The 55,521-nt window shown below is 72.3% G+C and carries 56 protein-coding genes, 2 tRNA genes and 1 rRNA gene (1 of these 59 only partly in view); 46 read left to right on the top strand and 13 right to left on the bottom strand.

Going from position 1 to position 55,521, the window contains the following annotated elements:
- A 5S ribosomal RNA gene (rrf, locus tag ACBI99_RS07660) occupies positions 1-98 on the top strand; the annotation flags it as partial.
- A 151-nt stretch (positions 99-249) separates the two neighbouring features.
- Here the strand turns inward: rrf and ACBI99_RS07665 are convergent.
- On the bottom strand, positions 250-1,212 hold the full coding sequence (locus ACBI99_RS07665) for a YafY family protein (RefSeq protein WP_219506893.1): 963 nt from the start codon (positions 1,210-1,212) through the stop codon (positions 250-252).
- Between the two features lie 93 nt (positions 1,213-1,305).
- Here ACBI99_RS07665 and ACBI99_RS07670 point away from each other — a divergent pair, with 93 nt between their 5' ends.
- Positions 1,306-2,040, top strand: a complete 735-nt coding sequence (locus tag ACBI99_RS07670) for an SDR family oxidoreductase (protein WP_375071968.1) — start codon at positions 1,306-1,308, stop codon at positions 2,038-2,040.
- A 64-nt stretch (positions 2,041-2,104) separates the two neighbouring features.
- On the opposite strand, the gene ACBI99_RS07675 is transcribed toward ACBI99_RS07670, so the two are convergent.
- Positions 2,105-2,812, bottom strand: a complete 708-nt coding sequence (locus tag ACBI99_RS07675; protein WP_308125823.1) for a carbohydrate-binding protein — start codon at positions 2,810-2,812, stop codon at positions 2,105-2,107.
- 287 nt (positions 2,813-3,099) lie between these two features.
- On the opposite strand from ACBI99_RS07675, the gene ACBI99_RS07680 reads away from it, so the two are divergent.
- From ACBI99_RS07680 to ACBI99_RS07770, 19 genes are all read left to right on the top strand, one after another.
- A complete protein-coding gene (locus ACBI99_RS07680) occupies positions 3,100-4,389 on the top strand; it encodes a bifunctional folylpolyglutamate synthase/dihydrofolate synthase (protein WP_375072233.1) in 1,290 nt (429 codons plus the stop codon).
- Positions 4,389-4,730 (top strand): DUF4233 domain-containing protein, encoded by a 342-nt coding sequence (locus ACBI99_RS07685; protein ID WP_357588694.1) that lies wholly within the window; start codon positions 4,389-4,391, stop codon positions 4,728-4,730. Before ACBI99_RS07680 ends, ACBI99_RS07685 begins: the two co-directional genes overlap by 1 nt.
- Positions 4,731-4,741: 11 nt before the next feature.
- Positions 4,742-6,349, top strand: a complete 1,608-nt coding sequence (locus tag ACBI99_RS07690; protein ID WP_375071969.1) for a hypothetical protein — start codon at positions 4,742-4,744, stop codon at positions 6,347-6,349.
- A 54-nt stretch (positions 6,350-6,403) separates the two neighbouring features.
- Positions 6,404-6,814, top strand: coding sequence for a nucleoside-diphosphate kinase (gene ndk / locus ACBI99_RS07695; RefSeq protein ID WP_080046153.1), 411 nt, complete (start codon positions 6,404-6,406; stop codon positions 6,812-6,814).
- A 261-nt stretch (positions 6,815-7,075) separates the two neighbouring features.
- Positions 7,076-8,107 carry a rod shape-determining protein gene (locus ACBI99_RS07700; protein ID WP_219506885.1) on the top strand — a complete coding sequence of 344 codons (1,032 nt, stop codon included), beginning with the start codon at positions 7,076-7,078 and terminating at the stop codon, positions 8,105-8,107.
- Positions 8,107-8,985 (top strand): rod shape-determining protein MreC, encoded by an 879-nt coding sequence (mreC, locus tag ACBI99_RS07705; RefSeq protein ID WP_219506884.1) that lies wholly within the window; start codon positions 8,107-8,109, stop codon positions 8,983-8,985. The genes ACBI99_RS07700 and mreC overlap by 1 nt, the downstream gene beginning before the upstream one ends.
- Positions 8,982-9,446: a rod shape-determining protein MreD gene (gene mreD / locus ACBI99_RS07710; RefSeq protein WP_219506883.1), complete on the top strand. Its 465-nt coding sequence runs from the start codon at positions 8,982-8,984 to the stop codon at positions 9,444-9,446. Before mreC ends, mreD begins: the two co-directional genes overlap by 4 nt.
- Positions 9,443-11,488: a penicillin-binding protein 2 gene (mrdA, locus tag ACBI99_RS07715; RefSeq protein ID WP_219506882.1), complete on the top strand. Its 2,046-nt coding sequence runs from the start codon at positions 9,443-9,445 to the stop codon at positions 11,486-11,488. The genes mreD and mrdA overlap by 4 nt, the downstream gene beginning before the upstream one ends.
- A complete protein-coding gene (gene rodA / locus ACBI99_RS07720; RefSeq protein WP_219506881.1) occupies positions 11,485-12,645 on the top strand; it encodes a rod shape-determining protein RodA in 1,161 nt (386 codons plus the stop codon). The genes mrdA and rodA overlap by 4 nt, the downstream gene beginning before the upstream one ends.
- 41 nt (positions 12,646-12,686) lie before the next feature.
- Entirely contained in the window at positions 12,687-14,597 is a 1,911-nt protein-coding gene (locus ACBI99_RS07725) for a TIGR03960 family B12-binding radical SAM protein (RefSeq protein WP_357588689.1), read from the top strand.
- Positions 14,598-14,763: 166 nt separating this feature from the next.
- The gene (locus tag ACBI99_RS07730; protein ID WP_375071970.1) at positions 14,764-15,540 is read left to right on the top strand and encodes a TIGR03936 family radical SAM-associated protein; all 777 of its coding nucleotides are present in this window, start codon (positions 14,764-14,766) and stop codon (positions 15,538-15,540) included.
- A gap of 135 nt (positions 15,541-15,675) precedes the next feature.
- Complete coding sequence (locus tag ACBI99_RS07735; protein WP_375071971.1) at positions 15,676-18,582, top strand: Rne/Rng family ribonuclease; 2,907 nt, start codon at positions 15,676-15,678, stop codon at positions 18,580-18,582.
- Between the two features lie 216 nt (positions 18,583-18,798).
- Positions 18,799-19,101: a 50S ribosomal protein L21 gene (rplU, locus tag ACBI99_RS07740; RefSeq protein ID WP_049575732.1), complete on the top strand. Its 303-nt coding sequence runs from the start codon at positions 18,799-18,801 to the stop codon at positions 19,099-19,101.
- Positions 19,102-19,116: 15 nt separating this feature from the next.
- The gene (rpmA, locus tag ACBI99_RS07745) at positions 19,117-19,374 is read left to right on the top strand and encodes a 50S ribosomal protein L27 (protein WP_049575729.1); all 258 of its coding nucleotides are present in this window, start codon (positions 19,117-19,119) and stop codon (positions 19,372-19,374) included.
- A 101-nt stretch (positions 19,375-19,475) separates the two neighbouring features.
- The gene (gene obgE, locus ACBI99_RS07750; protein WP_357588685.1) at positions 19,476-20,828 is read left to right on the top strand and encodes a GTPase ObgE; all 1,353 of its coding nucleotides are present in this window, start codon (positions 19,476-19,478) and stop codon (positions 20,826-20,828) included.
- A 211-nt stretch (positions 20,829-21,039) separates the two neighbouring features.
- On the top strand, positions 21,040-22,155 hold the full coding sequence (gene proB / locus ACBI99_RS07755; protein ID WP_375071972.1) for a glutamate 5-kinase: 1,116 nt from the start codon (positions 21,040-21,042) through the stop codon (positions 22,153-22,155).
- 21 nt (positions 22,156-22,176) lie between these two features.
- Positions 22,177-23,457 (top strand): glutamate-5-semialdehyde dehydrogenase, encoded by a 1,281-nt coding sequence (locus ACBI99_RS07760; protein ID WP_357588681.1) that lies wholly within the window; start codon positions 22,177-22,179, stop codon positions 23,455-23,457.
- Between the two features lie 66 nt (positions 23,458-23,523).
- Positions 23,524-23,700 (top strand): hypothetical protein, encoded by a 177-nt coding sequence (locus ACBI99_RS07765; protein ID WP_219506869.1) that lies wholly within the window; start codon positions 23,524-23,526, stop codon positions 23,698-23,700.
- Between the two features lie 91 nt (positions 23,701-23,791).
- The gene (locus ACBI99_RS07770) at positions 23,792-25,807 is read left to right on the top strand and encodes a serine/threonine protein kinase (RefSeq protein ID WP_375071973.1); all 2,016 of its coding nucleotides are present in this window, start codon (positions 23,792-23,794) and stop codon (positions 25,805-25,807) included.
- A gap of 72 nt (positions 25,808-25,879) precedes the next feature.
- Here the strand turns inward: ACBI99_RS07770 and ACBI99_RS07775 are convergent, their stop codons facing one another.
- Positions 25,880-26,902 (bottom strand): M48 family metallopeptidase, encoded by a 1,023-nt coding sequence (locus ACBI99_RS07775; RefSeq protein WP_219506865.1) that lies wholly within the window; start codon positions 26,900-26,902, stop codon positions 25,880-25,882.
- Between the two features lie 95 nt (positions 26,903-26,997).
- Between ACBI99_RS07775 and nadD the strand changes: the two genes are divergently transcribed.
- The 12 genes from nadD (at position 26,998) to ACBI99_RS07835 (ending at position 37,191) form a co-directional block, all read left to right on the top strand.
- Positions 26,998-27,615 carry a nicotinate-nucleotide adenylyltransferase gene (gene nadD, locus ACBI99_RS07780; protein WP_357588675.1) on the top strand — a complete coding sequence of 206 codons (618 nt, stop codon included), beginning with the start codon at positions 26,998-27,000 and terminating at the stop codon, positions 27,613-27,615.
- Between the two features lie 79 nt (positions 27,616-27,694).
- Positions 27,695-28,090 (top strand): ribosome silencing factor, encoded by a 396-nt coding sequence (rsfS, locus tag ACBI99_RS07785; protein WP_375071974.1) that lies wholly within the window; start codon positions 27,695-27,697, stop codon positions 28,088-28,090.
- On the top strand, positions 28,087-28,722 hold the full coding sequence (locus ACBI99_RS07790) for a histidine phosphatase family protein (RefSeq protein WP_375071975.1): 636 nt from the start codon (positions 28,087-28,089) through the stop codon (positions 28,720-28,722). The genes rsfS and ACBI99_RS07790 overlap by 4 nt, the downstream gene beginning before the upstream one ends.
- Before the next feature lie 145 nt (positions 28,723-28,867).
- Positions 28,868-28,940: transfer RNA gene (locus ACBI99_RS07795), tRNA-Ala, on the top strand.
- Between the two features lie 99 nt (positions 28,941-29,039).
- Positions 29,040-29,951 (top strand): MBL fold metallo-hydrolase, encoded by a 912-nt coding sequence (locus tag ACBI99_RS07800; RefSeq protein ID WP_375071976.1) that lies wholly within the window; start codon positions 29,040-29,042, stop codon positions 29,949-29,951.
- A gap of 217 nt (positions 29,952-30,168) precedes the next feature.
- Positions 30,169-31,095: a GNAT family N-acetyltransferase gene (locus tag ACBI99_RS07805; RefSeq protein ID WP_357588671.1), complete on the top strand. Its 927-nt coding sequence runs from the start codon at positions 30,169-30,171 to the stop codon at positions 31,093-31,095.
- Positions 31,092-31,799, top strand: a complete 708-nt coding sequence (locus ACBI99_RS07810) for a PIG-L deacetylase family protein (RefSeq protein ID WP_219506852.1) — start codon at positions 31,092-31,094, stop codon at positions 31,797-31,799. The genes ACBI99_RS07805 and ACBI99_RS07810 overlap by 4 nt, the downstream gene beginning before the upstream one ends.
- The gene (locus ACBI99_RS07815) at positions 31,796-33,406 is read left to right on the top strand and encodes an ABC transporter substrate-binding protein (protein WP_357588670.1); all 1,611 of its coding nucleotides are present in this window, start codon (positions 31,796-31,798) and stop codon (positions 33,404-33,406) included. Before ACBI99_RS07810 ends, ACBI99_RS07815 begins: the two co-directional genes overlap by 4 nt.
- The gene (locus ACBI99_RS07820) at positions 33,403-34,374 is read left to right on the top strand and encodes an ABC transporter permease (protein ID WP_308125820.1); all 972 of its coding nucleotides are present in this window, start codon (positions 33,403-33,405) and stop codon (positions 34,372-34,374) included. The genes ACBI99_RS07815 and ACBI99_RS07820 overlap by 4 nt, the downstream gene beginning before the upstream one ends.
- On the top strand, positions 34,371-35,222 hold the full coding sequence (locus ACBI99_RS07825; RefSeq protein ID WP_357588668.1) for an ABC transporter permease: 852 nt from the start codon (positions 34,371-34,373) through the stop codon (positions 35,220-35,222). The genes ACBI99_RS07820 and ACBI99_RS07825 overlap by 4 nt, the downstream gene beginning before the upstream one ends.
- Positions 35,219-36,223: an ABC transporter ATP-binding protein gene (locus ACBI99_RS07830; protein WP_375071977.1), complete on the top strand. Its 1,005-nt coding sequence runs from the start codon at positions 35,219-35,221 to the stop codon at positions 36,221-36,223. Before ACBI99_RS07825 ends, ACBI99_RS07830 begins: the two co-directional genes overlap by 4 nt.
- Positions 36,220-37,191, top strand: a complete 972-nt coding sequence (locus tag ACBI99_RS07835; RefSeq protein ID WP_375071978.1) for an ABC transporter ATP-binding protein — start codon at positions 36,220-36,222, stop codon at positions 37,189-37,191. Before ACBI99_RS07830 ends, ACBI99_RS07835 begins: the two co-directional genes overlap by 4 nt.
- Here ACBI99_RS07835 and ACBI99_RS07840 read toward each other — a convergent pair whose 3' ends face one another.
- Both ACBI99_RS07840 and ACBI99_RS07845 read right to left on the bottom strand, forming a co-directional pair.
- The gene (locus tag ACBI99_RS07840) at positions 37,192-38,193 is read right to left on the bottom strand and encodes a DUF2207 domain-containing protein (RefSeq protein WP_375071979.1); all 1,002 of its coding nucleotides are present in this window, start codon (positions 38,191-38,193) and stop codon (positions 37,192-37,194) included.
- Between the two features lie 70 nt (positions 38,194-38,263).
- Positions 38,264-39,238, bottom strand: a complete 975-nt coding sequence (locus tag ACBI99_RS07845) for a helix-turn-helix transcriptional regulator (RefSeq protein WP_375071980.1) — start codon at positions 39,236-39,238, stop codon at positions 38,264-38,266.
- 45 nt (positions 39,239-39,283) lie between these two features.
- Between ACBI99_RS07845 and ACBI99_RS07850 the strand changes: the two genes are divergently transcribed.
- Complete coding sequence (locus ACBI99_RS07850) at positions 39,284-39,736, top strand: hypothetical protein (RefSeq protein WP_219506846.1); 453 nt, start codon at positions 39,284-39,286, stop codon at positions 39,734-39,736.
- Between the two features lie 7 nt (positions 39,737-39,743).
- Here ACBI99_RS07850 and ACBI99_RS07855 read toward each other — a convergent pair whose 3' ends face one another.
- The 3 genes from ACBI99_RS07855 to nhaA form a co-directional block, all read right to left on the bottom strand.
- Positions 39,744-40,130 carry a hypothetical protein gene (locus ACBI99_RS07855; protein ID WP_219506845.1) on the bottom strand — a complete coding sequence of 129 codons (387 nt, stop codon included), beginning with the start codon at positions 40,128-40,130 and terminating at the stop codon, positions 39,744-39,746.
- A 73-nt stretch (positions 40,131-40,203) separates the two neighbouring features.
- Complete coding sequence (locus ACBI99_RS07860; protein ID WP_357588660.1) at positions 40,204-40,731, bottom strand: hypothetical protein; 528 nt, start codon at positions 40,729-40,731, stop codon at positions 40,204-40,206.
- Between the two features lie 46 nt (positions 40,732-40,777).
- Complete coding sequence (gene nhaA / locus ACBI99_RS07865; protein ID WP_357588658.1) at positions 40,778-42,574, bottom strand: Na+/H+ antiporter NhaA; 1,797 nt, start codon at positions 42,572-42,574, stop codon at positions 40,778-40,780.
- 211 nt (positions 42,575-42,785) lie between these two features.
- On the opposite strand from nhaA, the gene ACBI99_RS07870 reads away from it, so the two are divergent.
- Complete coding sequence (locus ACBI99_RS07870) at positions 42,786-44,333, top strand: M28 family metallopeptidase (protein ID WP_357588656.1); 1,548 nt, start codon at positions 42,786-42,788, stop codon at positions 44,331-44,333.
- A gap of 38 nt (positions 44,334-44,371) precedes the next feature.
- On the opposite strand, the gene ACBI99_RS07875 is transcribed toward ACBI99_RS07870, so the two are convergent.
- Positions 44,372-45,745, bottom strand: a complete 1,374-nt coding sequence (locus ACBI99_RS07875; protein WP_375071981.1) for a Dyp-type peroxidase — start codon at positions 45,743-45,745, stop codon at positions 44,372-44,374.
- A 193-nt stretch (positions 45,746-45,938) separates the two neighbouring features.
- Between ACBI99_RS07875 and ACBI99_RS07880 the strand changes: the two genes are divergently transcribed.
- Entirely contained in the window at positions 45,939-46,319 is a 381-nt protein-coding gene (locus ACBI99_RS07880; protein ID WP_219506836.1) for a hypothetical protein, read from the top strand.
- Here ACBI99_RS07880 and ACBI99_RS07885 read toward each other — a convergent pair.
- Both ACBI99_RS07885 and ACBI99_RS07890 read right to left on the bottom strand, forming a co-directional pair.
- Complete coding sequence (locus ACBI99_RS07885; protein ID WP_357588654.1) at positions 46,295-46,789, bottom strand: DUF523 domain-containing protein; 495 nt, start codon at positions 46,787-46,789, stop codon at positions 46,295-46,297. The genes ACBI99_RS07880 and ACBI99_RS07885 overlap by 25 nt on opposite strands.
- Positions 46,759-48,135 carry a DHA2 family efflux MFS transporter permease subunit gene (locus ACBI99_RS07890; RefSeq protein ID WP_375071982.1) on the bottom strand — a complete coding sequence of 459 codons (1,377 nt, stop codon included), beginning with the start codon at positions 48,133-48,135 and terminating at the stop codon, positions 46,759-46,761. The genes ACBI99_RS07885 and ACBI99_RS07890 overlap by 31 nt, the downstream gene beginning before the upstream one ends.
- A gap of 53 nt (positions 48,136-48,188) precedes the next feature.
- Between ACBI99_RS07890 and ACBI99_RS07895 the strand changes: the two genes are divergently transcribed.
- The 8 genes from ACBI99_RS07895 to ACBI99_RS07930 all read left to right on the top strand — a co-directional run bounded on the left by ACBI99_RS07895 (position 48,189) and on the right by ACBI99_RS07930 (position 53,324).
- Positions 48,189-48,878 carry a TetR/AcrR family transcriptional regulator C-terminal domain-containing protein gene (locus ACBI99_RS07895; protein ID WP_357588651.1) on the top strand — a complete coding sequence of 230 codons (690 nt, stop codon included), beginning with the start codon at positions 48,189-48,191 and terminating at the stop codon, positions 48,876-48,878.
- Positions 48,879-48,889: 11 nt separating this feature from the next.
- Positions 48,890-49,252 (top strand): hypothetical protein, encoded by a 363-nt coding sequence (locus ACBI99_RS07900; protein WP_357588649.1) that lies wholly within the window; start codon positions 48,890-48,892, stop codon positions 49,250-49,252.
- Complete coding sequence (locus tag ACBI99_RS07905; protein WP_219506825.1) at positions 49,249-49,629, top strand: hypothetical protein; 381 nt, start codon at positions 49,249-49,251, stop codon at positions 49,627-49,629. The genes ACBI99_RS07900 and ACBI99_RS07905 overlap by 4 nt, the downstream gene beginning before the upstream one ends.
- Positions 49,630-49,660: 31 nt before the next feature.
- Positions 49,661-50,272, top strand: coding sequence for an SRPBCC family protein (locus tag ACBI99_RS07910; RefSeq protein WP_375071983.1), 612 nt, complete (start codon positions 49,661-49,663; stop codon positions 50,270-50,272).
- A gap of 175 nt (positions 50,273-50,447) precedes the next feature.
- The gene (locus tag ACBI99_RS07915; protein WP_219506821.1) at positions 50,448-51,671 is read left to right on the top strand and encodes an MFS transporter; all 1,224 of its coding nucleotides are present in this window, start codon (positions 50,448-50,450) and stop codon (positions 51,669-51,671) included.
- Positions 51,668-52,495, top strand: coding sequence for a metal-dependent hydrolase (locus ACBI99_RS07920; RefSeq protein ID WP_375071984.1), 828 nt, complete (start codon positions 51,668-51,670; stop codon positions 52,493-52,495). Before ACBI99_RS07915 ends, ACBI99_RS07920 begins: the two co-directional genes overlap by 4 nt.
- Positions 52,496-52,573: 78 nt before the next feature.
- Positions 52,574-52,789 carry a helix-turn-helix domain-containing protein gene (locus ACBI99_RS07925; RefSeq protein WP_219506817.1) on the top strand — a complete coding sequence of 72 codons (216 nt, stop codon included), beginning with the start codon at positions 52,574-52,576 and terminating at the stop codon, positions 52,787-52,789.
- A 4-nt stretch (positions 52,790-52,793) separates the two neighbouring features.
- A complete protein-coding gene (locus ACBI99_RS07930) occupies positions 52,794-53,324 on the top strand; it encodes a Clp protease N-terminal domain-containing protein (protein ID WP_357588644.1) in 531 nt (176 codons plus the stop codon).
- On the opposite strand, the gene sigJ is transcribed toward ACBI99_RS07930, so the two are convergent.
- Positions 53,315-54,211, bottom strand: coding sequence for an RNA polymerase sigma factor SigJ (gene sigJ / locus ACBI99_RS07935; protein WP_375071985.1), 897 nt, complete (start codon positions 54,209-54,211; stop codon positions 53,315-53,317). The two genes, ACBI99_RS07930 and sigJ, sit on opposite strands and share 10 nt — an antisense overlap.
- A gap of 78 nt (positions 54,212-54,289) precedes the next feature.
- Here sigJ and ACBI99_RS07940 point away from each other — a divergent pair.
- Positions 54,290-54,362 (top strand) — tRNA-Ala (locus ACBI99_RS07940).
- A 55-nt stretch (positions 54,363-54,417) separates the two neighbouring features.
- Here the strand turns inward: ACBI99_RS07940 and ACBI99_RS07945 are convergent.
- Entirely contained in the window at positions 54,418-54,627 is a 210-nt protein-coding gene (locus ACBI99_RS07945; protein ID WP_219506809.1) for a DUF4236 domain-containing protein, read from the bottom strand.
- Between the two features lie 188 nt (positions 54,628-54,815).
- Between ACBI99_RS07945 and ACBI99_RS07950 the strand changes: the two genes are divergently transcribed.
- Positions 54,816-55,521: the 5' portion of an SAM-dependent methyltransferase gene (locus ACBI99_RS07950; RefSeq protein ID WP_375071986.1), read on the top strand. It continues 122 nt past the right edge of the window; 706 of the gene's 828 nt are visible here — the first part of the coding sequence; its start codon is at positions 54,816-54,818; its stop codon lies beyond the right edge, outside the window.

The raw sequence follows: 55,521 nt of genomic DNA on the forward strand, positions 1-55,521 counted from the left end.
AGGAAACACCCGGTTACATTCCGAACCCGGAAGTTAAGCTTCCCTGCGCCGATGGTACTGCACTCGGGAGGGTGTGGGAGAGTAGGTCACCGCCGGACAATCTTTCAGTAGAGGGCCCCGACATTCATTGTCGGGGCCTTCTCTGCGTTGTGTGACGAAATTGGGCCCTCGGGGGTGATCCCGGGGGCCTTTTCGCGTTCTGGAGACGAACCGGCCCTGCCCCTCGGGTATCCCCAGGGCCTTTTTGCGTTATGTCGCGCGGGCCGAGGAGCAGCGGTCGCTGATGGCGGCGAGCTGGTCGAGGAGGTCCGCCGGCCCGTCCACGGTGAAGTCCAGGCCCAGGGCCGCCAGGTAGACCGCCAGGGCCAACGGGGTCGCCGCGCCGATGTGCAGACGGCATCGGCCGGCGTCGACGTGCTCGACCCTGGCCACCGGGGGGATGCGCTCGGCGACGACCTCGGCCGGCGCGTACACGGTGGCGATCGTGCGGCAGGGGCCGAGGACGGAGGCGACGCCCTTGGTCACGTACGCGATGACGTCGCCGTCCGGCAGCGGGCGGGCCGGGAAGGCGGGGCCGGGCGGGGTGCGCGGGGTGAGGCGGTCGACGCGGAAGGTGCGCCAGGCGTCGCGGCCGACGTCCCAGGCGACCAGGTACCAGCGGCGGCCCGTGGCGACGAGGCGGTGCGGCTCGGTGTCGCGCACGGTGGCGTTGCCGTCGTGGTCGCGGTAGTCGAAGCGCAGCCGCCGCCGGTCGCGGCAGGCGGCGGCGAGCGTCGCCAGCAGCCCTGAGTCGACCGCTGGGCCGCTGCCGGGCACCGGGACCGTGTACGCGGCCACGGCGCCCAGGCGAGGGCGTAGGCGGGCGGGCAGGACCTGTTCCAGCTTGGCCAGGGCGCGCAGCGACGTCTCCTCGATGCCGCCCACGGTGCCGGAGGCGGCCGTGCGCAGGCCGACGGCGACGGCGATGGCCTCCTCGTCGTCGAGCAGCAGCGGCGGCAGCCGGGCTCCGGGGCCGAGGCGGTAGCCGCCGGCGGTGCCGGAGGTGGCCGACACCGGGTAGCCGAGGCCGCGCAGGCGTTCGACGTCGGAGCGGATGGTCCTGGTGCTGACGCCCAGCCGCGCCGCCAGCTCCGGTCCCGGCCAGTCGGCGCGTGACTGCAGCAGTGACAGCAGGCGCAGCAGCCGTCCAGCGGTGTCCCGTTTCGCGCTCACCCGAACGATTGTCGCGCGCGTCGCGGAAGTCTTCCTTCCGCGAGCACCGGCAGGGTGAAGCGCGAAAGGGATGGACGACTGAAGGAGCAGGCAATGCACGCAGCCGCAGTGGTGACGGGCGGGTCGCGCGGGATCGGCCGGGCGGTGGTCGAGCGGCTCGTCGCCGACGGCGCCACGGTGGTCTTCAGCTACGTCGCCGACGAGCGGGCGGCGCGGGAGGTCGCGGACGGGCTCGGCGGGCGGGCGACGCCGGTGCGGGCGGACGCCGCCGACGTGGCCCAGATCGAGGGGCTGTTCGAGCGGGCGGACGAGGTGTTCGCGGCGGCCGGCGCCGGGCCGCTGACGGCGCTGGTGAACAACGCGGGCGTCCTGCGGCACGCGCCCATAGCCGAGGTGACGCCGCAGGCGTACGACGAGGTGATGGCGGTGAACGCGCGCGGCGCGTACTTCACGCTGCGCGAGGCCGCGCGGCGGATGGCGGACGGCGGGCGGATCGTGAACGTCTCCACCACCGGGACGGCCTGGCCGAGCCCCGGCGAGTCCGTCTACGTCGCCGGCAAGGCGGCGATCGAGCAGCTCACGCGGGTCGCGTCACGGGAGCTCGGGCCGCGGGGGATCACGGTCAACTGCGTGTCGCCCGGCGCGACGGACACCGACCTGCTGCGGGAGGGCGTGCCGCGGGAGGCGTACCAGGCGGTCGCGCACATGACCGCGCTCGGCCGGGTGGGCACGCCCGCCGACATCGCCGCCGTCGTCGCGCTGCTGCTCAGCCCCGACGCGGGCTGGCTCACCGGCCAGAACCTGCGCGCCGACGGCGGACTGGTTTAGAGGTGACGCAAGGAGGGCCACCCCCAGCAGCCGGGGTGGCCCTTTCTTGCATTCGGATGCCCGATCAGACGCGCTGCCACAAAGCGGGCACGTTGGGAGGTTCCCAGCCGGGAGCGGCTGTGTGCCCCTGAAGGCAGCGATACGTCGCGCCACCATAGGTGACCTGGGCACCCGCCTGGTAGGTCACCCCTGCCTGCCAGGTACCCCCGCCCGGAGGCGGAGTCGTGGGGGAACCGGTCGGCTGCGGGCCGCCGGGGACGTTCAGCACGAAGTCGAACGTCGCCTCCCTGCCCGAGCCGACCGTGCGGACGTTCATCAGCAGTCTCGGGTCGAAAATCGAGTCGGTGTTGTTGCGCGGTTCGCCCGGGAAGTACGTCTGCGTGGTGAGGACCGGCCGGTTGGGCGCCTGGACCTTCATGTGGATGTGCCGCGTGCGGCCCGGGTACAGGCCCGGCACGATCGTGGTGAGCTTGTAGGCGCCGTTGGCGTCGGTGAACTGGTGGCCGCGGAAGTTGAAGCCCACGTTGTCGTAGGCGCCGTTCCGGTCGGCCTGCCAGAAGTCCAGCAGCACGTTGGCCAGCGGCTGGCACGCCAGCCCGAAGACGTACCCGCTGACGGTGAGCAGGGTGCCGCTGCCCGGCAGGGTCGAGCGGCGGGGTGAGTTGGGCTTGAAGTACGGGCCCTCGGTCTGGGGCGGCGTGGGGTCGTCGCCGTCGTCACAGAACGGGGTGGGCTCCAGCGGCCCGCTCATGTCGCGTGCGAGAGCCGGCACCTGACCGATGAGCAGGGGGGCCGGCGCAGCTATGAATGCCGCTCTCAGTAGCGTCTTCCGGGTGATGCCCTTGTCCGGGTCGCGAGTGTTCTCGCCTTCCACGATGGCCTCCTCGTAGGAGCCTGCCGGGGGGTGAGGCAGGCTGTTTCCCAAGGTGACACCTGGTGGACGGGGTGAGTACCCTCCAACGTTCTATACAGTCCACGATATGATTCCCCGCGTGGTGACCCGCTTCCCGAGGTCAGTAGGCTGAGGGGGTGGATTTTCGTGGGGTTGAACGCGCCATCATGGAGCGGGGCGTCGAATGGGACTTCGAGCCGACGCTCGACCGGATCGCGGCTCTTCTTGACCTGCTCGGCTCGCCTCAGCGGGCCTATCCCGTCGTGCACATCGCCGGCACCAACGGCAAGACGAGCACGGCGCGGCTGACCGAGGTCCTGCTCAGGGAGCGCAACCTGCGGGTGGGCCGGTTCACCAGCCCTCATCTGGTCACGATGCGCGAGCGGATCACCGTCGACGGCGAGCCGCTGAGCGAGGAGCGGTTCACCGAGGTCTACGAGGAGATCGCGCCCTACGTCGAGCTGGCCGACACGCAGGGGCGGCGGATCCAGTTCTTCGAGATGCTGACCGCGATGGCCTACGCCGCGTTCGCCGACACGCCGGTCGACGTGGCCGTGATCGAGACCGGCATGGGCGGCTCCTGGGACGCCACCAACGTCGCCGACGGCACCGTGTCCGTGATCACCCCGATCTCGCTCGACCACACCGACCGGCTCGGCCCCGACGTCGAGAGCATCGCCAAGGAGAAGGCCGGCATCATCAAGCCCGGCGCCACCACCGTGCTCGCCCAGCAGGAGCTGGCCGCCGCCGAGGTGCTGATGCGCCGCGCGGCCGAGGTGGGCGCGGTCGTGGCCCGCGAGGGCCTGGAGTTCGGCGTGCTCAGCCGTGAGGTGGCCGTCGGCGGCCAGCTGCTGACGCTGCGCGGCCTCAAGGGCGTCTACGACGAGGTCTACCTGCCGCTCTACGGCGCCCACCAGGCGAGCAACGCCGCCTGCGCGCTGGCCGCCGTCGAGGCGCTCACCGGTGGCGACGACCCGCTCGACCTCGATCTCGTACGGCACGCGTTCGCGCAGGCGTCGTCGCCGGGCCGCATGGAGATCGTCCGGCGCAACCCCACGGTGGTCGTCGACGCCGCGCACAACCCCGGCGGGATGCAGGCGACGCTCGACGGCATCCACGAGGCGTTCGACTTCGCCAAGGTCGTCGGCGTGGTCGCGGTCATGGCCGACAAGGACGTGACCGGGCTGCTGGAGCTGCTGGAGCCGGTGCTCGACCAGATCGTCGTCACCCGCAACTCCTCGCCCAGGTCGCTGTCGGCGCAGGAGCTGGGCGAGCTGGCCGAGCCGCTGTTCGGCGAGGACCGGGTGCACGTCGTCGAGCGCCTCGACGACGCCATCGACCTCGGCATCGGGATCGCCGACGCCGAGGGCGAGTTCAGCGGCACCGGTGTGCTCATCACCGGGTCCGTGATCACGGCGGGAGACGTCCGCCACCTGCTGAAGGCGGAGGGCGCCTGATGGACTTCCAGGTCACGCCCGGCATGCGCAGGCTGGGCGCGAGCGTGCTCGGCATGGAGGCCGTCGTCGCCGGGCTCACCACGCCGGTGGCCATCAGCGTCGGCGGGGTGGCGCCCGCGCTCGCGGTGACGGTCGGGATCGGGCTGGCGCTGCTCTGCGTGGTCGGCGCGGGCCTGCTCAAGCGCCCGGCCGGCTACGTCGTGGGCAGTGTCGCGCAGGTGCTGGCGATCGCCGCCGGGTTCGTGGTGCCGGCCATGTTCGTCCTCGGGGCGATCTTCGCGGCGCTGTGGATCACCGCGATTCTCGTCGCTCGGCGTGTCGAGGGCGTGACTTCCCGCTAAAGTCGGGCTTCATGGCCGTCCCCCCATTTCAGCGGTCCTCCGGCACCGCGACTCAAGGCGCGAGGTCCGGGTGGCTGTCCGACGCCGTGCTCGGGCTGCTCATCGTGGTCACGCTGCCGCTGGCGATCGTCGCGATCCCCAACACCGTGTCCGTGGTCGCCGACCTGCTGCCCGCCGAGATCGACCGGCTCGGGCTGATGCGCGCCCACGGGCTCGCCCTGCCGGCGATGATGCTGACCGTGCCGCTGGCCGCCGTGGCGCTGCGCCGGGTGAAGGTCGCCCACCTGCTGCTCGGCGGGCTGCTGCTGCTCGCCGTCGCCGACGCCGCCGGCGGCTATGCCGGGTCGGCGTTCCTCGTGGGCGTGCTGCGAGTGGCCCACGGCGTGGGCGCCGGGCTGCTCGTGCCCGCCACGCTCGCCGCCGCCTGGGGCCGGCCGCCCGTGCTGCGCGCGCTGTGGACCGGCATGCTGGCGCTCAGCCTGCTCGGCGCGCAGGCGCTGGCGCTGTGGCCGCTCGACGGCGTGACGCGCTGGCAGGTCACCCTTCAGCCCTATCCGCTGGTGACCGGCATCGCGCTCGTGCTCGCCGCCGCCTACTTCGTGCTGTGGCTGGTCGGCGGGCGGCCCGCCGCCCCGCGCCTGCGGGTCAAGGAGCGCAGCCGCCTGCTGCTGGCCACCGTGCCCGCCGCCGGCATCGCCGCCGTCGCCATCAGCACCGCGAGCCAGGACTGGCGGGCCGGGCTGGTGGTCCTGCTGGCGCTGCTCGCCATCGCCGGGCTGCTCGCGCTGGCCACGGTCGGCACCCGGGAGAGCCGCACGCTGGCCTACACGATGGTGGCCGTCGGCGTCGTGCTGCTGCCGACCGTCGCGCAGGTGACGTACGTGGAGATGGGCGGGCTCGGCGGGCCGGGGCTGCGCGGGCTGTGGCTGCCGTTCTGCGTGGCGGGGGCGCTGGCCGTGGCGGCGGCGGTCGTGGTGCGGCTGTCGTCGGTGACGAGCGCGTGGGTGACGCCGCTGGGGCTGCTGTCGATGGTCGTCGGGCTCTGCTCGGTGCGGGTCGTGGCGCCGTCGCCCGACGGGCTGGTGCTCGTCGTGCCGTTCACGCTGCTGGCGGTGGGCGCGGCGGTGGCGATCACGGCGGCGCTCGGCCAGGTGGGGGCCGGGGCGGGCATGTTCGGGCTGGCGCTGTGCCTGCCCGGGGTGCTGGCCGGCTACCTGCTGGGCACCGGCGTGCAGATGGTGGCCCTGGAGGGTGACCGGACCAGGCAGGAGCTGGTCGACAGCTTCGTCACCGCGCTGCACCTGTGGGCGCTGGCGGGCGGGTTCTTCGTGGTGGCGGTCATCGTGCTGGCCGCGGTCGTGGCCAGGCGCGCTCCCTCCTCGGAGGACGTACTGGATGTACAGGACGTGCTGGATGAGGCGGGTGACGGCGGGGAGCCGGAGCCCGCGGTGGTGGGCGCGGCGGTTCAGCGGGACGGCGAGGAGGACGACGAGGACCGGCCGACCGGGGTGATCCCACGGATCGGCGTGCAGCCGTTGCCGCAGGCGCGCGACGGCGAGGAGGACACGGCGCCCGTGCCGCCGCCCGCGGCGTCCCCGGAGGACGGCGAGCGGGCGTGACGGGACGGTAAGCTGTGCCGCAGTTTCCGCGACCTGTTCAAAGGAGAACCTCAAGTGTCCGAGCGCACTCTTGTCCTGATCAAGCCCGACGGGGTGAAGCGCGGCCTCATCGGTGACGTGATCGCCCGCGTGGAGCGCAAGGGCCTCAAGGTCGTGGCGATGGACCTGCGCACCCTCGACGCCGACACCGCCAAGGCGCACTACGCCGAGCACTCCGAGCGGCCGTTCTTCGGCGAGCTCGTCGAGTTCATCACCTCGGGGCCGCTGGTCGCGATGGTGCTGGAGGGCCCGCGTGCCGTCGAGGCGTTCCGCGCGCTGGCCGGGCTCACCGACCCGGTGAAGTCGGCTCCCGGCACGATCCGCGGCGACCACGCGCTGGAGATCGGCGAGAACGTCGTCCACGGCTCCGACTCGCCGGAGTCGGCCGCGCGGGAGATCAAGATCTTCTTCCCGGACCGGTTCTGATCATCTGCCCCTGATCACGGGGGCACGCTCAGGAGTGCTCGTCAGGCAGGCCGCCTGGCGGGCACTTTCGCGTTTGCGGACAACGTACCCGGCGCGGTCGGGTGGTATCGCGCAATACGGGCAAAATCGGGGTTGGGGGTGGGGCGGGAGAATTTTGTGGGGCGCGTGGGCTCGTTGCGGGGCGTGGTGGGTACGTCACGTTACGATTCGAATTCGATCCGTAGTCATTCGCGAACGACGTTACGGAAGGCTCCGTTCCCCATGGGCAGCAAGCTCGCCTTTCTAGGCCGTGACATGGCGGTCGACCTGGGCACCGCCAACACGTTGGTGTACGTCCGTGGCCGCGGCATCGTCCTCAACGAACCGTCCGTCGTGGCGATCAACACCTCGAGTGGGAAGATCGTCGCGGTCGGCATCGAAGCCAAGCGCATGATCGGGCGCACGCCCGGCAACATCGTGGCGGTCCGGCCGTTGAAGGACGGTGTGATCGCGGACTTCGACGTCACCGAGCGGATGTTGCGCTATTTCATCCAACGGGTGCACAAACGGCGGCACTTCGCCAAGCCGCGCATCATCATCGCCGTGCCGAGCGGGATCACCGGAGTGGAGCAGCGGGCCGTCAAGGAGGCCGGCTACCAGGCGGGGGCGCGCAAGGTCTACATCGTCGAGGAGCCCATGGCGGCGGCGATCGGGGCCGGGCTGCCGGTGCACGAGCCGACCGGCAACATGGTGGTCGACATCGGCGGCGGCACCACCGAGGTGGCGATCATCTCGATGGGCGGCGTGGTGACCAGCCAGTCCATCCGGGTCGGCGGCGACGAGCTGGACCAGGCGGTGATCACCTTCGTGAAGAAGGAGTTCTCGCTGATGCTCGGCGAGCGCACCGCCGAGGAGATCAAGATGGCGATCGGCTCGGCCTGCCCCACAGGGGAGGAGGCGCACGCCGAGATCCGCGGGCGCGACCTGGTCAGCGGTCTGCCGAAGACGATCATCGTGTCGGCCGAGGAGATCCGCAAGGCCACCGAGGAGCCGGTCAACGCGATCGTCGACGCCGTCAAGACGACCCTCGACCGCTGCCCGCCGGAGCTGTCCGGCGACCTGATGGACCGGGGCATCGCGCTCACCGGCGGCGGCGCGCTGCTCAAGGGCCTGGACGAGCGGGTCAAGGCCGAGACGGGCATGCCGGTGCACCTGGTGGAGAACGCGCTCGACTCGGTCGCGCTCGGCTCCGGCAGATGCGTGGAGGACTTCGAGGCGCTGCAGCAGGTGCTGGTGCCGGAGTCGCGACGCTGATGAGAGACTCGCGCCAGGCCAGGCTGATCCTCGGCACGCTGCTCGCGGCGGCGCTGGTCATCCTGACCGTCGACCACCGCGCCGGCGAGAGCTCGCCGCTCACCCCGCTGCGGTCGGCCGGCGCGTGGCTGTTCGGGGCGGCCGAGGAGGCCGGCGGCGCCGTGGCCCGGCCCGTCGGCGGGTTCCTGCACGCGATCGCCGCGGCGCCGAGCGCCCAGGCCGACATCGAGCGGCTCAAGGCGGAGAACGCCCGGCTGCGCTCCAGCCTGTCCGCCGACCGCCTCGACGCGGCCCGCGCCGCCGAGCTCAAGCGGATGCTCGGCCTGGCCGGGCTGGGCGGCTACAAGGTGGTGTCCGCCAACGTGATCGCCCGGCGCGGCCAGCCGGGCTTCGAGGACGCCGTGCAGATCGACGCCGGCACCGACGACGGCGTCCGCACCGACATGACCGTGCTCAACGGCGACGGGCTGGTGGGCCGCGTGGTGCACGCCTCGGCCCGCACCTCCACCGTGGTCCTGCTGAGCGACCTGGCCTCGGCGGCGGGCGCGCGGCTGGAGGGCGGCCAGGAGATCGGCGTGGTGCACGGGGTGGCGGAGAACGGGCGGCTCCTGCAGTTCAAGCTGCTCGACTCCACCGCGCCGATCGAGCGGGGGGCGCGGCTGGTCAGCTTCGGCTCCCATCGCGGCGCGCCGTACGTGCCGGGGGTGCCGATCGGGGTGATCGAACAGGTGGAGTCGACTCCCGGGCAGCTCGTCCGGATCGCCTACGCCAGGCCGTACGCGGATCTGACCGCGCTGGACGTGGTGGGGGTGGTGGTGCAGGGGCCCGCCCGTGATCCGAGAGACGCGGTGCTGCCGCGCAGGGAGGGGGCCCGATGACGGCGGTCCTGGTGGTGCCGGTGGCGCTGCTGCTGCAGGTCATGCTGGTGAACCGGCTGCCGCTGCCCGCCGGGGGCGTGCCCGACCTGGTGCTGCTGGCGGTGGTGGCGGTGGCGCTGATACGCGGGCCGGGGGCCGGGGCGGTGATCGGGTTCTTCACCGGGCTGGTGGTGGACGTGGTGCCGCCGACGGCGCACGTCGCGGGGCTGTACGCGTTCGTGTTCGCGCTGGTCGGCTATCTGGCCGGGCGCGGGGCCGGCGGGCGGGTCACCACCGTGGCGCTGTGCGTGGTGCTCGCGCCGCTGATGGCGGCGGCGGTGGGCGGGCTGATGTCCGACCCGAGGGTGACGATCTCCACGCTGACCGAGCAGGTTCCCGTGACCGTCGCCTACACGATGATCGCCGCGCCCGTGGTGATCTGGCTGGCGACCCGCGGCCGACGGCAGAGGTACGAGATATGACCCGGATGCGCACCCGGCTGGTCGTGATCCAGGCGCTCGTGCTGGTGCTGCTGGCGGCGCTGGCCGTCCGCCTGTGGCAGGTCCAGGTCGTACGAGGTCCCGAGCTCGTGCACCGGGCGACCGAGACGCGGACCCGCACGGTGATCGTGCCGGCGGTGCGGGGGCAGATCCTCGACTCCTCCGGGCGTCCGCTGGTGCGCAACAAGACCTCGCTGGTCGTCTCCGTCGACCGGACCGGGCTGGCCGGGATGCGCGACGGCGGGATGAAGGTGCTGGGCAAGCTGTCGGAGGTGCTCAGCCGGCCCGTCGCCGAGCTGCGCAAACGCATCACGCCGTGCGGTCCCGGGGTGCCCAAGCCGTGCTGGACGGGATCGCCGTACCAGCCGGTCCCGCTGGACGAGAAGGTCGACACGCGTGAGGCGCTGCAGATCCTGGAGCGCCAGGAGGAGTTCCCGGGGGTCACGGCGGAGATCCACGCGGTCCGCGAATACCCGGGCGGCCGGGCGGGGGCGCAGATGCTCGGCTACCTGTCGCCGGTGACGGAGGCGGAGCTGGAGAAGCGGGTCGGGCTGAAGGCCGCCTTCTCCGGCGTGGACCTGGCCGGGCGCGACGGGCTGGAGTACGTCTATGACGAGGAGCTGCGTGGCAAGGCCGGGCTGCGGCGGGTGCAGGTCGACCGGATGGGCAAGGCGCTCGGCGTGGAGAAGCAGGTCGAGCCCGTCAGCGGGCACCACCTGGTGACCAGCATCGACTCGCGGATCCAGGCGGTGACGGAGAAGGCGCTGCAGGACGCGATGAAGTCCGCGCCCGGCGCCGACGGGGGCGCGGCGGTGGTGCTCGACGCGAAGACCGGACGGGTGCTGGCGCTGTCCAGCGCGCCCGGCTACGACCCGGCGGTGTGGGCGGGCGGCATCTCCGCGAACATGTACAAGCATCTGCTGTCGGAGAAGTCCGGCAAGCCGCTGGTGTCGCGGGCGATCAACGGCCAGTTCGCGCCCGGCTCGACGTTCAAGGTGTCGTCGGTGGCCTCGATGCTGCGCGCCGGCTACCCGCTGAACGGCAAGTACAGCTGCCCGGGGTCGGTCACGGTGGGCGGCCGGGCCTTCAACAACTTCCGCGGCATCCCGCTGGGCACGCTCAGCCTGCACCTGGCGCTGGTCAAGTCGTGCGACACGATCTTCTACCAGGCGGCGTACGAGCAGTATCTGCGCGACGGCGGCCGCACGCCGAAGAAGACGGCCAGGGAGGTGTTCGCCAACACCGCCCGCGGGTTCGGGTTCGGCGCGCCGACGGGGATCGACCTGCCGGGCGAGTCGGCCGGGCGCATCCCCGACCGCAAGTGGAAGAAGGAGATGTGGGCGCTGACCAGCGCCACCAACTGCAAGCGCGCCCAGACCGGCTACCCCGAGGTCAAGGACGGGGCGCGGGCGGCGTTCCTCAAGCGGCTGGCGCACGAGAACTGCACCGAGGGGTTCGTGCTGCGGCCCGGTGACTCGGCCAACTTCTCCATCGGGCAGGGCGACGTGCTGGTGACGCCGCTCCAGCTCGCGCGGGCGTACGCGGCGCTGGTCTCCGACGGCAAGGTGCGCAGCCCGCGCATCGGCTGGGCGCTGGTGCGGCCCGACGGCAAGGTGGTCAAGACGATCCCGGTGCCGGTCGTGGGCAAGCTCCCCGTCACCGAGAAGGAGCGGCTCTACATCAAGAACGCGCTCAGCCAGGTCGCCTCCGACGGCACCGCGGCCGGGGCGTTCGCCGGCTTCCCGATGGACAAGGTGCGCATCGGCGGCAAGACCGGTACGGCGGAGGTGTGGGGCAAGAAGGACACCTCCTGGTTCGCCTCGTTCGCCCCCACGCAGAACCCGCGCTTCGTCGTCGTGGCCATGGTGTCGCAGGGCGGCATGGGCTCCCAGACCGCCGCGCCCGCCGTGCGGCAGATCTACGAGGGCATCTTCGGCATCAAGCGGCCCGCCGCGCTGCCCGGCGGCAAGCCCGTGTCGCGGCTGCCCAGGTTCGCCCCCGACGGGACGGTGATCTGGCAATGAGCGCGCTGGCGCCCGGACGGCGCTCGTTCGCCAGGCGGGCCTTCGGCGCCGAGTCGCCGGTGTGGCGGCTCGACGGGGTCCTGCTCGTGGCCGTCCTCGCCCTGTCGGTGATCGGCACGCTGCTCGTCTGGTCGTCCACCCGCACCTGGGCGCCCGGCTCCACCGGGCTGCTCAAGAAACACCTGCTCAACGAGACGATCGGGCTCGCGCTGTGCGGAGTGGTCGCCTCCGTGGACCACCGGGCCGTGCGCGCCTACGCGCCCGTGCTGTTCCTGCTCTCGCTGATCGGGCTCGGGCTGGTGCTCTCGCCGCTCGGCGCCACGATCAACGGCTCGCACTCGTGGATCCTGCTGGGCGGCGGGTTCGCCGTGCAGCCGTCGGAGTTCGCCAAGGTCGGGCTGCTGCTCATCACCGCGATGCTGCTCGCCCAGCCCGCCGAGGGACGCGACCGGCCGAGGCCGCTCGACATCGTGCTCGCCCTGCTCGCCGCCGCGGTGACGCTCGTGCTCGTCATGCTCCAGCCCGACCTCGGCACCGCGCTCGTGCTCGCCGCCATCACCGCCTCCGCGCTGGTGATCTCCGGGGTGCGCAAGCGGCTGATCGCGCTGCTGGCCCTGGTCGGCGCGGCCGGCGTGTTCAGCGTGTTCTACTTCCAGATGCTGGAGGACTACCAGGTCGCCCGGTTCACCGCGTTCGTCGACCCGAACGTCGACCCGCGCGGCGTCGGCTACAACAGCACCCAGTCGCTCATCGCGATCGGCTCCGGGCAGCTGTTCGGCAAGGGGCTGCTCGGGGGCGGCCAGACCACCGGCAGGTTCGTGCCGGAACAGCACACCGACTTCATCTTCACCGTGGCGGGCGAGGAGTTCGGCTTCCTCGGCTCGGTCACGGTCGTGCTGCTGCTCGGCGTCGTGCTGCTGCGCGGCCTGAAGATCGCCCGGCAGTGCGAGGACCGGTTCGGCACGCTGGTCGCGGGCACGATCGTGTGCTGGTTCGCGTTCCAGACGTTCGTGAACGTGGGCATGACGATCGGCATCATGCCCATCACCGGCCTGCCGCTGCCGTTCGTCTCCTACGGCGGCACCGCGACCTTCGCCAACCTGATCGCCGTGGGCATGCTGCTGTCGATCCGCTCCCGGCAGCGCCCCTACGCCTAGGGCGTCCCAGCCACGGTACGGGTTTCGCTACCCTGGGTGTCATGCCTGTCGAGTCGATTTTTCCCCGCCTGGAAGCGCTGCTGCCCAAGGTGCAGAAGCCGATCCAGTATGTCGGGGGTGAGCTCAACTCGACGGTGAAGGACTGGGACTCCGCCGACGTGCGCTGGGCGCTCATGTATCCCGACGCGTACGAGGTCGGGCTGCCCAACCAGGGCGTCGCGATCCTCTACGAGATCCTCAACGAGCTGCCCGGCACCCTGGCCGAGCGCACCTACGCGGTCTGGCCCGACCTGGAGGCGCTCATGCGCGCCGAGGGCGTGCCCCAGTTCACCGTCGACGCCCACCGGCCGGTGCGCGCCTTCGACGTGCTCGGCCTGTCGTTTTCCACCGAGCTCGGCTACACCAACATGCTGACCGCGCTCGACCTGGCCGGGATCCCGCTGGTCGCCGCCGACCGGGGCGACGACGACCCGATCGTGCTGGCGGGCGGCCACGCGGCGTTCAACCCCGAGCCGATCGCCGACTTCCTCGACGCGGCCGTGCTCGGCGACGGCGAGCAGATCGCCATCGCCATCTCGGAGGTCATCCGGGAGTGGAAGGCCGAGGGCAGGCCCGGCGGGCGCGACGAGCTGCTGATGCGGCTGGCCGAGTCCGGCGGCGTCTACGTGCCCAAGTTCTACGACGTCGACTACCACCCCGACGGCCGCATCAAGCGGGTCGCGCCCAACCGTCCCGACGTGCCGTGGCGGGTGCACAAGCACACGGTCATGGACCTCGACGAGTGGCCCTACCCGAAGAAGCCGCTGGTCCCGCTGGCCGAGACCGTGCACGAGCGGTTCAGCGTGGAGATCTTCCGCGGCTGCACCCGAGGCTGCCGCTTCTGCCAGGCGGGCATGATCACCCGCCCGGTGCGCGAGCGGTCTATCACCACGATCGGCGCGATGGTCGAGAACGGGATCAAGGAGTCCGGCTTCAACGAGGTCGGCCTGCTGTCGCTGTCGTCCGCCGACCACAGCGAGATCGGCGAGGTGGCCAAGGGCCTGGCCGACCGCTACGAGGGCACCAACACCTCGCTGTCGCTGCCCTCGACCCGGGTCGACGCCTTCAACATCGACCTGGCCAACGAGTTCTCCCGCAACGGGCGGCGCTCCGGGCTCACCTTCGCGCCCGAGGGCGGCTCCGAGCGCATGCGCAAGGTGATCAACAAGATGGTCACCGAGGAAGACCTCATCCGCACCGTCACCGCCGCCTACTCCCAGGGCTGGCGGCAGGTCAAGCTCTACTTCATGTGCGGGCTGCCCACCGAGACCGACGAGGACGTGCTCGGCATCGCCGACCTGGCCAAGAAGGTCATCCAGGCCGGTCGTGAGGCCACCGGCTCGCGCGACATCCGCTGCACCGTGTCCATCGGCGGCTTCGTGCCCAAGCCGCACACCCCGTTCCAGTGGGCGGGGCAGGCCGACCACGAGACCGTCGACCGGCGGCTCAAGGCGCTGCGCGAGTCGCTGCGCGGCGACAAGCAGTACGGCCGGGCCATCGGCTACCGCTACCACGACGGCAAGCCGTCCATCGTGGAGGGGCTGCTGTCGCGCGGCGACCGGCGGGTCGGCGCCGTCATCCGCGCCGTGTGGGAGGACGGCGGGCGCTTCGACGGCTGGAGCGAGCACTTCTCCTACGAGCGCTGGATGGCCGCCGCCGCCAAGGCCGGCGTCGACGTCGACTGGTACACCGTGCGCGAGCGCGAGGAGAACGAGGTCCTGCCGTGGGACCACCTCGACGCGGGGCTCGACCGCGAATGGCTCTGGCAGGACTGGCAGGAGGCCGTCTCCGGCGGCGAGGTCGAGGACTGCCGCTGGACCCCCTGCTACGACTGCGGCGTCTGCCCGACGATGGGCACCGAGATTCAAATCGGACCGACGGGTAAGAAACTCCTTCCCCTCACGGTGATCTAGCCGCGCTCGGTGGCCGCCCGGTGTCACGCCGTACATGATCCTGAGACGTGCAGGCGTCCGGGCGGCTTATCCTGAGATGAAGGAACTCTGACACGGGAAGGACGACAAGGCTCTGAAACCTGTTCCCGATGGGCCCCCGCCCGCGCCGACGGCGCAGCGCCTTCGCGTGCGCTACGCCAAGCGCGGACGCCTGCGCTTCACCAGTCACCGCGACATCTCGCGGGCCGTCGAACGAGCGGTCCGCCGTGCCGGCATTCCGGTGGCCTACAGCGCGGGTTTCTCGCCTCATCCGAAGATCTCCTACGCGGGAGCGGCGCCGACCGGCGTCGCCAGCGAGGCCGAATACCTCGAGATCGGCGTCACGACGCCGTGCGATCCGCAGCAGGTCAAGCGTGACCTCGACGAGTCGCTGCCGCCTGGTCTCGACGTGCTCGACGTCGTCGAGGCGGCCCCCGGAGCGCTGGCCGACCGCCTGGAAGTCTCCGAGTGGGAGGTGCGGCTGCCCGGTGCCGACCGCGAGCTCGCCGAAGTCGCGGTGGAGAAGTTCCTCGCGGCGGGCACCGTGGAGGTCGAGCGCCTCACCAAGAAGGGCCCGCGCCGCTTCGACGCGCGGGAGGCCGTGCTGAGGCTCACGGCGCTGAGCGCCCCGGACTCGCAGGGATCAGAGGGAACAGACAGAACTGCAGCTCAGGTGGGCGGACAGTCGTGTGTCATACTGCGCATGGTTGTTCGGCACATCACTCCTGCCGTTCGACCCGACGATGTGCTCACAGGGCTGCGCCTTGTGGCCGACTTCGCGCCGCCGGTTCCCCCCGAGGTGACCAGGCTGGCGCAGGGGCCGCTCGACGCACGCACCGGTGCGCTTGCCGACCCGCTCGACCTGGACCGCGAGACTACGCGCGGCGGCGAGGCGGGACCGGCGGGTGAGCACGTCGCCGGTTAAAGAAGCGCCCTGCCGGGCGCTGCCGCTGACAGGACTTGGCGCCATGCCCCCGCGAGGGGGCGTGGCGGACAACGAGACACGAGAGCTCCTGCGCGGCGCGGCGACGCGCCCGGGAGCTGACGGGAGAGCGCCCGCATGCTCGACGAGAACGAGCCCAACGCCGGGGCCCAGGGCCCCGACGGGGAGACAACAGAACAGACCAAGGTGACCAAGCGCCGCGCGGCCAGCCGCCCGGCCGGGCCGCCGCCCGAGCTTCCCGAGACGCCGGCCGCCGCGCCGACCACCGGACCCATCACCGTGGTCGCCGCCCAGGCGGCCCCGTCGGTGGCGGAAGGGCGTCCCCTTCCGAGCACCGCCGCGCAGCGCGCCGCCGGACGGCCGGAAGACCTCATCGCCGCGCGGCCGGCCACGGCCGAGGTGACGAGCCCGGCCGAGGCCGCCGTGGCCCAGGCCGTCGAGGAGCCGGCCGGGCAGGACGCGCAGGCCGCCGAGGAGGCGGTCAAGCCCAAGAGGGCGACGCGGACCCGGTCGACCGCCACCACGACGCGCCGCCGTACGACCAAGAAGGCCGCCGAGGCGGCTGCGGACGGTGCCGAGGGCGCCGCCGAGGGTGCCGTGACGGCTCCTGAGGGTGCCGTGGCGGGCGCGGAGAGTGCCGTGGCGGTCCCCGAGACCGCCGCTGCCACCGTGACGCCGGAGGCGGCCCCCGAGGCCGCGGAGGCGCCCGTCAAGCGCCGCCGCACCCGCAAGAAGGCCGAGCCCGAGGAGACCGTCGCGACCGCGCCCGCCGAGGCCGTCGCGGAGCCCGTCGAGGCCGTCGAGTCGGCCGAGGCGCCGGTCGAGCGCGCGGATGACGACATTCTGGAGATTCTGCCCGAGGACGAGCCCCTCGACGACGAGCCCGCCGGCGAGGACCTGGACGAGGAGGACCGGCCGAGCCTGCTGGCCGACCCGTTCGGGCTGACGGTGCGCCGCGAGGACCAGCCCGGCACCGCGTTCCAGCGGCCCGCCGCGATCTTCGCGCCGCTGTTCCAGGCGCCCGACCCGTCGCAGGCCAAGCCGGTGCGGCTGGAGCCCCAGCCCCAGCCCGCCGTCGAGGTGAGCGAGGACGAGGCCGAGGACGAGATCACCGCCGAGGACGAGGGCGAGGACACCTCCGACGAGCAGGAGGAGGAAGAGGGCGCCGGTCGCCGTCGCCGCCGCCGCAGGGGCGGCCGCGGGCGCGGCAAGTCCCGCGAGCGCGACGAGTCCGACGAGGGTGACGAGGGCGAGGACGAAGGCGACGAGGAGCAGGGCGAGGAGCCTCAGGAGGAGGCCTCCAGCTCGCGCCGCCGCCGTCGCCGCCGCCGCAGGGGCACCGACGACGAGGGCGGCGAGACCACGCCCGACGACCCGCCCAACACGGTGGTGCGCATCCGCGCGCCCCGCTCGGGCCGCTCGGCCGCGCACGACACCTCCGCCGACGGCGTGCAGAGCGTCCGCGGCTCCACCCGGCTGGAGGCCAAGAAGCAGCGCCGCCGCGAGGGCCGCGAGCTGGGCCGCAGGCGCCCGCCGATCATCACCGAGTCGGAGTTCCTGGCCCGCCGCGAGTCCGTCGACCGGATGATGGTGGTGCGCCGCCAGGGCGACCGCACGCAGATCGCGGTGCTGGAGGACGGCGTCCTCGTCGAGCACTACGTCAACCGCGAGGCCAGCCAGTCCTACGTCGGCAACGTCTACCTCGGCAAGGTGCAGAACGTGCTGCCGTCGATGGAGGCCGCGTTCGTCGACATCGGCAAGGGCCGCAACGCCGTGCTGTACGCGGGCGAGGTGAACTTCGACACCGCCGGGCTGGAGGGCCAGCCGAAGCGGATCGAGTCGGCGCTGAAGTCCGGCCAGTCGGTGCTGGTGCAGGTCACCAAGGACCCGATCGGCCACAAGGGCGCCCGCCTGACGTCGCAGATCAGTCTTCCCGGCCGCTACCTGGTGTACGTGCCGGACGGGTCGATGACCGGAATCAGCCGCAAGCTGCCCGACAAGGAGCGCACCCGCCTCAAGAGCATCCTGAAGAAGGTCATGCCGGAGAACGCCGGCGTGATCGTGCGCACCGCCGCGGAGGGCGCCTCGGAGGAGGAGCTCGCCCGCGACGTGGCCCGCCTGTCGGCCCAGTGGGAGAACATCCGCAAGAAGGCCAAGTCGGCCAGCCCGCCCGAGCTGCTCTCGGCCGAGCCCGACCTGACCATCCGGGTGGTGCGTGACGTCTTCAACGAGGACTTCACCTCGCTGGTCGTCCAGGGTGACGAGGCGTGGGAGACGGTCGACGAGTACGTCAAGTACGTCGCGCCGCACCTGGGCGAGCGGCTGTCGAAGTGGGACCCCGGCCAGGGCGACGTGTTCGAGTCGTACCGGATCGACGAGCAGCTCGGCAAGGCGATGGAGCGCAAGGTGTGGCTGCCCAGCGGCGGCTCCCTGGTGATCGACCGGACCGAGGCGATGACCGTCGTCGACGTCAACACCGGCAAGTTCACCGGCCAGGGCGGCAACCTGGAGGAGACGGTCACGCGCAACAACCTGGAGGCGGCCGAGGAGATCGTCCGCCAGCTCAGGCTGCGTGACATCGGCGGCATCATCGTCATCGACTTCATCGACATGGTGCTGGAGTCCAACCGGGACCTGGTGCTGCGGCGGATGTTGGAGTGCCTGGCGCGCGACAGGACCAAGCACCAGGTGGCCGAGGTGACGTCGCTGGGCCTGGTCCAGATGACGCGTAAGCGGGTCGGTCAGGGCCTCCTGGAGGCGTTCTCGACCCCGTGCGACTGCTGCAACGGGCGTGGCCTCATCGTCTCCACGGAGCCGGTGGAGAGCAGGTCCGAGCCGCGGGGCACCCAGGGCAAGATGGCGGTGGAGAAGGCGGTCTCGGACAAGGTGTCCGCGGCCAAGGACTCCTCCGGTCGTGATACCGTGACCGGTGCGCTTGAAGACGTCCCATCCGAGGACGACCAGGCAGGACAGACTTCCGGCAGGGGGCGGCGACGCTCTCGCCGAGCCAAGTCCGCCGACTAGTTCGGTGGGCTTCCGATGAATCGTCCGGTTCGCCTAGGGCCCCGGTCATCCGGTACCCTAGTCAACCGGTGCGTCAGGTGACGTGCCCTGTTGGCGCGCCCCCCGGTTCGTCGGTTCCGGATGAGCCGAATGACGGGCGCAGCATTCGGAGTCAGCGGCCATCCCGCACGGGATGGCCGAGGGATCGCAACAGTGAGTCAGTAGAAGGGTTCCGCGGTGTACGCGATCGTTCGTTGCGGCGGCAGGCAGCAGAAGGTCTCCGTCGGTGACGTCCTCGAGGTGGACAAGGTCGCCGGCGAGGTCGGCTCTTCGGTTTCGCTGCCGACGGTGCTCGTCGTCAACGACGGCGATGTGACCACGGAGGCGGGCAAGTTCACGGTCAGCGCCGAGATTCTCGGTGAGACCAAGGGCCCCAAGATCCGCATCCTCAAGTACAAGAACAAGACCGGTTACAAGAAGCGCCAGGGTCACCGCCAGCGGTACACCCAGGTGAAGATCACCGGTATCGACCAGGCCTGATCGGGAGTTTGAGAGATGGCACACAAGAAGGGCGCGTCGTCCACCCGGAACGGCCGCGACTCCAACGCTCAGCGCCTGGGCGTCAAGCGCTTCGGCGGCCAGCTGGTCAACGCGGGCGAGATCATCGTCCGTCAGCGTGGCACCCACTTCCACCCCGGCGACAACGTCGGCCGCGGTGGCGATGACACGCTGTTCGCGCTGGCCGCGGGCCACGTGCAGTTCGGCACCAAGCGCGGTCGCCGCGCGGTGAGCATCGTCCCGGTCGCGGAGTAAATCTCCAGCGCCACGGGTTGTACGAAGGGGTGGATCGTCTTCCGGTCCGCCCCTTCTTGCTGTTGTGAGACGCCCGTGAGGGCTGATGGAGGAGAAGCTGAATGCCGGACTTCGTGGACCAGGTGGTTCTGCACGTCAGGGCCGGTGACGGAGGAAACGGCTGCGCCTCCATCCACCGGGAGAAGTTCAAGCCGCTGGGCGGCCCCGACGGGGGCAACGGCGGGCGCGGCGGCGACGTGATCCTGGAAGTGGATCCCAGCACCGCCACGCTGCTCGACTACCACCGCCGCCCACACCGCAAGGCCGACAGCGGCAAGCAGGGGCAGGGCTCCAACCGCGACGGGGCCAACGGCGCCGACGTGATCCTGCCCGTGCCCAACGGCACCGTGGTCAAGGACGCCTCGACCGGCGAGGTGCTCATCGACCTCGTCGGCACCGGCACCCGCTACGTGATCGCGCAGGGCGGCCACGGCGGCCTCGGCAACGCGGCGCTGGCCAGCACCAAGCGCAAGGCGCCCGGGTTCGCGCTGCTCGGCGAGCCGGGCGACGCGCTCGACGTGATGCTGGAGCTGAAGAGCGTCGCCGACGTGGCGCTCGTCGGCTTCCCCAGCGCCGGCAAGTCGTCGCTGATCGCGGCGCTCAGCGCGGCCAAGCCGAAGATCGCCGACTACCCGTTCACCACGCTGATCCCCAACCTGGGCGTGGTGACCGCGGGGGAGACCGTGTTCACCGTCGCGGACGTGCCCGGGCTGATCCCCGGCGCCTCCGAGGGCAAGGGCCTCGGCCACGAGTTCCTGCGCCACGTCGAACGCTGCGACATGCTCGTGCACGTCATCGACTGCGCCACGATGGAGCCCGGCCGCGACCCGGTCACCGACTACGAGGTCATCGAGGCCGAGCTGCACGCGTACGGGAAGCTGGAGGGCCGGCCGCGCATGGTCGTGCTCAACAAGGCCGACGTGCCCGACGCCCGCGAGCTGGCCGAGCTGGTGCGCCCCGACTTCGAGGAGCGGGGGCTGCGCGTGTTCACCGTGTCCGCCGCCACGCACGACGGGCTGCGCGAGCTCACGTTCGCGATGGGCGAGTGGGTGGCCGCGGCCCGGGCGAACAAGCCGGTCGAGGAGCCGACGCGGCTGGTCATCAGGCCCAAGCAGCTCGGCGACACCGGGTTCAAGGTGCGCCGGGTCAACGAGAACATGTTCCAGGTCACCGGCGAGAAGCCCGAGCGGTGGATCCGGCAGACCGACTTCACCAACGACGAGGCCGTCGGCTACCTCGCCGACCGGCTGGAGCGGCTCGGCGTGGAGGAGGAGCTGGTCAAGGCCGGCGCCACCGCCGGGGCCGAGGTCGTCATCGGGTCGATGGAGAACGGCTACGTCTTCGACTGGCAGCCGACGCTCAATGCCGAGGCCGTCCGGCAGGGGCCGCGCGGCACCGACAGCCGGCTGGGGTGAGGATCTTCCGGGGGCGAGCCGCTACCCTCTGAGAGGACGCCCCCTCGTGAGGAGCATGGTCCCTTCGGGAGAGGTGCTGTCCCTTCCGAGGGGGCGTCTCCGTACGGGCCGTGCGCCCGTCCCCGCGCGCCCGTCCCCGCGCGCCCGTCCCCGCCCAGTGCCTGCCCAATGCCCGGGATGGGGGAGGGGCGGGCTCGGATAGGGTTTGAGCGTGCGGGAACGGATCAGCTCCGCGTCGCGGGTCGTCGTCAAGGTCGGCTCGTCGTCGCTCACCACCTCCCAGGGCATGATCGACGTGGACCGGGTCGACGCGCTCGTCGACGTGCTGGCCGCCAGACGCGGCATCGGGACGCAGATCGTGCTCGTCTCCTCCGGCGCCATCGCCGCCGGGCTCGGCCCCCTCGGGCTGGCCGCGCGACCGCGTGACCTCGCCACCCAGCAGGCCGCCGCCTCCGTCGGCCAGGGCGTGCTGGTCGCCCGCTACACCTCCTCCTTCGCCCGCTACGGCCTGCGCGTCGGCCAGGTGCTGCTGACCGCCGACGACATGATGCGCCGCGCCCACCACGCCAACGCCCGGCGCACGCTCGACCGGCTGCTGGAGCTCGGCATCGTGCCGATCGTCAACGAGAACGACACCGTCGCCACCGACGAGATCCGGTTCGGCGACAACGACCGGCTGGCTGCGCTCGTCACCCATCTCACGCGCGCCGACGCGCTCGTCCTGCTCTCCGACGTCGACGCGCTGTACGACGGGCCGCCCAGCCGCAGCGGGTCGCGGAGGCTGGCGGAGATCCACGGCCCCGAGGACCTGGCGGGCGTCGAGCTGGGCAAGGGCGGCTCGGTCGGCACCGGCGGCATGGTCACCAAGGTGCAGGCGGCCAGGATCGCCACCGGCGCGGGCGTGCCCGTGGTGCTCACCGCCGCCGCCCAAGCCGCCCACGCGCTGGCCGGGGCCGACGTCGGCACCTACTTCCACCCCGGCGGCCGCCACCCCGGCACCCGGCTGCTGTGGCTGGCGCACGCCACCACCGGGCGCGGGCGGCTGCACCTCGACGACGGCGCCGTCGAGGCGGTCGTGTCGCGGCGCAAGTCGCTGCTGCCGGCCGGGGTCACCTCGGTCGAGGGCGAGTTCGCCGCCGGCGACCCCGTCGACCTGTGCGCGCCGCGCGGCCGGGTGGTGGCGCGCGGGCTGGTCAACTTCGACGCCGGCGAGATCCCCGGGCTGCTCGGCCGCTCCACCCGTGACCTGGCCAGCGAGCTCGGTCCGGAATATGAACGCGAGCTGATCCACCGCGACGACATCGTCATACTGGAGACCCACAGCTGACGCCCTGATGAGGAGCACGCGATGTCCGAAGAGTTCCTGAAGGTCGCCCGCGCGGCACGTGAGGCCGCCGCCGAGCTGGCCCCGCTGCCGCGGGCGCCGAAGGACCGGGCGCTGCGTGCCGTCGCCGACGCCCTGGTCGCGCACGCCGCCGAGCTCGTCGAGGCCAACGCCGCCGACGTCGAGCGGGCCAGGGAGCAGGGCATCTCCGAGGCCATGATCGACCGGCTGCGGCTCGACGAGGCCCGCATCGGCGCGATCGCCGAGGCGGTGCGCCAGGTGGCCGACCTGCCCGACCCGGTGGGCGAGGTCGTCCGCGGCTCGACCCTGCCCAACGGGCTGGAGCTGCGCCAGCTCCGCGTGCCGCTCGGCGTCATCGGCATCATCTACGAGGGCCGCCCCAACGTCACCGTCGACGCCGCCGCGCTCTGCCTCAAGAGCGGCAACGCGGTGCTGCTGCGCGGGTCCTCCAGCGCCTACTCCTCCAACACGGCGCTGGTCGAGGTCATGCAGGAGGCGCTGGCCGGCACCGACGTCCCGGCGGGCGCGGTTCAGCTCGTGCCGGGGCAGACGCGCGACTCGGTCAAGGAGCTGATGCGCGCCCGCGGGCTGGTGGACGTGCTCATCCCGCGCGGCGGCGCGTCGCTGATCAACTCGGTGGTCGAGGAGTCGACGGTGCCGGTGATCGAGACCGGCGTCGGCAACTGCCACGTGTACGTCGACGCCGAGGCCGACGTCGACCTGGCCGTGCAGATCCTGGTCAACGCCAAGGCGCAGCGGCCCTCGGTGTGCAACGCCGCCGAGACGTTCCTGGTGCACGCCGACGTGGCCGACGCGTTCGTGCCCAAGGCGCTGGCCGCGCTCGCGGACGCCGGCGTGACCGTGCACGGCGACGACCGGATCGCCGGCTACGGCGAGGTGGTGCCCGCCACCGAGGACGACTACCGCGCCGAATACCTCTCGCTCGACATCGCCGCCGCCGTCGTCGGCTCGCTGGAGGAGGCCGTGGCCCACATCAGGCGCTACGGCTCCGGCCACACCGACGCCATCGTGACCCGCTCGCAGGGCGCCGCCCGCCGGTTCGTGTCGCTGGTCGACTCGGCCGCCGTCGCCGTCAACGCCTCCACCCGGTTCACCGACGGCGGCGAGTTCGGGTTCGGCGCGGAGATCGGCATCTCCACCCAGAAGCTGCACGCACGCGGCCCGATGGGGCTGCCCGAGCTCACCTCCACCAAGTGGGTCTACACCGGGGAGGGCCACCTGCGCACCGCCGAGGGCACGGTAATCCCCGGGCCAGGATGCTGACCGGATCCGGTAGCGGGCGGTGTGTCGGCCGCTGACGCCCCGCGCGCGCCGCGTTGACTGGGGCCTATGGAGATCGTCATCGCCCTGGGCTCCGCGGCGGCCGTGCTGTTCGGCGCCGACCGGCTGATGCTCTGGCTGGAGAGGCACGGGCACGTCCGCTGGCGGCGCACGCGCCGCGTCCCGCCCGCGCAGCAGCCCACGGCCGGCCTCGACAGCCTGCTGTCCGAGCAATCGTCGCGATAAACCTGCGCGTGCTCCGGCGCGCCGCGGCCCTTCCTCCTGGCCTCGGCGCTAGGGTTGTATCCCTTATGGGCGCGCCGAGCGGGGAGGGACGGTGAGCAAGCTCGGCAAGGTCGGGCCATACACCCTCCTCGAGCGGCTTGGCCGGGGCGGCATGGGCGAGGTCTACCTCGCCAGCGCACGCCGCGGCGAGCGCGTCGCGCTGAAGGTGCTGCACGACCTCAACCAGGACGACTCCTCCCGCGTCAGGCTCGAACGCGAGGTGCGCGCGCTGCGCCGCGTCGAGAGCCCGTACGTGGCCACCGTCCTCGACGCCGATCTCGCGTGTGCCAGGCCCTACCTGGTCATGGAGCACATCGACGGCTCGACGCTGCTCGACCTGGTGCGCCAGGAAGGGCCGCTGGACCTGCCCCGGCTCATGCAGCTCGCGCAGGGCATCGCGGCGGCGCTGGCCATCATCCACGCGGCCGGGGTGGTCCACCGCGACCTCAAGCCCGGCAACATCATCATGGGCGCCGACGGGCCGGTGCTCATCGACTTCGGCATCGCGCAGGTGCTCGACGCGACCCGGCTCACGATGACCGGCACGTTCCTCGGCACGCCCGGCTACACCGCGCCGGAGATCTTCGCCGACGAGCAGGTCGACTCGCCCGCCGACGTGCACGCCTGGGCGGCGACGGTGGCGTTCGCGGCGACCGGGCGGCCGACGTTCGGGCGGGGGACGGCCGAGGCGCAGATGTACGCGGTCCTCAACGGGCAGGCCGACCTCAAGGGCGTGCCCGTGGCGCTGCTGCCGCTGGTGCGGGCCGCGCTCAACCGGGAGCCCGGCAAGCGGCCCACGGCGGCGCTGCTGGCAGACCGGCTGGCGCGGCTGGCCAAGGCCACCGGGGCCGATCCTGACGTCCGGGCCGCCGGGGACGAGGCCAAGGGGGCCGCCGCCCGCGCCCGTACGGGTGAGGACGGGTCGTCGCGGGGGCGGACGAACGACGAGGCCGCCGCGGCGCGGACGGAGGGCAAGGTGCCCGCGCCCCGGCGTACGGGCGTGGACGGGAAGGGCGGGCGCGGCCGTCCGGGGCTGGAGGGCAAGACGCCCGCGCCCCGCAACCGCGCGGGCGACACCCCCGTCCCCCGCAGCGCCTCCGGGGACGGCCCCCGTGGCCGGTCGGGAGACGCCGCCGCGCCCCGCGGCGGCACCGGCGACACACCGGTGCCGCGGAGCCGGGCCCAGGAGGGCACGGGGACGCGCAGGGGCGGGGAGGTGCCCGCGCCGCGCGGCCGGGCCGGAGACACGCCCGTTCCCCGCAACCGGGCGGGTGACACGCCCGTTCCCCGGAACAGGGCGGGTGACGCGGCGGTTCCCCGGGGGAGGGCCGGGGAGGCGGCCGTTCCTCGTGGTCGGGGTGCGGAGGGGCCGGCGGCGGCGGTGCGGAGCCGGGGCGGCGACGGGAAGAGCGCCGTGGTGCGGAGCCGGGCCGACGACGGGAAGGCGGCGCCGGTCCGGAGCCGGACCGGCGACGGCGTGAAGGCGGCCCGCTCGCGCGGCAGGGCGCAGGCGGGCGGCGGACGGCTCAGGTCCGAGACGGCGGCCACCACGCTGCCGGCGGGCAACACCGCGCTGTTGCTGCTCGCGGTGCTGGCCGTGCCGTGCGTGGTGGCGTCGGTGATGTGGCCGATCGCCTGCGTCGGCATCACCGCCGTGTTCGTGGTGCTGATCAGGACGTGCTGGATGAGCCACTGGATGGTCAGGAAACGCGCCTCACGGCGGGTGCGGGTGACGCTGCGGGTGCTGCTGTTCCCGTTCGCGCTGACGGGGGCGGCGACGACGGCGGCGGTCTGGCCCGGGGTGCCCGCGGCCGTGGCGGCGGGCGGTGCGCTGTGGATCACCGGGGGCGGCGAGATCGACTCCACCTGGTGGCAGCAGCCCGCGCCGGTGACCGCGGCGGGCGTGGTGTTCGGGATGTTGTGCGGTGGCATCACCGGGCGGGAGATCGAGCGGATCGGCGCCCGGCTGCCTGAGCTGCGCAGGGAAGGGCTGCGCGCACTGGCCGTGCTGGGCGGTTTCGTCGCCCTGTGCGCGGCTGCCGTGCGCGCGATCGCCCTGCTGCTGTGAGACCGCCGCTGAAAGACCGCGCGGTGAGAACGCAGGTGTTCGTGCGTGACGGACGGTGAGCCGGGCGGCGGGTCAGCCCTGGCCGCCGTCGCGGCGCGCGAAGCGGTTGAAGATGCGCTCGCCGGCGTTGACGGCGCCCTCGGCCACGTCGCGCAGGACGCCGATGAACGGGTCCTGGGACTCCGACCAGGAGCGGCGGTAGGACTCGGCGGCGGCCTTCATCTCCTCGGTGACGCGCGCGTTGGGGTCGTCCTCGCGGCGCGGGTAGTCGCCGCCGATGATGCGGTCGTACTCGCCGCTGCGCTGCCACTTGTCGAGCTCGGCCACGCGCACCACGGCGAACGGGTGGGTGGTGCCGAGCAGGTTGAGCACCTTGAGGAAGCCGTCGCGCAGGTCGCCGGCGGTGTCGTACTCGGCGTACTGCTCCAGGAACGCCTCGATGTTCATCTCGTGCGTGTAGTCGCCGCCGGCGAGCTTCATCAGCGCGCGCTTGGCGGCCTCGGGGTTCTGGCTGGTGAGCAGGCCGCCGCGGTCGGAGGAGAGCTCGGACTTGCGGTACCACTCCTCCAGGCCGGCCACGATCGCGCGCAGGCCGATGTAGCCGAGCGGGATCCAGGCGACGCGGGCGGCGAGGCGGGTGAGGATGTCGAGCATGGTGCGGTAGACCGCGTGGCCCGACAGGATGTGGGAGGTCTCGTGGCCGATGACGAAGCGCTGCTCCTCCTCGTTCATGAGGTTGAGCAGGCCGGTGGTCACGACGATGAACGGGTCGTCGAAGCCGATGGCCTTGGCCTGGACCTGCGGATCCTGCTGGACGTAGATCTCCGGGATGCGGTGCAGGTCGAGCGTGTAGGCCGCGTCGCGGCCCATGTCGTAGAGGGAGCGGAACTGGGTCTCGCTCACGCGCACGGCGGAGGCGAGATACATCAGGCGGAGACGCCGCTCGCTTACGAGGCCGGACATCTGCTTGAGCACCGTGTCGAACCCGCTCAACTTGCGCAGAGCGACCAGAGCCGACCGGTCTGCGGGGTGTTCGTAGGCACGGGAAGAGATGCCGGGCAGTTGGACGCGGCTGCGGTCCGGGGTGGTCGTCATGCCCGGCATGCTACGTCCGCAACCGGCGTGATGCGCGGTCATCATCGAGGGGGGTGCCCGCATGTTGGGGAGAGAGTCCGCGTAAGGTCCGTTTCATGATGAACGCGCCTGGTGTCCAGGGGAAGCGACGCGTGGGTGTTATGGGCGGTACGTTCGACCCCATTCACCACGGTCACCTGGTCGCGGCCAGCGAGGTCGCTCACCATTTCAATCTCGACGAGGTCGTGTTCGTGCCCACGGGCAGGCCGTACCAGAAGTCGGAGCGGGAAGTGTCCGCGCCCGAGGACCGCTATCTGATGACGGTCATCGCGACGGCGTCGAACCCGCGCTTCTCCGTCAGCCGGGTGGACGTGGACCGGCCGGGACCGACGTTCACCATCGACACCTTGCGGGACATCTCCCGGGTCTACGGGTCCGGGGTGGAGCTGTACTTCATCACCGGGGCCGACGCCCTCGGCGCCATCCTCGGCTGGCAGGACGCCGAGGAGCTGTTCGACCTGGCGCATTTCGTCGGCTGCACCCGGCCCGGGCACACGCTGCACGACCCCGGGCTGCCCGAGGGGCGCGTGACGCTGCTGGAGATCCCGGCCCTGGCGATCTCGTCGTCGGAGTGCCGGCAGCGGGTCGAGAAGGGCGAGCCCATCTGGTATCTCGTGCCGGACGGCATCGTGCAGTACATCAACAAACGCGGGCTCTATCACGCCCACGGCTGACGCGCGTGAGGCGGGGCGGCCGAAAAGGGTACCCTCAACATAAGGGCATGTTGCCGACACAGGAGGACCGACCCGCATCGTGACAGCATCCGACAGAGCCGTCCAGCTCGTGCAGATCGCCGCCGAGGCGGCCGCCGACAAGCTGGCCGACGACATCCTCGCCTACGACGTCAGCGAGCAGCTCGTCATCACCGACGCCTTCCTGCTCTGCTCCGCCACGAACGATCGCCAGGTCCGCGCCATCGTCGACGAGATCGAAGACAAGCTGCGCACCGAGGCCGACGCCAAGCCCGTCCGCCGCGAGGGCGAGCGCGAAGGCCGCTGGGTGCTCCTCGACTACATCGACATCGTCGTGCACGTCCAGCACGAGGAGGACCGCACCTTCTACGCCCTGGAGCGGCTGTGGAAGGACTGCCCGGCCATCGGCCTGCCGGAGAGCGTGATGCAGGCCAACATCCAGAGGGCCCGCCCTTGAGCAAGCGCATCGTCTGCCTCAGGCACGGGCAGACCCTGTGGAACGTCGAGCACCGCTTCCAGGGCCACTCCGACATCCCGCTCGACGAGACGGGGATCGCGCAGGCGGCCCGGGCGGCCTCGCTGCTCGCCTCGCTCCGGCCCACCCTCATCGTCTCCTCCGACCTTCAGCGGGCCAACGAGACGGCCCTCGCCCTGGGCCGGATCGTCGGCCTGGAGGTCGGCGTCGACAAGGACTTCCGCGAGCGCGGCGGCGGTCAGTGGGAGGGCCTGACCCGCGAGGAGATCGCCGCCCGCTGGCCCCAGGAGTACGTCAACTGGGAAGCACCCGACGGCGAGGCCGTGCCGGACGTCGCCGCCCGGGTGGGCGCCGCGATGCGCCGCTGGGCCGCCAAGCTCGACGACGACGGCCTGCTCGTCGTCGCCTCGCACGGCGCGGCGCTGCGGCTGGGCATCTGCGAGCTGCTGGGGCTGCCGCAGGAGCTGTGGTCGGCCATCGGCGGGCTCGGCAACTGCTCGTGGTCGGTGCTGGAGGAGGGCCGCCGGGGCTGGCGGCTGCTCGAGCACAACGCGGGCACGCTGCCCGAGCCGATCAGCAGCGACGACAGTCCCGACGCGGAGGGCCTGCGCTGACGCGGTCCGCCGGCGTGACGGCGCCGGCGGTCTTCGGCGTGCCCCCAGACGGCGTGGGCAGCGCGGGCAGCCGCGATTATGCGAATCCCGCGGATGGCTATATGCTCTCCGAGCGCCGCAAAGAGCACACTCCGCGCGGTGACCAGGGGCTATGGCGCAGTTGGTAGCGCGCCTCCATGGCATGGAGGAGGTCTGGGGTTCGAATCCCCATAGCTCCACCCCTCAGCACGTTTCCCAGCCCGTCATCGTGGTCATCACGGTGGCGGGCTTTTCCGTATCCCGGATGACCCGAAGCGGAGGCGGAGGGAGAGGCGGATATGGGGTCGCTGCACGAGATCGGGCCCGGCGTCCACGCGTGGGTGCAGCCGGACGGCACCTGGTGGCTCAACAACGCCGGGGCCGTGGCCGGCGACGACGGCCTCGTGGTCGTCGACACCTGCGCGACCGAGCGGCGCACCCGGCGCTTCCTCGGCGCGCTGGCCGAGGCGACCGGCGGCGCGCCGGTGCGGGTCGCGGTCAACACCCACCAGCACGGCGACCACGCGTACGGCAACAGCGTGCTGCCCGCCGAGACGGTGATCTTCGGGCACGAGACGATGCGGGCGGCGCTGCTCGTCGATCCGATCATTGACGGCTGCCCGCCCGTGTGGGAGCCGGTGCCCGACTGGGGGAACGTGACGCGCCGGCCGCCCTCCGTGGTGTTCCGCGACGAGGTGGCCGTCTACACGGGCGCGCGGCGGGTGGAGTTCCGGCATCCCGGTTACGCCGCGCACACGCCCGGGGACGTGGTGGCGTGGCTGCCGGAGGAGCGGGTGCTGTTCAGCGGGGACCTGCTCTTCCACGGGCTGACGCCGCTGGTGTTCATGGGGTCGCTGGAGGGGGCGCTCCGGTCGCTCGACTGGCTGGCGGCGTTCGGCGCCGAGCGGGTCGTGCCGGGGCACGGGCCGCTGACCGACGCGGCCGGGCTGCCCGGGGTGCTGGCGGCGCACGAGCGCTACTACCGGTTCGTGCTGGACGTCGCGCGGGCGGGGCGGGCCCGGGGGCTCACGCCGCTGGCCGCCGCCCGGGAGGCCGACCTGGGCGAGTTCGCGGGGTGGGCGGACGCGGAGCGGCTGGTGCTCAACCTGCACCGGGCGTACGCGGACGCCGAGGGCGCGGAGATGGACCTGCTCGCCGCCCTCGGCGACGCCGTGGCCTACCACGGGGGGCCGCTGCCGACGTCGGTCTGACCCGGGATCATGGCAGCGGAGCCCGTACGCGCCGGTCCGGACTCCGTGCGCGGGGGGATTCGGCGGGGGCCGGAATGCGCAACATTCCATACTTACCGGACACGAAGGAAAGTTTCAATAGGGTCATAAAGTAGGAAAATTTCTGCCCGAAAATCATTGACCACGGGGGTTAACACTCGGAAAGCTGGCCGCGAAGCCCAGGTGAAAGGACCGGCCGATGGTCACTGTCCGAGCGTTCGCCGCGGGGGACGAGGGCTCCCTCGTCGACGCCTGGAACCGGAGCATGCCAGGCGACCCCACGACCGCCGGGTGGCTGCGCGACTGCGTGCTGCTCGACCCGAACTTCGACCCCGGCGGCCTGCGGGTGGCCGTGGCGGACGGCCGCGTCGTCGGCTGCGCGTACGGGGTGCGCAGGCGGACGCCGCTCGCGCCGGGCACGGACCTGGAGCCCGGCATGGGATGGATCCCGTTCTTCTTCGTCGCGCCCGAGCACCGGGGCCGGGGGCTGGGCCGGAGGCTGATGGAGGAGGCGCTGGGCTTCCTCGACGGCAGGACGGTGGACTTCGCCTCCTACACGCCCGGCTACGTGCTTCCGGGCGCCGACCCGGAGCTCTACCCCGACGGGTTCCGGCTGCTGGGCGCGCTGGGGTTCGAGACGCTGTACTCGCCGGTCGCGATGGACCGGACGCTCGTCGGCTACGTGGCGCCGGACGAGGCGGGCGAGCTGCGGGCCGCCCGTGAGGCCGAGGGGTACGCGTTCCGGTCCCCGGTGGACGGGGAGCTGCCGGAGCTGATCAGGTTCGCGGCCGAGGAGTTCAACCCGGACTGGGGCGAGGCGATCAGGCGCCACGCGAACCCCGACCGCATGGTCATCGCGAGAAAGGGCGGTGTCGTCGGGTTCGCGCTGTACGGGGCCTACCGGGGCATCCCCGAGAGGTTCGGCCCGTTCGGGGTCGACCCGGCGCAGCGCGGCACCGGCCTTGGCAAGATCCTCCTCCATCTCACCATGACCAGGATGCGCGCCGAAGGGCTGCACTCGTCGTGGTTCCTGTGGACCGGCGAGACCAGCCCGGCCGGTCACCTCTACACCAAGGCGGGCTACGAGATCACCAGGCGGTTCCACGTGATGAGGCGGCCGGCATGACCCACGTCCTGGCCATCGGCGCCCACGCGGGTGACCTCGACCTGACGGCGGGCGCGGTGCTCGCCCAGCACGTCCTGCGCGGCGACCGCGCCACGCTGCTGCACCTGACGCTCGGCGAGCGCGGCCACCCGCGCATGAGCGTCGCCGACTACGCCGAGCAGAAGCGCGAGGAGGCCGAGACGTTCGCCGGGCGGATCGGCGCGGGCGTGCGCTTCCTCGACTACGAGGACGGCCTGCTGCCCGAGGACGACGACGTCAAGATGCGCGTCGGCGACCTGATCAGGGAGCTGCGCCCGGACGTGATCCTCACCCACTGGGGCGAGTCCATCCACAAGGACCACGCCCGCACCCACCGCATCGTCCAGGACGCCCGCTTCTACGGCGGCCTGAAGACCCTGGCGCGCGACCTGCCCGCCTACTGGGCCGGCGAGCTCTACTACGCCGACAACTGGGAGGACGCCGACGGCTTCACCCCGGACGTGTTCGTCGAGCTGAGCGACGAGGCGTACGAGATCTGGTCGCAGGCCATCACCGGCTACGCCTACGCCAGGGGCGAGACGTACGGATTCCCGTACGTGGACTACTACCGGGCGCTGACGGTCGTGCGGGGCGCCCCGGCGGGGTTCCGGCGGGCGCAGGCGTTCGCCGCGCCGAAGGGGTCGCGGAACCTGCGGACGAGCTACTTCGGAAAGGCGTCGCAATGAAACGCAGCCTGGCGGCCGTGGCGGCCCTGGTCCTGGCGGTGGCGGGATGCTCCGGCGGCGGTGGCGCCGGGGCCGGGCGGACGGCGAGCGCGCCCCCGCTGATCATCCACGCCATCGACTCGGGGACGTTCCAGGAGAACTTCAACCCGTTCCACCTCGAAGGCGTCAACTTCGGCACCAGCGGGATGATCTACGAGACGCTGGAGTTCTTCAACCGGCTCAAACCCGGCGAGGTCACCCCCTGGCTGGCGCTCAAGCACGAGTGGTCCGAGGACGGCAAGTCGCTCACGTTCACTCTGCGGCAGGGCGTCAAGTGGAGCGACGGCAAGCCGTTCACCGCCGAGGACGTCGCCTACACGTTCGAGATCATCAGGAAGCACCCCGAGCTGAACAAGAGCGCGCTGGAGCTGGAGGGCGCCGAGGTGCTGGCGCCGGACAAGGTCCGCGTCGACTTCGCCGGCACCTCCTACGCCAAGCTGTTCAACATCGCCGGGAACACGCCCATCGTGCCCAAGCACGTGTTCGAGAAGCAGAACCCGGTCACGTTCACCAACCCCAAGCCCGTCGGGACCGGCCCGTACACGCTGTCGTCGTTCAACGCCCAGCTGTACGAGATGGCGAAGAACCCGGGCTACTGGCAGCCCGGCAAGCCCGAGGTGCCGGTGCTGAAGTTCCCCGCCTACACGGCCAACGGCGTGCAGACGGCGCTGCGGCAGGGCGAGGTCGACTGGGCGGGCGCGTTCGTGCCCGACATCGAGAAGATCTACGTGCAGGGCAAGCCGGAGACGAACAAGTACTTCTTCCCCGCCGAGGGCGTCGTCGCGCTGCTGCCCAACCTGACCCACCCGGTGCTGTCCAAGCCCGAGGTGCGCAAGGCCATCAGCCTGGCCATCGACCGGGAGAAGATCGTCCGGGTGGCCGAGCGCGGCTACACCAAGGTCGCGCACCCGACCGGCATCCCGATGCCCGGCGGCGAGGCGTACCTGCCGCCCGAGCACAAGGACGCCGCGTTCACCGTCGACCTGGCCGAGGCCAAGGAGCTGCTGAAGGGCTTCGACCCGGGCGAGCTGAAGTTCGAGCTGCTGGTGCCGTCGCCGTTCACCGACTGGGTCAACGCCGCCCAGCTCATCCGCGAGGACCTGGCCAAGGTCGGCATCACCGTCGAGACCCGGGGCGTGGCCTTCCAGGACTGGGTGTCGAAGGTCGGCAAGGGCACCTTCGACCTGTCGATCCGCGCCACCCCGGCCGGGGCCGAGCCGTACTTCCAGATGCGCTCGATGCTCTACGGCAAGCTGGCCACGCCCGTCGGCAAGTCGGCCACCGGCAACTACCAGCGGTGGAAGGACGCCGAGACCGACCGGCTGATCGACGCCTACGCCGCCACCGAGGACGAGGCCGAGCACCACAAGGCCACCCAGGCGCTCGGCCGGATCATGGTGGAGAAGCTGCCGACGCTGCCGCTGTTCTACAGCCCGAGCTGGGCCCAGTACCGCACCGACAAGTACGTCGGCTGGCCGACCGAGCAGGACCCGTACGCGATGCCGTCGCCCTACACCTCACCCGACGCGGCCGTGGTGCTGCTGCGGCTGAAGCCGGCGGGCACGTGAGGTTTCTCGCCAGGCGGCTCGGGTTCTACCTGCTCACGGCCTGGGCCGCCGTCACGCTCAACTTCCTCATCCCGCGCCTCATGCCGGGCGACCCGGTCGACCTGCTCGTGGCGCGGCTGAAGGGGAACGTGGACCCGGCCGCGATCGACGCGATGAAGCGCGCGTTCGGCATCAGCGACGCCAACCTGTGGCAGCAGTACGTGGACTACCTGGGCAACCTGTCGCGGGGCGAGCTCGGCCGGTCGATCACGTTCTTCCCCACCGAGGTGTCCACGGTGATCGCCGACAGCCTGCCGTGGACGATCGGGGTGGTCGGCGTCGCCACGCTGATCAGCTACGTGGTCGGCACCGCGCTCGGCGTGCTCATGGCGTGGCGGCGCGGCACCTGGCTCGACGGGGTGCTGCCTGCGGCCACGTTCATGCACGCGGTGCCGTACTTCTGGGTCGCGCTGGCGCTGGTGTTCGTCTTCGGGGTGACGCTGGAGTGGTTCCCCGTCAGCCGGGCGTACGCGCTGGACGTGGTGCCGGGGCTGACCGGGGAGTTCGCCGGCAGCGTCGTCTACCACGCGGCGCTGCCCGCGATCACGATCGTGCTCGCCTCGATGGCCGACCGCATCCTCGGCATGCGCAACGTCATGGTGACCACGCTGGGCGAGGACTACGTGGTGATGGCCGAGGCCAAGGGGCTGACGTCGCGCCGGGTCATGTGGGCGTACGCGGCTCGCAACGCGATCCTGCCCAACATCACCAGCTTCGCGCTGTCGCTCGGCTTCGTGGTGGGCGGCTCGGTGCTGACCGAGATCGTCTTCTCCTATCCGGGCATCGGGTCGATGCTGCTCAAGGGCGTGGAGAACGAGGACTTCCCGCTCATGCAGGGCATCTTCCTGGTGATCTCGCTGGCCGTGCTGGTCGCCAACTTCCTGGCCGATCTGGCGTACGTGATCCTCGACCCCAGGACCAGGCAATGAAGATCAAGATCGGGGCGGGCATCCTCGCCTTCTTCGCGCTGGCCGCGATCCTCGGGCCGCTGCTCATCGACGCCGACCCGGCCGCCACCAGCGACGCCGGCCTCCAGGGGCCGTCGGCGGCGCACTGGCTCGGCACCACCCAGACCGGGCAGGACGTGCTCGTCCAGCTCGTCTACGGGGCCCGCGTGTCGCTCGGCGTCGGCGTGCTCTCGGCGGTGATCGCCACCGTGCTCGCCGTCGCCGTCGGGCTCGTCGGCGGCTACTTCGGCGGCGCGGTCGACGAGGTGCTGTCCGTGCTCACCAACATCTTCCTGGTGCTGCCCGCGCTGCCGCTGATCATCGTGCTGGCGGGCTACCTGCCGCAGCGCGGCGTCGCCTCCGTCGCCGTGGTGATCGCCGTCACCGGCTGGGCGTGGGGGGCGCGCGTGCTGCGCGCCCAGACCCTGTCGGTACGCCGCCGCGACTTCGTGGAGGCGGCCAGGGCCGGCGGCGAGGGGGCGTTCCGGGTGGTGTTCTTCGAGATCCTGCCCGTGCTGCTCCCGGTGATCGCCACCAGCTTCCTGGCCACGGTCGTCGCGGCGATCCTGGCCGAGGCCGGGCTGTCGTTCCTCGGCCTGGCCGACCTGTCCACGGTGAGCTGGGGCAGCATGCTCTACTTCGCGCAGAACGGCCAGGCGCTGCTCATCGGCGCGTGGTGGTGGTTCATCCCGCCGGGGCTGTGCATCGCGCTCATCGGCACCGGGCTGGCGCTGGTCAACTTCGGCATCGACGAGATCGCCAACCCGCGCCTGCGCACCATAAAGCCCGCGCGCCGCAGGCCCGGGCGTGAAGGGAAGGTGAAGGCGTGAACGTCCTGGAAGTACGCGGCCTCGGCGTCGACTACCAGTCGGCCACGGGCGCCGTGCACGCGGTCGCCGACGTGACGCTCGACCTGCGGCGCGGCGAGATCCTCGGGCTCGCGGGGGAGAGCGGCAGCGGCAAGTCCACGCTGGCCAACGCCGTCGCCCGGCTGCTGCGCCCGCCCGCCGCGATCACCTCCGGCTCGGTGCTCTACCGGCGGCGCGACGGCACCGAGGCCGACGTGCTCGGGCTCGGGCCGAAACAGCTGCGCGCCTTCCGCTGGAAGGAGCTCGCCGTCGTCTTCCAGAGCGCCATGAACTCCCTCAATCCGGTCGCCACGATCGGCGCCCAGATCGACGACGTGCTGCGCATCCACACGCCGGACCTGTCGCGCAAGGCCCGCGCCGCCCGGGCCGCCGAGCTGCTCCAGCGCGTCGGCATCAACGCCGACCGGCTGCGCGGCTACCCGCACGAGCTGTCGGGCGGCATGCGCCAGCGCGCCGCGATCGCCATCGCGCTCGCGCTCAACCCCGAGATCATCATCATGGACGAGCCGACGACCGCGCTCGACGTGGTCGTCCAGCGCGACATCCTGCACGAGATCGGCGCGCTGCGCGAGGAATACGGGTTCGCCGTGGTGTTCATCACCCACGACCTGTCGCTGCTCATGGAGATCTCCGACCGCATCGCCGTCATGTACGCCGGCCGCGTCGTCGAGGTCGGCACCGCCAGGGCGCTGCGCACCGCGCCCCGCCATCCGTACACCGAGGGGCTGCTGCGGTCCTTCCCCCGGCTGCGCGGGCCGCGCGAGGAGCTGCTCGGCATCCCCGGCACCCCGCCCGACCTGCGCTCGCCGCCGCCCGGGTGCGCCTTCCACCCACGCTGCCGCCACGCCTTCGACGGCTGCGCCGACGAGCGCCCGGCGCTGCTGCCGGTGCCGGGCGGCGAGGTGGCCTGCCGCCTCAACGAGGGCGCCGGAGCTGACACTGCCGCACGGGAGGCGTCGTGATCGTCCTGGAAGGGCGCAAGCTCACCAAGCACTTCACCGCCGCGCGCGGCCGGTGGGGGCGGCGGCCGCCGGTGCGCGCCGTGGAGGACGTGTCACTGGCGCTGCGGGCCGGGCGGGTGAGCGCGCTGGTCGGCGAGAGCGGCTGCGGCAAGAGCACGGTCGCCCGGCTGCTCGCCCAGGTCTACCCGGCCACCTCCGGCGACGTGCTGCTGCGCGGCGAGGTCGTGCGGGCGCACCGGGGAGCGGCGTTCCGCTCCTACCGGCGGCAGGTGCAGCTCATCTTCCAGGACCCGTTCGCCTCGCTGAACCCCTTCCACCGGGTCCGCTACCACCTGGCCAGGCCGCTGCGCGTGCACGGCCACGCCAAGTCCGACGCGCACGAGCGGGAACTGGTCGCCGAGCTGCTCGAACGCGTCAGCCTGACGCCCGTCGACCAGTTCATGGACAAGCTGCCGCACGAGCTGTCCGGCGGGCAGCGGCAGCGCGTCGCGATCGCCCGCGCGCTGGCGGTGCGGCCCGTGGCGCTGATCGCGGACGAGCCCGTGTCCATGCTCGACGTGTCGATCCGGCTCGGCGTGCTGCGGCTGCTGGAGAAGCTGGCCGACGAGAGCGGGCTGGCACTGCTCTACATCACGCACGACATCGCCAGCGCGCGTTACTTCGCCGAGGACATCACGGTCATGTACGCGGGCCGGTTGGTGGAGAGCGGGCCCGCCGAGGCGCTCACCCAGGCGGCGCGGCACCCGTACACGCGGCTGCTGCTGGAGTCGGCGCCGGACCCGGACCGGGTGACGCCGCGCGAGCGGCAGCGGCACGGCGAGCCGCCCAGCCTCGCCGACCCGCCCGGCGGGTGCCGCTTCCACCCTCGCTGCCCGGTGGCGCTGCCGGTCTGCTCGACCACGGTGCCGGGGCGCACCGAGCTGGGCGACGGCCGCTGGACGCACTGCTGGGAGGCCGCCGGGGACTGATCAGAACGAGCCGCCGCCCCCGCCGCCGCCCTCACCGGGGCTGTGGCTCGGCGTCCCGCCGGGCTGGCCCGCGTGATAGCCGTGGTCGCTGTAGGAACGGCCGGCACGGCCGCGCGCGGGACCGGACCGGCGGCTGAGCGGGCGGCGGGCGCGGCGTTCGACGAGCACCAGGACGCCGGTCACCAGCACCGCCATCCCGGCGAACACCCACCAGGTGCCGTCGTAGGTCTCCGTGCCGACCGGGCCGCAGGCGGCGCCGCCGGCCGAGGTCACCGGCTGACGCCCGGCGCGCAGCTCCGCCAGCGTGGCCGAGCCGTCGCCCTCGCCGCGCAGCACCTTGCCGCCGGTGCTCGGCAGGTCGAGCCGGGCGGGCGGGAAGGCCAGGTCGAGCGCGAGCGCCTGGGCGCCGGGCACGGCCCGCGCGCTCGCCCTGGTCACCTGCCCGGCGGGCCCGGCGGCCAGCCTGCTCGCGGGCTGCCCGAACGCCTGGTGCCCGCCGCTCCCGGGCGGTCCGGGCAGGCGGACCGTGACCTCCAGCAGGTCCACGCCGCCCCGCCAGTGGGCGCCGCGCACCGGCAGGTGCAGGAAGGCGTGCCCGCCGAACACGGTGACCGCGTTCTTCAGCGTGTAGCCGAGCCGGAACGTCCGGGTGCTGCCGGGCGTGGCGGCCAGGTGCCACACCACGCGGTGCGGCCCGTCGGTCCCGCACGCCCGCTCGCTGTAGGTCCCGGCGCGTCCCGAGGAGTCCGGCTCCGCCGGGGCCACCTGCTCGTAGGCCGCGGACTCGCGTACCGACACGTCCTCCACCACGACGCCGGGAGCGCGCGGGATGTCCACGTACGCGCCCTTGCCCGGGCTCCGGTACGTCAGCGTGTGCTCCTCGACCACGGCCACCGTGCCGTCGGCGCGGACCGTGGCCGTGATCTCCGCTCTGGGCTGCGTGACGTGCGGCCCGGCGACCGGCTGCGGCAGCAGCCCGGCGGCCAGCACCATCAGCAGCATGCGCAATGTCGCCCCCGAAGCGCTGGTTGATCCTTTTGCGGCATTCTGTCCGGAGGCGCTTGCAGCTCGCTTAACCGGCGCGGTAGAGGCCGACCATCCGCTCGGCGACGGCGAGCAGCCGTTCGCGCAGCTCGGGCGGGCTGATCACCTCGGCGTCCGCGCCCAGCCTGAGGAACTCGCCCGTCGCGTGCTCGACCGACTCGATCGGCACCCTCACCCGGGTCCAGCCGTCCGCCTCCGGCTCGGCGCTCTCCCGCGCCGCCGCCGCCACGCCGGGCGTCATCAGGCCCGGCAGCCGTTCGAGCCCGCCCGGCGACAGCCGCAGCACCGCCTCGCCGCGCCGCAGCCGAGCCTCGAACTCCACCAGGTACGCCTGCCAGTGCGCCGCCAGGTCGAACCCCGCCGGCCTGGCGAACCGGCCCGGCAGCGGATGCAGGTCGAGGATCTGCGACACCCGGTAGGTGCGCACCTGCTCGTCGCAGCGGGCCACCAGATACCAGCTCCCGGCCTTGACGACCAGGCCGTACGGCTCCAGCCGCCGCTCCACCTCCTGCGGGGCGCGCCAGCGGCGGTAGCGGACCCGGACCGGGCGCTCGTCCCACACCGCCTCCGCCACGGCGGGCAGGTGGGCCACCGGCTCCCGGTCGCGGTACCAGCCCGGGGCGTCGAGGTGGAAACGCTCCCTGATGCGCCCGGCCCGGTCACGCAGCTCCACGGGCAGCGCCGCCATCAGCTTGAGCTGCGCCGCCGTCACCACCGCGCCCAGCCCCAGCTCGGCGGCCGGACCGGGCAGCCCGGCCAGCGGCAGCGACTCGGCCTCCTCCGTCGTCAGCCCGGTCAGCTTGGTCCGGTAGCCGTCGAGCAGCCGGTAGCCGCCCCTCGGCCCGGCGTCGCCGTAGAGCGGGATGCCGGCCGCGTGCAGCGACTCCACGTCGCGGTAGATCGTGCGCACCGACACCTCCAGCCGGTCGGCCAGCTCCCCGGCGGTCATCCGGCCGCGCGTCTGCAGGAGCAGGAGGATCGACATCAGGCGGGAAGCGCGCACATCGCTGACACTACCTGTCAGTGACCCGGCCGTACGGTGCCGGGCATGAACGATTTCGACTTCCTCGAAGGCACCTGGAACGTCCACAACAGGCGCCTGGTCAAGCCGCTCACCGGCAGCGACACCTGGGACGAGTTCCCCGGCCGGATCACCGCCACCCGGCACTTCGGCGGCGCCGCCAGCTTCGACGAGATCACCTTCCCCACCAAGGGCTTCAACGGGCTGACCCTGCGGCTGTACAACCCCGAGACGCGGCAGTGGTCGATCTACTGGGCCAACAGCTCCCGGGGCGTGCTCGACCTGCCGCCCATGGTCGGCGGCTTCGACGGCGACCAGGGCCTGTTCTACGCCGACGACCAGCACGAGGGGACGCCGGTGCGGTGCCGGTTCCTCTGGACGCTCCAGGGGCCGGACGCCTGCCGGTGGGAGCAGGCGTTCTCCGTCGACGGGGAGCGGACCTGGGAGACGAACTGGACGATGGACAGCGTCCGGGCGTGACCCGGGGCTACGCGCCGCCGTTCACCCAGAACAGGAAGCCGGCGGTGAGCGCCGCCGCCAGCAGGGCGACCCCGCACACCAGGATCATCCACCACCACCCGGACTTGGCCGCCTTGGCCTCGTACACGGGCACGTCGGGGAGCATGTCCGGGGTGTAGGGCAGGCGGCGGGTGAACGAGCCCGGCGGGTCGTCCTGCCGGTGCGGGGGCACGGGCCCGCCCCCGTACGGCTGCGGACCGGGGTGCGGACCGGGGTTCGGCCTCGGTGGGGGCCCGGCCGGGGGTGCGGGGTACGGGCCGGAGGGGGGCGCGGGGTGCGGCCCGGTCGGCTGCTGGGGCCAGCGGCGCCGGATCGTCACGTCGGGGTCGGGCTGGCCGGGCTGCTCTGGATTCATGGTTCCCTCGACGCGCGCGCGGAGCCGGATTTTCCCACCATTGTCACATCTCCTGTGGCTGCCCGAGGACGGCTCAGGCGGGCCCGTCGGCAGGCGGCTGCCACCCCGGCTGCGGCCCCTGCGGCCCCTGCGGCCCGCTCGGCGGCTGCTGCTGCCAACCGGGCTGCGGCCCCTGCGGCTGGCCGTACGGGCCCTGCGGTCCTTGCTGCTGCCAGCCCTGCTGCGGGCCCTGCTGCTGCCAGGGCTGGGGCTGCTGCGGGGCCTGGGGGCCGGGCTGCTGGGGCGGGGTGCGGCGGGCGATCACGCCGGCGATCAGCAACGAGACGCCCGTCACCATGAGCACGAAGGAGACCAGGTTCACCAGCAGGAAGACGACGTCGATGCCGCCCGGGCCGAACGACTCCAACAGGACGCCGATCATCAGCAACTGCGCGAGCCGCACCAGCGAGTCGAGGAACAGCGCGAGGCAGCCGAACATGCCGAGGGTCGCCCCGCGGCCGTGGTTGCGCCGGTTCATGCCCAGCAGCACGGTGCCCGCCAGCAGCAGCACGCTGATCAGGGCGGTGGTGCCGATCCCGACGTAGTTTCCGATGTTGAACATGCGGTTCAGGTCTCCAGCCCGTTGAGGGGATGTCCGCGTAGAGACGTTACGGGGTGGGACGCGCGAGATCCACCGCCTCACTCAGGGACTCCAGGTCGAAGTCACCCTGATGGCGCAGGCCGTTGACGAACAGGGTGGGCGTGCCGCGGACGCCGCTGGCGTGGCCGGACGCCTCGTCGCGGGCGACGCGGGCGGTCTGGGCGGGCACGTCGGGCCACGGTTCGACGCCGAGCCCGGCGGCGTAGCGGGCGAGGTCCTGGTCGGTGAGGTGGCGCTGGTTGCGGAACAGCAGGTCGTGCATCTCCCAGAACCGGCCGCCGAGGGCCGCGCCCTCCGAGGCCAGCGCGGCGGCCACGGCGCGCGGGTGCACGGTGCGCAGCGGGTAGTGCCGGAAGACGATCCGCAGGTCGGGATGGCGGCGGCGCAGTTCCTGGAGCACCGGGTGGAGGCGGCCGCAGTAGGGGCATTCGAAGTCGCCGTATTCGACGATCGTCACCGGCGCGTCCGGGGGGCCGAGCACGTGATCGTCCGGCCCGACGGGCTCGCCGAGCAGCACCGGCAGCTCTTCCTCCGGCTCCGTCTGCGGCGGGGCGCACACGCCGCCCCGGTCCCAGGCCAGCTTGAAGATCACCCAGCCGAGCAGCGCCGACAGCAGCGATCCGGCCAGGATGCCGATCTTCGCCTCGCTGTGCACGAGCGGGTCCTCGAAGGCCAGGTCGACGATGAACAGGGCGACGGTGAACCCGATGCCCGACACCGCCGCCCCGCCGAGGATCTGGCCCCACACCAGGTTGCCCGGCAGCACGCCCCAGTTGAGCCGCAGCGGCAGCCAGGTGCCGAGGGTGATGCCGGTGATCTTGCCGAGGAGCAGGCCGAGCGCGACGCCGAGCGCGATGGGCGAGGTCGCGGCGGCCCGCAGCGTGTCGCCGTCGAGCCGGACCCCGGCGTTGGCCAGGGCGAAGATCGGCACGATGACGTAGCTGCTCCACGGGTGCAGGCGGAGCTGGAGGCGTTCGTTGACCGAGACCGCCCGGCGCACCAGCCGGGTGGCCCGCTCGGCCGCGCGCGGGCTGGGGGAGGTGGTGAACTCCTGCACGGCCTCCCCGGCGCGCAGCAGCTTGTGGTCGCTGGGCGCGTACACGAACACGAGGACGCCGAGCGCGATGCCGACCAGGGTGGGATGCACGCCGCTCTCCAGCGTGGCCACCCACAGCGCGAAGCCGAGCAGGATGTAGGCGGGCGCCCGCCAGATGCGCAGCCAGCGCAGGGTCACGATCGCGGCCAGCAGCAGGATCGCGGTGACCAGCGCGGGGACCACCAGCGTCGCGGTGTAGAAGATCGCGATGATCATGATGGCCAGGATGTCGTCCACGATGGCCAGCGTGAGCAGGAAGGCCCGCAACGGGTACGGGCACCGGGCCCCCACGACGGCGAGCAGCCCGAGCACGAACGCGGTGTCGGTGGCGATCGGCACGCCCCACCCGGCGGCGCCGGGCCCGCCCGCGTTGAAGACGAGGTAGACGGCCGCGGGCACGATCATGCCGCCGAACGCGGCGATCGCGGGCACGGCGATCAGCCGCCGGTCGGCGAGCTGGCCCAGCCGCGCCTCGTACGAGATCTCCAGGCCGATGACGAAGAAGAAGATCGTCATGAGCCCGTCGTTCACCCAGTGGCGCAGGTCGAGGGAGAACGTGGCGTCGCCGAAGGACAGGCCCATCGGGGTGTGCCAGAACGCCTCGTAGGTGTCGCCCCAGGGCGAGTTCGCCCACAGCAGGGCCAGCACCGTGGCCGCGAGCAGCACGCTGGTGCTGCCCGCCTCGGTCTTCAGAAACGCCCGCAGCATGCCCCGACCCCCTGAGGCCATGATCCCCGGCGGGCCTTCCGGGTTGGGTGAGGCGATGCGAGCCGAAAAGGTAAAGACCTGGAGAGCAGCAAACCAGTGAAATGACCCCCATTTATGGGTCTTTTCAGGAGGCGGCGGGCTCGTTACGTTCCAACAGCGTGCAAGAAATCGGGGGACACCGAAACACTCACCCTCTTCGCGGAGGAGCCATATGCGCTTCCACCTCCCCAAGGGAGTGGCCCGAGCCGGCACCCTGGCCGTGGCCCTCACCCTTCCGCTCGCGCTGGTCACCCCGGCCCAGGCGGACCCGAGCCCCTCGTCGCTCGCCAGGTCCGTCAAGGCGCAACTCGTCACCCGGCACCTGGAGGCGTTCCAGCGGATCGCCGACGCCAACGGCGGCACCCGGGCCTCCGGCACCCCCGGCTACGACGCCTCCCGCGACTACGTGGCCGGGCAGCTGCGCCGTGCCGGTTACCGGGTGACGCTGCAGCCGTTCGAGTTCCCGTTCTTCCAGGAGAACGCCACGGCGGCCATGCAGCGCGTCTCGCCGAACCCGCGCACGTTCACCCCGACGCCGCCGGACGGCAGCTCGGTCGGCGAGTTCGCGACCATGACCTACTCGGGCTCCGGCGACGTCACCGCCACCCTCCAGAACGTCGACCTGCAGCTCCCGCCGCCGCCCACCCCCGGCTCCACCTCCGGCTGCGAGGCCGCCGACTTCGCCGGGTTCACGCCGGGCAACATCGCGCTCGTCCAGCGCGGCTCCTGCGACTTCCGGGTCAAGGCGGAGAACGCCCAGGCGGCAGGCGCCGTCGCCGTGATCATCTTCAACGAGGGCCAGCCCGGCCGCACCGACACCCTCCAGGGCACGCTGGGCGTGCCCGTGACGATCCCGGTCGTCGGTACGAGCTTCGCCGTCGGCCAGGAGCTGGCCGCCACCGCGGGCACCGTGATGCGCGTGGCGACCGACACCGAGAGCGAGATCCGCGTCACCCACAACGTGATCGCCGAGTCGCGCGGCGGCAACCCGGACAACGTCGTCATGCTCGGCGCCCACCTCGACAGCGTGGTGCCCGGCCCCGGCATCAACGACAACGGCACCGGCAGCGCGGGCATCCTGGAGACCGCCCTGCTCATGTCGCGGCTGCCGACGGTCAACAAGATGCGCTTCGCCTGGTGGGGCGCCGAGGAGCTGAACCTGCTCGGCTCGGAGCACTACGTGGCGAACCTGACGCCCGACGAGCTGGCCAGGATCAAGCTGTACCTGAACTTCGACATGATCGGCTCGCCGAACTTCGCGTACAAGATCTACGACGGTGACGACTCCGACGCGACGGGCGCGCCGGCCGGGCCGCCCGGATCCGCCGAGATCGAGCAGACGTTCGCGCGCTACTTCGACACGCTGCGCCTGGGCCACGTCGGCACCGACTTCGACGGCCGCTCCGACTACGGGCCGTTCATCGCGGCGGGCATCCCGGCGGGCGGCCTGTTCACCGGCGCCGAGGGCGTCAAGACGCCGGAGGAGCAGGCGCTGTTCGGCGGCACCGCCGGCGAGCCGTACGACCCGTGCTACCACAAGGCGTGCGACACGATCGCCAACGTCAGCACCAAGGCGCTGCTGGTGAACACCGGCGCGATCGTGCACTCGGCCGTCACCTACGCCTACGACCGGAGCCTGCCGGGAGCGGGCGGCGCGCGCACGACAGCGGCCAAGGCGGGTGCCGCCGCCGTGACCGCGCAGGTGCAGGCCACCCGCTGACCGGGTGAGGGGAGCGGCGCGGGCCGCTCCCCTCCAGCTCACAGCCCGCGCAGGTAGGCCAGCGACGGCATGAAGAAGTACTCGCCGCCCTTCATCGTGACCGTCTGGGGCACCTGCCGGTGCGGCGGCGACTGCTCCGGCTCGCCCCACACCTTCGGGAAGGTGACCTTGACGTCACGCGCCCCCTGGCCGATCACCGGGTCGTGGCCGGTGGCCGGGCGCTCGAAGTCCGGGTTGTCGGCCCAGCTCTGCTGGGTGAACTCGAACTGGTCGAGCAGGCTGCTGTTGAAGGCCATGAACAGCAGGCCCACCTCGCCGCTCGGGCGCGTGTGCGGGGGCGCGTCGTCCCACGGGTCGTCGGCGCGCTCCCCGTAGGTCTGGCCCCGCCTGGCCATGAGCACCTCACGGCCGAACGAGCGCGGGTTCGTCTTCCTGATGTGCCCGCTGAACGGGCACCTGGTGCCGTCCGGGTCGGCGTCGAAGGTGAAGTCGTTGACCACCGGGCCGCCGCCCGCCTTCGGCTTGAGCGTGAGCGGGGTGCCGTCCTTGAATCGGCCGACGAGCATCGCGCCCGCCCGGTCGCGGTCGGCGCCCGTCAGGCCCAGGCTGTCGGCCAGCTCCTGCTCGATCTCCTTGAACGCGCGGACGTTCTGCTCCAGCTTGCGGAAGACGAAGTAGCTGCCGAAGTGGCGCTCCGGGTCCGGCGCCAGCGGGTCCGGCACCAGGACGCCGCTCAGCGGGAACGCCGGGTTCCAGTGCTTCCCGGGCTCCTTGTCCACCTCGTCCTTGAGGAACAGCGGCTGGCTGCGGCCGTCGACGTAGCCGAAGTGCTCGATGCCGTCGCCCGCCGGGTTGCGCATGCCCTGGCCGCTCTCCTCGCCCAGCAGCCGGGCGCTCTCGGGCAGGTCGCGCAGGAACCGCTCGCGCAGCGCCGCCACCGGCTCCGGCTCGGCGTCGCCGATGAGGATGACGGCGTGGATCTCCCGCTGGTAGCAGTTCTCCCACTCCTCCACCGGCGGGTCGTTCACCTCGGCGACGCGCCGCTTCATCCCGTCGCGGAACACCACGTCGCCGAACCTGCGCATGTCCTCGACCGAGTGGCCGAGGTCGCGGTAGCCGGCCTTGCTCAGGCCGACGCCCACGTACGGGGTGCCGCGCCGCCCGTCGCGGGCGTGGTCGCGCACCTCCTTCAGGTGCTCGCGGGCCGACTTCATGCTGGTCACCGCGATCTTCCTCAGGTAACGCCTGCCCTCCGCGACGTCGTTGAAGCGGACGAACAGCACCGTCAGGTGCTCGCGGACGTGCGCGCGCAGGATGTTCGGCTGGAGATTGTCCAGCATCGCCCTGGTGTCGGCGTCGAGCGTGGCCGAATCCCAGGCCAAGGGCTGTTCGTTGGTCAGGTCGACTGGCATGGCCGAGTCCTCTCCCCGTTGGCGAATCGTGTTCGTGCCCGGGCCCCTGCCTCTAAGGACTCCCGGGAGAGGCAGAAGGTTTCCGCGAAGGGGACTTTCTGATTTCCCGATCCCCGGGCTACCCCGGCGGTCGTATCCGGCGGCCACCCTCAGGGAGGATTCGCCGCCCCCGCGCGGGTGGCAGCGTGGGGGCATGGACGTGTTGCGGACGGCGCTGGGCGCCGCATGCCTGGTGTACGGGGTGGTCTTCGCCGTGGCGGCGCTGCTGCACGCCGGGATCGCGGTGGTGCCGCTGAGCCAGCCGGTGATCGTCCCGGCCGCGATCGTGGAGACGGCCTGCGCGTGCGCGCTCGCCGTGGCAGGCTACGGCGCGCTGGCCCGGCGGCCGTGGGCGTGGGACGGGATCGTCTACGCGCACGCCGCCGCGCTGTCGGGGGTGCTGCTGGGCATCCTGGCCGTCGCGTTCGGCGCGACCGACCCCGACCCGCTGCTCGACTGGTATCACCGCTCGGTCGCCGTGCTGCTCGGGATCGGGCTGGGCGGCGCCTTCTACGTCTCCAGGGTGCGCAGGTAGGCGGCGGCCTCGGCGACCTGCTCCTCGGTGAAGACCCGGATGCCGTGCTCCTCCAGCAGCGCCGTCGTCACGCCCTGACCGGCGACCCGGCGGCCGGCGAACGTGCCGTCGTAGATCGCCAGCGCGCCGCACGACGGGCTGCCCTCCTTGAGCACGGCCAGCCGCGCCGCGGCGTCACGGGCGGCGGCCAGCGCGGCCCGCGCGCCGGCCACGAACTCGGCGGTGACGTCGGAGCCGTCGGCCGCCAGCACCCGGGCCGTCCCGGCCAGCACCGCCGCGCCGCCCGCGCCGCCCTCGATCTCGGCGGCCGGGCGCGGGATCGCCAGCCCGCCCTCGACCTCCGGGCAGAACGGCACCAGCCGGCCCTCCCGCCACCAGGCGGCCAGCCGCTCGTCGGAGCTGGTCTTGGCGCCGCCGTCGTAGCGCACCCGACGGCCCATCAGGCACGCGCTGACCAGGATGCTTTCCACGCCTTCGATCCTATGAGCGCGATCGGGGCGAGCGGGACGGCGGCCAGCGCCAGCACGCAGCCGAAGACCCACGCGTACGGCCGGTCCGCGCCCGCCCGGGTGAACACCTGGAGCAGCACGGCCGCCAGCGCGACGCCCACCGGGGACGCGACCCGTACGGCGATGGTGCTGAGCGTGGTCGCGGCCGGGAGCGCGGCCCGGTCCAGGGTGCGGAACGCGGCGGCCATCAGCGACGGCGACACCAACCCGTGCCCGAGCCCCAGCACGAGCACTGGCAGCACCCCGCCCCACGCTGCGTAGCCGGCGATGCCCGCCACCACCAGCGCCACCCCGGCGGTCGCGACGCCGCGCGGGCCCCGGCTGTCGGTGAGCCTGCCCGCGAGGGGCATGGTGAGCGCCGCGCCGACGCCCAGGGGGGCCAGCAGCAGGCCGGCCTCCAGCGCGCTGCCGCCCTGGGCGAGCTGGCTGTGCAGCGGGATGAGCACGGTCACGCCGAACGCCGCCGCCGAGTAGCAGGCCAGCGCCGCCACCGCCGCCGCGAACGCGCGGTCGCCGAACAGCCGCAGGTCCACGAGCGCCGGCGGCGTCCGCGGCCCCCGTGCCACGGACGCCGCCGGGGTCCGCAGGCCGCGTGCGACGAAGGCCGCCAGCAGGGCCGCGCCGATCCACAGCGCCGGATGCGCGGGCGAGGCGCCGTCGCCGACCTCCGACAGGCCGAACACCAGCGCGGCCAGCCCGGGGGACAGCAGGGCCAGCCCGGCGACGTCCAGCCCGGCCGCCCCGGCGGGCTCGTCGCGCGGCAGCAGCAGCGCCGCCGCGACCAGCGCGGCGGCGCAGACGGGCAGGTTGACCAGGAACAGCCAGCGCCAGCCCGGCCCGTCGAGGAGCACGCCGCCGAGGACCGGCCCCGCCACGGGCGCCAGCATCGCCGGGACGGAGATCAGCGCCATCGCCCGGCCCATCCGCTCCGGGCCCGCCGCCCGCGCGAGCATCGCCTGCCCGACGGGGAGCAGCAGCCCGCCGCCGAGCCCCTGGACCGCGCGGAAGGCCACCAGCGAGCCCACCGACCAGGCGGCGGCGCACAGGGCCGACCCGGCGCCGAACAGCAGCAGGGAGACCAGCCACACCTTCCGGGCGCCGAACCGGCCGACCGCCCAGCCCGAGAGGGGCACGGTCATCACCAGGGCGAGCAGGTAGCCGGTCGCCACCCACTGCGTGTCGGCCAGGCTCGCGCCGAACCCGCCCGCCAGAGGGCCGAGCGCCACGTTGACGATCGTCGTGTCGAGCATCGTCATGACCACGCCGAGCAGCACGACCGGCCCGGTGGTTCGTACGTTGTCTCGCATGCCGTACAGCGTATCATTCTCGTACACTGTAGCGGCTGGCTTAGGATGGCGGTGTGAGTTCCGTCTGGTCACGCCCCGCGCCGCAGCGGCGCCCCGCGCTGACCCGGGAGGCGATCGTCGCCGCAGCCGTGGCCGTCGCCGACGCCGAAGGGCTGGCCGCGGTCTCCATCCGCCGCGTCGCCGCCGAGCTCGGCGCCCGCGCGATGAGCCTCTACACCTACATCGAGCGCAAGGAGGACCTGCTCGCGCTCATGCTCGACGAGATCAGCGCCGAGCTCGACACCGGCGAGCCGCTGCCCGCCGACTGGCGCGAGGCGCTGGTCCAGCTCGCCAGGGCCGAGCGCGACCTGGTGCGCCGCCACCCCTGGCGGGTCGAGCTGATCTCCCAGCCCGTCGCCGTCGGCCCCAACGGGCTGCGCCACGTCGAGCGCAGGCTGTCCGCGTTCGACGGGCTCGGCCTGGACCGGCTCCAGACCTGGCGCGCGATGGCGGCGGTCGTCGACTACGTGACCGGCTTCGTCGTCCGCGAGGCCGCCGAGCGCGCCCGGCCCCGCGCCGACGGCGTCAACGACGCCGAGCGCGCCGCGCTCGCCGAGCCCTACATCCGCGACCTCGTCGCCACGGGCGAGTTCCCCCGGCTCGCCCCCATGATCGAGCAGGGCGTGCGGGGCGCCGACGACACCTTCGAGCGCGGCCTGCGCTGGGTCCTGGACGGAATCGAGGGCGACCTGCCCGGGCGATAGCCTTGCCCCCGATGAACACCACCGTCGCCACGATCGTCATCGCCGGCTCGCTGCTGCTCGCGCTGGCGAGCCTGATCACCGCCATCCGCGACCGGCCCATGGGCATGGTCCTGCTGGGCGGCTTCGCCGTCCTCGAAGTGGCCGTGCTCGTGCAGCTCGGCATCGTGATCGCGGCGGTGGCCGGCGGCGCCGGGCCGGACGACACCGTCACGCTCTTCGGCTACCTCGGCGGCATGGTGCTCATCCCGCCCGCCGGGGTGTTCCTCGCCCTGGCCGAGCGCAGCCGGTGGGGACCGGCGATCCTGGTCGTGGCCGGGTTCGCGATCGCGGTGATGACCGGGCGGGTGCTGCAGATCTGGCAGGGCGTCGCATGAGCCACGCCCCCATCGGCGCCGGTCCCGGCCGTGCGCTGATCGCCCTGTACGGGCTGTTCGCGCTGGCCGCCGGCGCGCGGGCCGGCGTGCAGATCGCCACCCGGTTCGGCGAGGCGCCGCTGGCCTACTCGCTGTCGGCGTTCGCCGCGCTCGTCTACGTGCTGCTCACCGTCGCCCTCGTGCGCGGCGCCCGGCGGCTCGCGCTGGCCGCGCTCGGCATCGAGCTGGCCGGGGTCCTCGTCATCGGCACCGCGAGCCTGCTCGACCCGGCCGCCTTCCCCGACGCCACCGTGTGGTCCGGTTACGGCCGCGGCTATCTGTACATTCCGCTGGTGTTGCCGCTGGTGGGCCTCTACTGGCTGCTGCGCAGGCGTTAGCGAGCCGTCTGCGCGGGCAGCAACGTCACCCATGAGTACGATCGAACACTCCGTAGACGTCAATGTTCCCGTCAGGGTCGCGTACGACCAGTGGACCCAGTTCGAGAGCTTCCCCGAGTTCATGGAGGGCGTCGAGTCCATCAAACAGCTCACCGACACGCGCACGCACTGGATCACCGAGATCGCGGGCGTCAAGCGCGAGTTCGAGGCCGAGATCACGGAGCAGCACCCGGACGAGCGCATCGCCTGGCGGTCGATCGACAAGCCGAGCCAGTCCGGCGTGGTCACCTTCCACCGGCTCGACGCCGACACGGCCCGGGTCAAGCTCCAGATGGAGTACGACCCGCAGGGGTTCGTGGAGACCGCCGGTGACTGGCTGCAGATCGTCAAGCTCCGCATCCGCGGCGACATGGAGCGGTTCAAGACGTTCATCGAGTCGCGCGGCGGCGAGACCGGCGCCTGGCGCGGCGACGTGCCCGGCCCGCACCAGACCGGCTCCAGCCTCGGCGGGAGCGACCGGCCGATGCCGCCCGGCACCGTAGGCGGCGGCGACCCGTACTCCGACGGTCCTCCGCTGCCCCCGCCCGGCCCGCTGGGCGGCACCCACGACGACCCCCCGCAGGGACCGCGCCCGGTCCTGTAGGCGCTCAGGAACGGTCCCGCAGGCAACCGAAGGCCCCCGGCTCAGCCGGGGGCTTTGCCATGTCCGCGCCCCGGTTGAGCGGGGAGTTTGTCAGGTTGCGGAATAGATGCGCGTTTTGGATCTGTTAAGATGGTGATTCATCCCATGATTAGATGAGTGGAGGACCAGACCCGGCATGACTGTGCTCGCCGCCCCCGAGTCCCGAGGAAGAACCAACTCCCTCGCCTGGCTCCTCGTGCTGGGAATCGTCCTCGCGGCCCTCAACCTGCGCACCGCCGTGACCAGCGTCGGCCCCCTGCTCGACCAGCTCGCCGCCGGACTCGGCATGACCAGCGTCGGGACCGGCCTGCTCACCACGCTGCCCGTGCTGGCCTTCGCCACCGTTGGCGCGATCACGCCCACGCTGGCCCACCGCGTCGGGCAGCACCGCCTGCTGCTGCTCGCGCTCGTCACGCTCGGCGCCGGCATGCTCGTCCGGGCGCTCGTCGACTCCGCGCCGGTCTTCCTGCTCAGCAGCGCGGTCGCGCTCTCGGGCGGCGCGGTCGGCAACGTGCTCATCCCGTCGCTGATCAAGCGCCACTTCCCGGCCCGCACCGGGGTCATGACGACCGTCTACACCACCGCCCTGGCCACCGGCACCATGCTCGCCGCCGCGGCCACCGTGCCGATCGAGCGCGCCTCCGGCGACTGGCACGTCGCGCTCGGCGTGTGGGCCGCGTTCGCCGCGATCGCCGCCGTGCCGTGGCTGGCGCTGCTGCGCAGCGAGCCGGAGCGCGCCAAGGCCCGCGCCGGCGCCGGCATGCGCAGCCTGGCCAGGAGCAAGCTGGCCTGGACGGTCGCCGTCTACTTCGGCACCCAGTCGATGATCGCCTACATCATGTTCGGCTGGCTGGCCACGATACTCACCGACTCCGGCTACACCACCGCGCAGGCCGGGATGGTCCTCGGCGTGTTCACCGCGCTGAACATCCCCGTCTCCATCCTGATCCCGGTCGTCGCCTCGCGCTTCCGCGACCAGCGGCCCATCGTGGTCGGCCTGGTCGTCGCCTACGTCATCGGCTTCTTCGGGCTGTGGTTCGCGCCCGCCTCGACCGCGCCGGTCTGGGTGGTGTTCGTGGCGATCGGCATGGGCTCGTTCCCGCTCGCGCTGACCATGCTGGCACTGCGCACCCGCACGCCCGAGGCCACCGGCGCGCTGTCGGCGTTCGGGCAGAGCGTCGGCTATCTCATCTCCGGCGCCGGTCCGCTCCTCGTCGGGGTGCTGCGCGAGGCCGGCGGCGGCTGGGCGCTGCCGTACACGATGATGCTGGCCGTGATCGTCGTCCAGCTCGTGAGCGGCCTGTACGCGGGGCGCAACCGATACCTGGAGGACGAGCGCTCTGCCAGGATGACGGGGTGAACTCGACAGTCGTCACCTTCCCGCACGGTCATGTCAACGGCCGTTCCACGATCGTCGGGGCCGTGCCGGTGGGGGAGCGGCACGGCCTCGTCACCGCCGAGACGCCCTTCCACCCGCTCGACCACACCTGGCCCGACCAGCCCGCCGACCGGGGGACCATCGGCGGGCTGACCGTCGTGGACTGCGTGACCGGGGCGCTGTCCGGCTCCGGCGGCGAGATCGCGCTCGGCTCCGGCATCCCGGTGCGGCGCGGCTCCGACGGCTGGCGGTGGCTGGTCGTGCACGTGACCGACGAGCCGCTGCCGCTCGGCGCCGAGGTCGACCTGGTGGTCGACGCCGGTCACCGGGCCGCGCTCTCGGCCGGGCACACCGCCTGCCACCTGGCCGCGCTCGCGCTCAACGCCGCGCTGGCCGGGCGCTGGCGCAAGGAGACCGCCGCCGACGGGCTCGGCCACCCCGACTTCGACCAGAGCGCGATCACCTCCTCGCGGATCGTCCCGTACGGGAGCGTGGACGTCTACCGGCTGGGCAAGTCGCTGCGCAAGAAGGGGTTCACCGCCGAGGGGCTGGACCCGGCCCAGGTCGCGGCCGAGGTGAACGAGCGGCTCAAGGGCTGGGTGGCGTCCGGCGCGCCGGTGCGGCTGGACGTGCCGGGGCCGGAGCTCACCGCCCGCCGCACCTGGTCCTGCGCGCTGCCCGAGGGCGAGGCGTCGATCCCGTGCGGCGGCACGCACGTCGGCTCGGCCGCCGAGCTGGGCGAGGTCACGGTGGAGCTGGCCCTGGAGGAGCAGGCGCTCACCATGCGCACGACCGTGACGCCGTGAACCGTCAGCACGCGCTGACAGCCATAAGCGTGTCAGCACGTGTTGACAAGCGGGTGCTTGTCAGCGCATGCTGACAGCATGAGCGTCACCGAACTCGCCGAAGCGGCGGCCGATCGCGACCCGGGCACCGGCCTGGCCGCCGTCGCCGCGCTCCGGGTCCTGCTGGAGGAGCTGGAGGCCATGCACGTCTCCAACGCCCGCGCCCAGGGCTGGTCCTGGGAGCAGGTGGCCGACGCGCTTGGCGTCAAACGGCAGTCCGCCCACCGCAAGCACGCCCGCCGGATCGGGAGGTAGCACGATGCTGACGAGATTCACCGACGGCGCCCGCCGCACGATGATCAGGGCCGGCACGCTCGCCCTCGACGCCGGCCGTCCCGTCCTCGACACCGACCTGCTCCTGCTCGCGCTGGCCGAGATCCGGCCCTTCACGCTCGACGCCTTCACCGCCACCCCCGAGGCGGTGCGCGAGCACGTCGACACCGGCGACGCCCGCGCGCTGCTGGCCACGCTCGGCATCGACCTCGCCGAGGTGCACCGCCGCACCCGTGCCGGGGCCGACCGGCCCGACCTGTGGCGGCTGCGCCGCACGCCGCTGCGCCCGCTGCGCGTCGTGCTGTACGGGCCGCTCGGCGCGATCCCGCTGGCCATGCACGCCCGCAAGGCCGTCGAGGTGGCCCAGTGGAAGCCCGGCCCCGTCACCGGAGAGCGCCTGCTGTGGGGCCTGCTCGCCGACGGCGCCAACGGGGCCGGCCGCATCCTCCACGCGACCGGCGTCGACCTGCCCCGGCTCGTCGACGAGGCCGGCATCCCGCGGGCCGTTCACGCCTGATCGGCGGCCAGGCGGGTCAGCTTGTCCGGGTTGGCGATCAGGTAGATCGTCGCGATCCGCCCGTCCACGACGACGAGGGACGCCACGGTCACCACGCGTCCCGCCGCCCGGATCACCGCCGCCGGGCCGCCGTTCACCTCCGCGACCTCGAACGACAGCTCCGCGTCCGGCGGGGTCCCCACCGACGCCAGGAACCGGGCGATGCCCTCCTCCGAGCTGATCGACACCAGCCAGCGGGAGATCGGGTCCGCGCCCGTCATCACCCGCAGCGGCGCCCTGGCCTTGCCGCCGCTGTCGCTGATCAGCGTGACCTCGTCCGCCAGCAGCTCGATCAGGGCGCCGAGGTCTCCGTTCGCCGAGGCGCCGATGAAGCGCTCGGTGATGCGCCGCCGGGCCGCCCGGTCCGCCTCGTAGCGCGGCCGCTTCTCCCGCACGTGCTCGCGCGCCCGCCTGGCGAGCTGCCGGGTGGCCGCCTCGCCCCGCCCGATCACCTCCGCGATCTCCCCGAACGGCAGGTCGAACGCCTCCCTGAGCACGAACACGGCCCGCTCCAGCGGCGACAGCGTCTCCAGCACCACCAGCAGCGCCAGCTCCACGCTGTCGGCCAGCTCGGCGTGCTCGGCCACGTCCGGCGTCGTGCCCACCGGCTCCGGCAGCCACGGACCCACGTACGACTCCCGCCGCGAGCGCGCCCACCGCAGCCGGTCCAGCGCCAGCCTCGACGTCACCCGCACCAGGAACGCCTTCGGATCGGCGATCTCGTTCTCGTCCACCCCGGACCAGCGCAGCCACGCCTCCTGCACGACGTCCTCGGCGTCGGCCATGCTGCCCACGATCCGGTAGGCCACCCCGATCAGCAGGCGGCGATGTTCTTCGAAGGTAGACATGAACCCATAGACGTATCACGGCCATCCGGGCGTGACACGGGGGTGCCGAGATTCCGATACACTGGCGTCGCATCGCAAGGGGCTATGGCGCAGTTGGTAGCGCGCCTCCATGGCATGGAGGAGGTCTGGGGTTCGAATCCCCATAGCTCCACCCACGATCGGTGAAGGCCCCGGGGACGTCCCCGGGGCCTTCGCCGTGCTGCCCGTCAGTAGCGGTAGTGCCGGTGGTGGCGCCGCTTGCCGAAGGACTTGCTCACGTGGAAGCCGCCGGGCAGGCGCACGGTGACGTGGCGGCGGCCGTCGGGCGTCGTCGACACGTGGAAGCGGCGGTTGCCGAAGCTGTGGCCGACGCCGTGCCGTGAGAGGTTGACCCGGAACGGGCCCACCTTGATCGACTTTCTGTAGTGCCAGCCCACTGCCCCTCCTCCGGAGTACGCGTCGTTCTCCTGGTGAAACGATCGGCGTCCGCGCGAGGTTCCCTGCCCTATTGCACGAATGTCGTCGAATGGGCTGATTGCCCAATGAAAGTTTCATTCTGATCTGCGGAAGAATGTCGCGCTCGCTATGCTCCGAACGCATTCGACGCCGATCGACGAGGTGGCTCATGGGCGAGGGAACCCCCAGCTGGACGCATCAGGACCCGGATTACCTGCCGCCGGAGATCGACGCGAGCAAACCCAGCATCGCCCGCGTCTATGACGCTTTCCTGGGCGGCAAGGACAATTTCGCGGTCGACCGCGCGATAGCGCTGGAGGGCATGAAGCATTTCCCCGACGGCGGCGAAGGCGCGCGGCAGAATCGCGCGATGCTTTTCCGCGGCGTGCGCTACATGACCGAGCAGGGCATCGACCAGTTCCTCGACCTCGGCTCCGGGCTGCCGACGATGGACAACACCCACTCGGTCGCCCAGCGGATCAACCCGCGCGCCAAGGTCGTCTACGTCGACAACGACCCGATCGTGCTCGCCCATGCCCGCGCGATCCTGCAGACCAACGACAACACCCGGGTCATCACCGCCGACCTGCGCGAGCCGGAGGCGATCTTCGAGCATCCGAAGGTGGCCGGCTTCCTGGACTTCTCCCGGCCGATCGGCCTGCTGCTGGTGGCCGTCGTGCACCATCTGGGCGACGAGGAGGGCCCGGAGGGGCTGGTCGGCACGTACAAGGCGAAGCTGGCGCCGGGCAGCTTCATGCAGCTCACGCACTTCTGCTCGTGCGCGCCGGAGGTGCGGGCGCTGGAGGGCGTCCTGCTGGCGATGCTGGGCACCGGGCGGGCCCGTGACCTGAAGGAGATCGTGCGCTTCTTCGACG

It is taken from the genome of Nonomuraea sp. ATR24, assembly GCF_041950485.1.
GTDB classification, from domain to species: Bacteria; Actinomycetota; Actinomycetes; order Streptosporangiales; family Streptosporangiaceae; genus Nonomuraea; species Nonomuraea ceibae.

Excerpts from the sequence above, each read along its gene's own strand:
- ACBI99_RS07670 (WP_375071968.1), top strand. The coding sequence starts at position 1,306 with ATGCACGCAGCCGCAGTGGTGACGGGCGGGTCGCGCGGGATCGGCCGG.
- ACBI99_RS07680 (WP_375072233.1), top strand. The coding sequence starts at position 3,100 with ATGGAGCGGGGCGTCGAATGGGACTTCGAGCCGACGCTCGACCGGATC.
- ACBI99_RS07685 (WP_357588694.1), top strand. The coding sequence starts at position 4,389 with ATGGACTTCCAGGTCACGCCCGGCATGCGCAGGCTGGGCGCGAGCGTG.
- ACBI99_RS07690 (WP_375071969.1), top strand. The coding sequence starts at position 4,742 with ATGGCCGTCCCCCCATTTCAGCGGTCCTCCGGCACCGCGACTCAAGGC.
- ACBI99_RS07700 (WP_219506885.1), top strand. The coding sequence starts at position 7,076 with ATGGGCAGCAAGCTCGCCTTTCTAGGCCGTGACATGGCGGTCGACCTG.
- mreC (WP_219506884.1), top strand. The coding sequence starts at position 8,107 with ATGAGAGACTCGCGCCAGGCCAGGCTGATCCTCGGCACGCTGCTCGCG.
- mreD (WP_219506883.1), top strand. The coding sequence starts at position 8,982 with ATGACGGCGGTCCTGGTGGTGCCGGTGGCGCTGCTGCTGCAGGTCATG.
- mrdA (WP_219506882.1), top strand. The coding sequence starts at position 9,443 with ATGACCCGGATGCGCACCCGGCTGGTCGTGATCCAGGCGCTCGTGCTG.
- rodA (WP_219506881.1), top strand. The coding sequence starts at position 11,485 with ATGAGCGCGCTGGCGCCCGGACGGCGCTCGTTCGCCAGGCGGGCCTTC.
- ACBI99_RS07725 (WP_357588689.1), top strand. The coding sequence starts at position 12,687 with ATGCCTGTCGAGTCGATTTTTCCCCGCCTGGAAGCGCTGCTGCCCAAG.
- ACBI99_RS07735 (WP_375071971.1), top strand. The coding sequence starts at position 15,676 with ATGCTCGACGAGAACGAGCCCAACGCCGGGGCCCAGGGCCCCGACGGG.
- rpmA (WP_049575729.1), top strand. The coding sequence starts at position 19,117 with ATGGCACACAAGAAGGGCGCGTCGTCCACCCGGAACGGCCGCGACTCC.
- obgE (WP_357588685.1), top strand. The coding sequence starts at position 19,476 with ATGCCGGACTTCGTGGACCAGGTGGTTCTGCACGTCAGGGCCGGTGAC.
- ACBI99_RS07760 (WP_357588681.1), top strand. The coding sequence starts at position 22,177 with ATGTCCGAAGAGTTCCTGAAGGTCGCCCGCGCGGCACGTGAGGCCGCC.
- ACBI99_RS07765 (WP_219506869.1), top strand. The coding sequence starts at position 23,524 with ATGGAGATCGTCATCGCCCTGGGCTCCGCGGCGGCCGTGCTGTTCGGC.
- ACBI99_RS07775 (WP_219506865.1), bottom strand. The coding sequence starts at position 26,902 with ATGACGACCACCCCGGACCGCAGCCGCGTCCAACTGCCCGGCATCTCT.
- nadD (WP_357588675.1), top strand. The coding sequence starts at position 26,998 with ATGATGAACGCGCCTGGTGTCCAGGGGAAGCGACGCGTGGGTGTTATG.
- ACBI99_RS07800 (WP_375071976.1), top strand. The coding sequence starts at position 29,040 with ATGGGGTCGCTGCACGAGATCGGGCCCGGCGTCCACGCGTGGGTGCAG.
- ACBI99_RS07805 (WP_357588671.1), top strand. The coding sequence starts at position 30,169 with ATGGTCACTGTCCGAGCGTTCGCCGCGGGGGACGAGGGCTCCCTCGTC.
- ACBI99_RS07810 (WP_219506852.1), top strand. The coding sequence starts at position 31,092 with ATGACCCACGTCCTGGCCATCGGCGCCCACGCGGGTGACCTCGACCTG.
- ACBI99_RS07815 (WP_357588670.1), top strand. The coding sequence starts at position 31,796 with ATGAAACGCAGCCTGGCGGCCGTGGCGGCCCTGGTCCTGGCGGTGGCG.
- ACBI99_RS07825 (WP_357588668.1), top strand. The coding sequence starts at position 34,371 with ATGAAGATCAAGATCGGGGCGGGCATCCTCGCCTTCTTCGCGCTGGCC.
- ACBI99_RS07840 (WP_375071979.1), bottom strand. The coding sequence starts at position 38,193 with ATGCTGCTGATGGTGCTGGCCGCCGGGCTGCTGCCGCAGCCGGTCGCC.
- ACBI99_RS07850 (WP_219506846.1), top strand. The coding sequence starts at position 39,284 with ATGAACGATTTCGACTTCCTCGAAGGCACCTGGAACGTCCACAACAGG.
- ACBI99_RS07855 (WP_219506845.1), bottom strand. The coding sequence starts at position 40,130 with ATGAATCCAGAGCAGCCCGGCCAGCCCGACCCCGACGTGACGATCCGG.
- ACBI99_RS07860 (WP_357588660.1), bottom strand. The coding sequence starts at position 40,731 with ATGTTCAACATCGGAAACTACGTCGGGATCGGCACCACCGCCCTGATC.
- nhaA (WP_357588658.1), bottom strand. The coding sequence starts at position 42,574 with ATGCTGCGGGCGTTTCTGAAGACCGAGGCGGGCAGCACCAGCGTGCTG.
- ACBI99_RS07870 (WP_357588656.1), top strand. The coding sequence starts at position 42,786 with ATGCGCTTCCACCTCCCCAAGGGAGTGGCCCGAGCCGGCACCCTGGCC.
- ACBI99_RS07875 (WP_375071981.1), bottom strand. The coding sequence starts at position 45,745 with ATGCCAGTCGACCTGACCAACGAACAGCCCTTGGCCTGGGATTCGGCC.
- ACBI99_RS07880 (WP_219506836.1), top strand. The coding sequence starts at position 45,939 with ATGGACGTGTTGCGGACGGCGCTGGGCGCCGCATGCCTGGTGTACGGG.
- ACBI99_RS07890 (WP_375071982.1), bottom strand. The coding sequence starts at position 48,135 with ATGCGAGACAACGTACGAACCACCGGGCCGGTCGTGCTGCTCGGCGTG.
- ACBI99_RS07900 (WP_357588649.1), top strand. The coding sequence starts at position 48,890 with ATGAACACCACCGTCGCCACGATCGTCATCGCCGGCTCGCTGCTGCTC.
- ACBI99_RS07905 (WP_219506825.1), top strand. The coding sequence starts at position 49,249 with ATGAGCCACGCCCCCATCGGCGCCGGTCCCGGCCGTGCGCTGATCGCC.
- ACBI99_RS07910 (WP_375071983.1), top strand. The coding sequence starts at position 49,661 with ATGAGTACGATCGAACACTCCGTAGACGTCAATGTTCCCGTCAGGGTC.
- ACBI99_RS07915 (WP_219506821.1), top strand. The coding sequence starts at position 50,448 with ATGACTGTGCTCGCCGCCCCCGAGTCCCGAGGAAGAACCAACTCCCTC.
- ACBI99_RS07925 (WP_219506817.1), top strand. The coding sequence starts at position 52,574 with ATGAGCGTCACCGAACTCGCCGAAGCGGCGGCCGATCGCGACCCGGGC.
- ACBI99_RS07930 (WP_357588644.1), top strand. The coding sequence starts at position 52,794 with ATGCTGACGAGATTCACCGACGGCGCCCGCCGCACGATGATCAGGGCC.
- sigJ (WP_375071985.1), bottom strand. The coding sequence starts at position 54,211 with ATGTCTACCTTCGAAGAACATCGCCGCCTGCTGATCGGGGTGGCCTAC.